The following is a 55,689-nucleotide window of genomic DNA, read 5'->3' as shown; positions in this document are numbered from 1 at the left end:
AGCCTGCAACATGGCGACCGCCATCAAGATGGCGGACACCAGCAGCAAACCTTGCCCGGGCTGGCGCCACAGCGGGGCGCAGAGCCGGGCAAGCCAGCCATTACTCATCGATGCTGCGATCCAGGTTCTCGGTATGCTCAAGCCACAGGGCGTTGATAACGCCGAAGGAACAGGCCAGCAGGAGGCCGAGGATCCAGGTGAAATACCACATGTTTTGCTCTCCTAACTCAGTACAGTGAGTGCTGGTTCTCTTCGATGTGCTTGGTGCTCAGGCGACCGAACATCTTGATGTAAGTCCAGAGGGTGTAACCCAGCACAGTCGGCACAAAAATGGCCGCCACCACAGTCATCACCTTGAGGGTGTTGAAAGAGGAAGTGGCATCCCACATGGTCAGGCTGTGCGACGGCTCCAGGCTGGAGGGCATCACGAACGGGAACAGGGAGAACCCAGCCGTCAGGATGATGCCGGCAATGGCCAGTGAGGAGCACAGGAAGGCCACCCAGCCCTTGTTGAGCTTGGCAAACAGGGCGGTCAGCAGGCTCATCGCCAGACCCAGTGCAGGAGCGGCCATCATCCAGGGATAGAGGTCGTAGTTCTGCATCCAGGCGCCGGCCTGCACGGCGACTTCCTTGTTCAGCGGGTTGGCCACGGCGTTACCACCGGCCGAGCTGACCAGCACATAGCCGTCGATCCCACTCACCCAGAAGCCGCCAATGGCGAACAGCACCAGCGTCAGCAGGGAGCCAATCACGGCAGCCGTGCGCGAGCGGGCCAGGATCTCACCTTCGGTCTTCATCATCAGCCAGGTCGCACCCTGGGTCACGATCATGAACAGGCTGACCAGACCGGCCAGCAGGCCAAGCGGGTTGAGCAGACCAAAGAAGTTACCGGTATAGGTCACCATCAGATACTGGTTAAAGCTGAAGGGAACCCCTTGCAGCAGGTTACCGAAGGCCACACCAAAGACGATGGGCGGTACGGCACTGCCGATGAACAGGCACCAGTCCCAAGTACTGCGCCACTTGGGCGAGGTTTGCAAGGAGCGGTACTTGAACCCCACCGGGCGGAAGAACAGCGCCATCAGGGTCAGGATCATCGCAATATAGAAGCCGGAGAAGGCCGCCGCATAGACCAGCGGCCAGGCGGCGAACAGGGCACCACCGGCAGTCACCAGCCACACCTGGTTACCCTCCCAGTGCGGCCCCATGGAGTTGAGCATGACGCGACGCTCAACGTCTTTCTTACCGACGAACGGCAGCAGGGCGCCGACGCCCATGTCGAACCCGTCAGTGATGGTGAAACCGATCAGCAAGACACCGACCAGCACCCACCAGACGACTCGCAAAACTTCGTAATCAAACATGGGTCGTTCTCCTTATGCCTTGAGCTGTTCGAAATGGTACTGACCCGTCTTCAGACTACTCGGGCCGAGGCGGGCATACTTGAACATCAGGAACATCTCGATCACCAGCAACACGGAGTAGAACAGGCAGATGCCGATGAGAGAGAACCACAGCTCGGAAGCCGGCACGTTGGAGGCTGACATGAAGGTCGGCAGCACCTCGGAGATGGTCCAGGGCTGACGGCCATACTCGGCAACGAACCAGCCACACTCGATGGCGATCCAGGGCAGCGGGATCCCCCACAACAGCGCCTTCAGCAGCCACTTGCGCTGACCGATGCGGTGACGGGTACTGTCATAGAAGGCGATACCGATCAGCACCAGCATCAGCACACCACAACCAACCATGATACGGAAGGTGAAGAACAGCGGAGCCACTTGCGGGATAGAGTCATCCACGGCCGCCTTAACCTGCTCGTCGGTTGCATCGCTCACCTTGTCGGTATAGCGCTTGAGCAGCAGGCCATAGCCCAGATCCTGCTTCACTTCGTCGAAGCGGGCGCGGGTCTCATCAGACTTGTCACCGGATTGCAGCTTGCCCAACAGGTCATAAGCGATCATGCCGTTGCGCACACGCGCTTCGTGCTCATTCTTAAGATCACGCAGGCCAGTGACTTCCTTATCCAGCGAACGGGTCGCAATGATGCCGAGGGCATAGGGGATCTGAATCGCGTAATCGGTGCGCATCTCCTCCTGATTCGGAATACCGAACAGGGTGAAGGAGGCCGGAGCCGGGTGGGTTTCCCACTCAGATTCGATAGCGGCCAGTTTTACCTTCTGCACGTCGCCAGTCTCATAGCCAGACTCATCACCCAGCACGATGACCGAGAGGATAGCGGCCATACCGAAGGCGGCGGCGATAGCGAAAGAGCGGCGGGCAAAGGCGACATCGCGATTCTTCAGCAGGTAATAAGAAGAGATACCCAGCACGAACATGGCACCCGTGGTGTAGCCAGCGGCAACGGTGTGCACGAATTTGACCTGAGCCACCGGGTTGAACACCACGTCAGCAAAGCTGGCCATCTCCATACGCATGGTTTCGAAATTGAATTCGGCCCCAACCGGGTTCTGCATCCAGCCGTTGGCGACCAGGATCCAGAGGGCGGAGAGGTTGGTGCCCAGCGCCATCAGCCAGGTGGCCGCCAAGTGCTGGCGCTTGGTCAGGCGATCCCAACCGAAGAAGAACATGCCAACAAAGGTGGATTCGAGGAAGAAGGCCATCAGACCTTCGATGGCGAGTGGCGCACCAAAGATATCGCCGACGTAATGGGAGTAGTAGGCCCAGTTGGTACCGAACTGGAACTCCATCGTCAGACCGGTGGTGACACCGAGGGCAAAGTTGATGCCGAACAGTTTGCCCCAGAATTTGGTCATGTCCCGGTAAATGGACTTGTTGGTCATGACATAGACGGATTCCATGATCGCCAGGATGAAGGCCATCCCAAGCGTCAGGGGTACGAACAGGAAGTGATAGAGGGCTGTCGCTGCGAACTGGATCCGCGACAGGTCAACCACATGCTCAGCAATCATGATGTTTCCTCACCGATTATTGGCACGGCTAATTGGAGTTGTTGGGGAAAAGCTTCCTTTCTCTTTGGTGTTCCGCATCTGTTATATGCCGCAAAATTTATTCAATACAGAACACGCCAACTGCGCCACCCCATTAACCTAATGGCAACAAGGTAAACAAAAAAAGCTAATGTTTAACAGTAAAACCACAACCATCAGCGATTTAATTACGCGCAGAAAAGCTGGGGTTTTATATCACCATTATTTGACGAAAATCAATGTGGCTCGGTTCATAAAACACCCATCAGCAATGCATCTTAGCACTCACATCAGCGAACAAATAGTGAACAGGATCACAACTCAACAAACACTTAACATAATATAAAACAAAGATTTTTTTATTTTTCATCCATATTTTAACCCGCAGGAAAAGCCTGTTAGCTATTCCCATACCTTTTTTATGGCCTTATCGGGATGACACCTATATGGAACGTCGGTTAAACAGGCAGTTATCTCCTATAGGGACTATTTCAGAACCCACTCATCGGATTACTTTTTCTTATTTTTGAACTGCAATTTTTCTAGTTTGAGAAGGCCACGGTGGCCGCCTAGAATGCGCGGCGCAGATGAGGCACCGGAACAGGCCGCAACGACCGCCCGGTATACCTAGTGAACCCTTTTTATGAGTGAAGCAAAGATGAAAAAGTTTGTGCAGCGCACCCTTCGTTATTACAAGCTTTCGTTTGTTCAGATGTATCAAATGAATCGTCTGTAACAGGCCTTACTCCTGTTTTTCACTGTCTGCCTGGTGCCGACTCTGTGTGTGAACATCCATCCTGAATTGTCTTGCCCGCAGCCATACTGCGGGCTTTTTTTATCGGGCAGAAAAAACCGCCCGTAGGCGGTTCTCTCATCCGTTTTTTCTGACCCGCTAATCGGGCCGCTCCAGACCGAAATGGAGATAGGCGCGCGGGGTGGCGATCCGGCCACGCGGGGTACGCTGCAAGAATCCCTGCTGGATAAGGTAGGGTTCAAGCACATCTTCAATCGTGTCTTTCTCTTCACCGATGGCCGCCGCCAGGTTATCGAGCCCAACCGGCCCGCCGAGAAACTTGTCGATCACCGCCAGCAGCAGCTTGCGATCCATGAAGTCAAATCCCTCGTTGTCCACGTCCAGCATGTCCATGGCACGCGCGGCGATCTCCCCATCGATGGTGCCATCTGACTTGACCTGGGCAAAGTCACGCACCCTTCGCAGCAAGCGGTTGGCAATCCGTGGCGTGCCGCGTGAACGGCGAGCCACCTCGTGGGCACCATCATCGGCCATATCCAGTCCGAGGCAGCGGGCGCTGCGAGCCACGATATCCGAGAGATCCGCCACGCTGTAGAACTCCAGACGCTGCACAATGCCGAAACGATCCCGCAGTGGGCTGGTGAGCGAGCCGGCCCGGGTGGTGGCCCCAATCAAGGTGAAGGGGGGCAAGTCCAGCTTGATGGAGCGGGCCGCCGGCCCCTCCCCTATCATGATGTCGAGCTGGTAATCCTCCATCGCTGGATAGAGCACCTCCTCCACCACCGGGCTGAGACGGTGGATTTCGTCGATAAACAGCACATCGTTGGGCTCGAGGTTGGTCAGCAAGGCCGCGAGATCCCCGGCCTTCTCCAGCACAGGCCCGGAGGTGGTCTTGATGTTCACCCCCATCTCGTTGGCCACGATATTGGCGAGCGTGGTCTTGCCCAACCCAGGGGGGCCAAAAATCAGCAGGTGATCGAGCGCCTCGCCGCGCTGACGGGCGGCTTCGATGAAGATCTCCATCTGCGCGCGCACATGATCCTGCCCCTTGTAGTCGGCCAACGACTTGGGGCGAATGGCGCGGTCGATGATATCGTCTTCCCGGCCCGCAGCCGGTGAGATGAGACGGTCGGCTTCAATCATGCAAGGCTTCCTTATACCAGGCTGCGCAGGGCATCACGGATGATCTCTTCCACCGACATCCCCTCCTTGGCCACCTTGCCAACGATCTGGCTGGCCTGGGCCGGCTTGTAGCCCAGCGCCACCAGAGCGCTGGCGGCCTCTTCCGACGCATCGGGTTCACGCAGGGAATTCACCGGCTCCGGCAAGGTGACCGCAGCAGGGGTGAAGAGATCGTGGCTGACCCAGCCGGCGAGACGATCTTTAAGCTCGACCACTAGCCGCTCGGCGGTCTTCTTGCCCACGCCGGGCAGTTTGATCAGGGTGGAGATATCCTCCCGCTCGACACACATCACAAACTGGCTGGCACTCATGCCAGAGAGAATGGCCAGCGCCAGCTTGGGGCCCACCCCGTTGGCCTTGATCAGCTCGCGAAACAGGGCCCGCTCCTGCTTGTGATTGAAGCCATAAAGCAGCTGGGCATCCTCGCGCACCACGAAATGGGTGTAGATACGCGCCTCTTGCCCCAGATCCGGCAAGTCATAGAAGCAGCTCATGGGCATATGCACCTCATAGCCGACGCCTCCCACCTCAAGCAGCACTTCGGGGGGCTGTTTCTCAATCACGATGCCACGCAGACGACCTATCACGCTTCCTACCTCAAACGCCGATAAAACTGGCCATAGCATAAAGAATAACTGGATAGGTATCCAGCACTCCCACCCCGAGCAAGCGGAGATGGCGCCCGGCACTGCCGGCTGCGATACTGACTGCGGCCTGGGCCGCCAGTTGTCATGTTCCCACTTCGGCGAACGGAATATTCGCCTTCTCATCCCCACGCGGAGACCCCTATATGCAGCAGGAGACAAAGGACCTTCTTCCCCACGAGATTGAACTGGTTCAGCAGGGCTGGGCGCGGATAAGTGGCGGCAGCCAGAGCTATGTGCAGGAGGTCTACGACGAGCTGTTTCGCCTCGATCCTACCTTGCAGCCACTGTTTACCGACGATCGCGATCATCTGATGACCAAGATGGCCGACACCCTCAACACCTTGCTGACCAGCCTGGAGGCCCTCGACCGCCTCGCCTTCATCATCCGCGACATCGGCCGACGCCATCTCCAGCACGGGGCCCGCCCCCCCCCACTTCACTACCCTTAAGCAGGCCATGACGACGGTGCTGGCCCGCCGCCTCGGCGCTCGCTTCACCCCCGAGCTGGCGGCGGCATGGAGTCACGCCTACGACCTGGTCGCCCGGTTGATGCTGCAAGGGATGCAGGCGGAGTAAGCCGGCCCCCGAGCCATTTATCCCTTGGGCCATGGCATTGGCCCTGCTAATATTCCGCTCTTAGATTTTCCCCTGCGGGCAACGACCCACACCATTTGCCATTTGAAGGTCACGAGCGATGCGTACCAGCCACTACCTGCTTTCCACTCTCAAGGAAACCCCGTCCGATGCGGAAGTCGTCAGCCACCAGCTGATGCTGCGTGCCGGCATGATCCGTAAACTCGCCTCCGGCATGTATACCTGGCTGCCCACCGGCCTGCGCGTACTGAAGAAGGTTGAGAACATCGTGCGCGAAGAGATGAACAACGCAGGCGCCGTCGAAGTCTCCATGCCGGTGGTACAACCGGCCGAGCTGTGGCAGGAGTCCGGCCGCTGGGACGACTACGGCCCCGAGCTGTGCCGCCTGACTGACCGTCACAACCGCCCCTTCGTGTTGGGCCCGACCCACGAAGAAGTGATCACCGCCACCGTGCGCTACGAGGTGAACAGCTACAAGCAGCTGCCGCTCAACCTCTATCAGATCCAGACCAAGTTCCGCGACGAAGTGCGCCCCCGTTTCGGCGTGATGCGCGGCCGCGAATTCCTGATGAAGGATGCCTACTCCTTCCACATCGACAAGCCGAGCCTCATCGACACCTACGAGAAGATGCACGCCGCCTACTGCGCCGCCTTCACCCGCATGGGGCTGGATTTCCGCCCGGTGCAGGCCGACACCGGCTCCATCGGTGGCACCGGCTCCCACGAGTTCCAGGTGCTGGCCGAGAGCGGTGAAGATCTCATCGCCTTCTCCGATACATCCGATTACGCCGCCAACATCGAGATGGCCGAAGCCCTGGCACCGGCCGGTGAGCGTCCGGCCGCCACGGCCGAGCTGGCCAAGGTTGCCACGCCGTCGGTGCACAGCATCGATGAAGTGAGCGCCTTCTTGAAGGTGGCCCCGAGCCAGATCGCCAAGACCCTGCTGGTGCTGGGCGAAGAGAACGAGCAAGGTCAGCAAGCGGTGATCGCACTGGTGCTGCGTGGCGATCACGAGCTCAACGACGTTAAGGCCGAGAAGCTGGCCGGCATCGCCAAGCCGATGACCTTCGCCAACGACGAGCAAATCAAGGCAGCCGCCGGCTGCGACGCCGGCTCCATCGGCCCGATCGGCTTCAAGGGGCGCGTCATCGTCGACCGCAGTGCCGCCCACCTGGCGGATTTTGTCTGCGGCGCCAACGAGACCGGCTTCCACCTGACCGGGGCCAACTGGGATCGCGACGTTCAAGGCTATGAAGTGGCCGACATCCGCAACGTGGTCGAAGGCGACCCGAGCCCGTGCGGCACCGGCAAGCTGCTGCTCAAGCGCGGCATCGAGGTGGGCCACATCTTCCAGCTCGGCACCAAGTACTCCGAAGCCATGAAGGCCACCGTCCTCAACGAAGAGGGCAAGTCGGTGGTGATGGAGATGGGCTGCTACGGTATCGGGGTCTCCCGTGTGGTGGCAGCGGCCATCGAGCAGAACAACGACCAGTACGGCATCATCTGGCCGGACGCCATCGCCCCGTTCGAAGTGGCGGTGATCCCGATGAACATGCACAAGTCCGTGCGGGTTGCCGAGCTGGCCGAGCGCTTCTACAGCGAACTCAAGGCCGCCAAGATCGACGTGCTGTTCGATGATCGCAAAGAGCGCCCCGGCGTCATGTTTGCCGACATGGAGCTCATTGGTATCCCGCACGCCATCGTCATCGGTGAGCGTGGCCTCGACAACGGCGTGGTGGAGTACAAGTGCCGCCGCAGCGGCGAGAAGCAGGAAGTGGCCATCGACGACGTGATCGCCCTGCTCAAGGGTAAGCTGGGCCGCTAAGCGCCCCGCCCATGAAAAAGCGCGCCGGATGGCGCGCTTTTTTTTTAGCTGATGGCCGTTACGGGCAGCTAGCAGCGCCAACATCTACCCAGGCGTCCGAGGCGCCCGGCTCGTTGCCACGAGTCCAGTACTGCGCCTTCCACTGGCGACCATTGTGATTGACCAGCGCACCGCCGTTGTAAGCCACGCTGGCATCCCAGCCCAAGGTCACCTTGCTCACCAATTGCCAGGCATCGCTGCTGCCGCTCGGCTCATTGCCCTGAGTCCAGTACTTGGCCTGCCACACCAACTGGTTATGGCTCACCTTAGCGCCGCCGTTATAGACGGCGCTGGCCTGCCATGCCGGCCAGTTGGCGGCATCGGGATCGCTCACCTGGCAGCCGCTGCCGGCGGCCTTAACGGTCAGGCGGGTGCTGGCACTGGCATCCAGGCTGCCGTCGGAGACGGTCAAGGCCAGATCGTAGGTGGTGTCACTGCTCACGCTCGGCGCCGTTACCACCAGGGTGGCACTGTCCTGACCGGTGGCACTCAACCCAGCCGGCAGGCTCCACTGGTAAGTGAGCGCATCCCCATTCGGATCGCTGGCACTGGCCTGGATCGTGACCGACTGCCCCGCCACCGCGCTGAAGCTGGCCGGCAGGGTGACCACGGGCGGCAAGTTAGCCTGCGGCGCCTTGTTGGTCACCACCACCTGATCGCTCGCCTTGAGCCCTTGCTCGTCGGTGACGGTGAGTTCAAACGTCAATGCCACATCGCTGCTGACCGCCTCGAGCACCACGCGGGCCTTGGCCGAGCTGGCGTCAAGCAGGGTCACTTGGGGCCCAGCCACCTGCTTCCAGGCATAGGTGAGGGCGCCATTCTCCGGATCGTGGGAGGCGGCGCCATTGAGGCTCACCTCGGCCGGGCCGGTCACCGCTACATCGCTGCCGGCATTGGCCACCGGCGGCTTGTTGACCGGCGGCGTGGTGCCGCCATCGCCGTGGCCGAGCCCCTCGTGCATGGCGTTGAGGATGTCGCCGTTGTCGGCGTCGATCTCCCAGGCAAACAGGCCGCCGAGCTGGTTGGCCAGCACGTACTGCCCCTTGGCCTTGACCGAGCGCTCGTTGTCGAAGGTGATGAGATCGCCGCTGTCCGCCTTGAACACATAAGGGGCCTCGGCCTGCTCGTCATAGCCTTGCTCCCAGCCGGCGCCCATGTAGTCACGCACGATCTGGCGATAGTCGACCACGCCGGCCTCCCAGGTTCCCTTGATGGGGGCGCTGGCCTTGCCGGTGAAGGGGTTGCCGGCCTGATAACCGCTCACCCCGGTCCAGCCACGCCCATACATGGCCGCACCCACCACCACCTTGGCCGGATCAACCCCTTGGCCGAGCAGCGCCCTCACCCCCTTGTCGGTGGTGTACTTGGTGGCCGGATCCCAGCTCGCTGGGTAGAGGTTGGTCTGGTGGCCCAGCTCGGTGTTGCTCCAGGCGCCGTTGAAGTCGTAACTCATCAGGAACAGGTGATCCATGTACTGCTGGGCCGCCTTGTAATCCACCTTGGCAATCTTGTCGCCACCGGCACTGATGGCCGACGTGAGCTCGTACTGGCGTCCGGTCTGGGCCTCCAGCTCGTCGAGCATGGCGCGCAGCTCCTTCATCAGCAGCACATAGGTCTCGCCATCGCTCGGACTGCCGAGCGCCGGGTTGGCCCCCAGCCCGCCCGGAAACTCCCAGTCGATGTCCACCCCGTCGAAGAACTTCCAGGTTTGCAGGAACTCCTTGACCGAGGCGACGAAGGTGTCGCGCTTGGCCTTGTCGCCGAGGAAGTGGAACGGATCGGAGAGGGTCCAGCCCCCGACCGAGGGGAGGATCTTGAGATCCGGATAGGCGCGCTTGAGCGCCATCAGGTTGCCGAAGTTGCCCTTGTAGGGCTCATCGAAGGCCGACAGGCTGCCCTGCGGCATCTGGATCGCCGCCCAGGGATCGTGAATGGCGACCTTGAAATCCTCGCGCCCGGCGCAGGCACGTTGCAGCGCCTCGAAGCTCCCTTCGATGGACTTGAGGCTGTCGTTGATGCCGTTGCCACCGCAGATGGGGGTGAAACCATAGAGGATGTGGGTCAGGTTCTGGGCCGGGATCTTGTCGACGGTGAACTTGCGCCCATAGACTCCCCACTCGACATAGTAGGCCCCGACCACCTTGCCCGACTTGTTGGCATAGGGCTTGTTGTTCTCCTGTAGCGGCGCCTTGAGCGGCAACAGGTGGCTGCCGTCGGTGTCGGCCACCAAAATTTCGCGCGGATCGGAGAGGGTGCAACCATCACTGTTGCACAGGGCCACCTGCAACTGATAGCGCCCGCCCTTGGCCACCTTGAAGGTGGCGCTGCCGGCGGCGGCAGAGGGGCCGGACCAGGCCTCCTGACCATTGAGCAGCACCTTGGCACTCTGGCCGACGTCGCCGCTCCAGAGGTTCCAGCTCACGCTGACGTCGGCGGCCTCCTTGACCTTGACCAGCTTGGCGTAAGAGGTGGCGGCCTGATCGACCTCGACGATGGAGAACTTGGTTTCGCCCCAGCCTAAGGTCGGCTTGCCGGGGGTGGCCGCCTGGACGGCAGGCATGAACAAGGCGCCGACCAGAGCGGCCAGCATGGTGGGTTTTGGACTTAGCATTGTTGAATTTCCCTATTTCGTTATCGACTCGAAAAGGGCCACGCAGCCTGACAGGTACCGCAGACAACAACGCCCACCCCTTGGCGAGGGCGGCGCAACAACCCGTAGTGGTCCCCCTGACCTCGTCGGATCCGGGTGGACGTTGCGTACCGACCGACTGGCCGGCTTGCCCCATCACTACTTCATTCGCGACAAAAAAAATCGCTCGCCGACTATAGAGGCAAGTGAGAGCACCGGCCAGAGGGGCCGAGAGAAGAAAAAGGGACGCCGCATAGGGTGGCGAGGATAAAATCAGCAAAAGTAAGCAAAGATGCAGCCATCTCCTATGAAACGGCCGCCATCGTGAAAAACAACAAAAGTGTGATTGTGTGAACCGCCTCACTCGTGGCTCTGCAATACCCCGTTCATCAGGCTGCGCAGCTTGAGCGGTTTGACCGGCTTGCTGATATAGCCGTAACCCTGCGCACGAATGCGGGCCAGCAACGTTGCATTGCGATCGGCGCTGATGACGATGCCGCGGATCTCCTCACCATAGGTGTGGCGCAATTGTTCGAGCGCCTCGATACCCGTCTGTCCGTTATCGAGGTGGTAATCAGAGAGCACCATGGCCGGCAGAAAGCCATCTTCCACCAGCGCCATGGCGCTGTCGGCATCTGCGCAGCAGGCCACCTCACAGCCCCAGCGGCCGAGCAAGGAAGCCATCGCCTGCAAGATCTCCGGCTCGTTGTCGATGCACAGCACCCGCACCCCGTCGAGCAGATTGACGGTCTGCGCCGCAATGGCCGGGCGCGGCGCCTGGGGCCGGCGACTGCGCGCCAGGGTCAGCGAGAACACCGACCCCTGCCCTGGCCAGCTACGCATGGCGATCTGGTGGCCGAGCACATTGGCGATGCCACGGGCGATGGCGAGCCCCAATCCCAGCCCCTGCTCGCGGGCGGTGCGCGAGTGATCGAGGCGCTGGAACTCCTCGAAGATCTCGCTCTGCTTCTCCTGCGGGATGCCGGGACCGTTGTCCCACACCTCGATGCACACCCGCTCCCCCACTCGGCGACAACCGAGCAGCACCCGGCCTCCCGGGTTGTAGCGAAACGCATTAGTGAGAAAGTTCTGTAACACCCGGCGCAGCAGGCGAACGTCGCTGTGCACCAGCAGCGAGCTGGGGATCACCTCAAAGCGCATCCCCCCGGCCTGGGCCAGCACCCCAAACTCAGCCCGCAGAATGTCGAACACCTCGGCAAGCGGAAAGTCGGTCATGCGCGCCTTGAACTTGCCCGCCTCGAGCCGGGAGATGTCGAGCAGATCCGAGATGAGATCCTCGGCCGCCTCCAGCGCCGTGTCGATGCGCTCGGCCAAGCGCGCCGGCTCACCATCGGGCAGTTGTTCGCGCAGGGCCGAGGCGAACAGCTTGGCGGCGTTGAGCGGCTGGGTCAGATCATGGCTCACCGCCGCCAGGAAACGGCTTTTGGACTGGTTGGCCCGCTCCACCTGCTGGTTGACCGCCAGTAGCTGGCTGTTGAGCGCCGAGAGTTCGCGGGTGCGCTCGGCCACCCGCGCCTCGAGCAGCTCGTTGGCCTCGCGCAGCAGCTTCTCTGCCTCGCGAAACGGGGTGATGTCGCTGAAGGTCATGACAAAACCGCCACCGGGCATGGGGTTGCCCTGCATCTCGATCACCCGGCCATCTGGCCGCTCGCGGGCCGAGACATGGCGGCTGCCGCTGCGCATATGGGCCACCCGCCGCGCCACCTGGGCCTCGACCTCTCCCGCGCCGCACAATCCCTGGCTGGCGTTGTAGCGGATGATCTCCTCGATGGGGCGCCCGACCTGCACCAGACCGGGCGGGTAGTGAAACAGCTCCAGATAGCGGCGGTTCCACGCCACCAGCTTGAGCTCCCTGTCCACCACCGAGATCCCTTGGCCGATGTGCTCGATGGCCCCTTGCAGCAGACCCCGGTTAAAGCGCAGCAGATCAGACGCCTCGTCGACGATGGTGGCGATCTCCTCGAGCTGCATGTTGTGCCCTTGCAGGGCCGAGGCCAGCACCAGCCGTGCCGAAGAGGTACCAAACACCCCGGCCAGCAGCCGCTCGGTGTGGGAGATAAGATCCGGCGTCGCCTGCATGTGCGGGGCCAATGTGCCCCCATGCTCGGCGGCGAAGCGGCCGAAAGCCCGTTTGACCCGGCTCGGGCCGAGGAAGCGGGTGGCCAGCATCTCCAACTCTTTGACCGTGACCCGCGCCTGATAGAGGGCCGAGGTGTCGCGGCTCGGCTTGCCGACGAAGTTGGCGGCCTGCAAGCGCTCACTCACCGCAGGGCGTGAGAGCAGCGAGCCCGCCACATAGCCCGCCAGATTGAGCAGCAGGCTCAGCAGCAGGCACCAGGCGGTGACGCTCACCTCGCGCAGCAGCGGCAGATCGGGTGGGGCCAGCAGCGCAGCCAACGGTGAGCCGGCCAGCATGCCGCTTTCGTGCAACAAGGTCATCAGCCACAGGCTGAGGCCGGGCACCAGCCCCAGATAGACCCCTTTGCGGTTACCACGCCGCCAGTAAAGGCCAAGCAGCAGGGCCGGGGCAAACTGGGCCACGGCGCCAAACGAGAGATACCCTATCCCCGACAGGCTGGTCAGCTCACCGAGCCAGAGGTAGAGCCCCCAGGCGGCCAGCAGGATCAGCAAGATGGCGGCGCGGCGCACCCGCAGCAGCAGCCGGGCCAGCCGCTCGTCCTGCCCGCGCTGCCAGTAGCGGCGCAGCAGCACCGGCAACACCAGATCGTTGCTCACCATGATGGCCAGCGCCAGGGTCGAGACGATCACCATGCCGGTGGCCGCCGAGGTGCCGCCGAGGAAGGCGAGCAGGGCCATGGCATCAAAGCCGAGGGTATGGGGCAGGCTGATAACGAAGGTATCGGGCGAGACACCGGCCCCCAGCCAGTGATGGCCGGCCAGCGCCAGCGGCCAGATGAAGATCCCCATCAGGAACAGGTAGGCGGGGAACAACCAGCGCGCCCAGTGCAGATCCTGCCCCTGATGGTTCTCAACCACGGTGACATGGAACTGACGCGGCAGGCAGATGACGGCGCACATGGCGAGCAGGGTGTAGATAGCCAGCTCTATCCCCTGCCCCGCATCGAGGGTGATGGCTTCTTCCAGAAACTGGCGGCTGGCCTCGGTCTGCCACACCCCCTCCTGGCCGAGCAGCAGCCAGAGGGCAAAGCCCCCCACGGTGAGGAAGGCGAGCAGCTTGATCACCGACTCAAAGGCGATGGCCACCACCAATCCCCTGTGGTGCTCGGTGGCATCGAGATGGCGGGTGCCAAACAGGATGCTAAACAGCGCCAGCAGCAAGCCTACCACCAGGGCGAGGCCGGCGCGCCCGCCCCCCTCTTGGGCTACCATGCCGCCGTCGCTCAACATATCCAGCCCGAGCACGATGGCTTTTAGTTGCAGTACCAGGTAGGGGAGCACCCCCATGATGGCCACCAGGGTCACCAGCATGGCCAGGTGCTGCGACTTGCCATAACGGGCGGCGATGAAGTCGGCGATGGAGGTGATGTGCTCGCGCTTGGCCACCAGGATGAGGCGCGCCAGCACCCGCCAGCCGAACAGGAACACCAGCATGGGGCCGAGGTAGATGGGCAGTGGCGCCCAGGGCGCTATGCTCGCCTGCCCGACCGTGCCGTAGAAGGTCCACGAGGTGCAGTAGACGGCGAGGGACAGGCTATAGAGGATGGGCTGCCCCGGCAGACGCGCACGGCGGCGCAGATCCGCCACATGGGCGATGAGAAACAGCAGCCCCAGATAGGCCAGCGATACCCCGATGAGCAACCATCCCTGTTGCATGAGCGCCTCCGTGCGCGAGTCAGGCCAGTTCGCGCCGTGGCCGCAGCCAGAGCGCCGGCAGGGCGAACAGGGCCATCAGCCAGAAGATGCCCCCCTGCCACTGTTCGTAAAGGCTGCCGCACAGCGCCATCAGCACCGCCACCGTCATGCCGAGCGCCAGCGCGGAGTAGAGCGCCTGGGTCGGGATCTGCCGCTCTGGCGCCAGCTCGCGAGTGAGAAAACGCACCGCCGCCAGGTGGCTGACGCAGAAGGTGACCGCGTGCAGCAGCTGGGCCAGGATGAGCACCCCGAGTTCGGTCGAGGCGCCGAGCAGGCTCCAGCGCACCAGACAGCCGATGGCCCCCACCACGAACAGAGGGCGGGCGGGCAGGCGTGACAAGTAGCGCCGGTCGGCGGCGAACATGCAGATCTCGGCCACCACCCCGAGGGCCCACAAGTAGCCGATGGTGCTGCCGCTGTAGCCGGCCGCCTTCCAGTGGATAGCGCTAAAGCCGTAATAGGCGGCATGGCTGCCCTGCAACAGGGCGGCGATGAGCAGGAAGCGGCGCACCGCTGGATCGCGAAAGGTCTGCCACAGGCCGGCGCGCGCCTTCTCGCCCACCACGTCGCTCGGGGCGGGGTGCAGCGGCAGCCAGCTCAGCACCATTAGCAGCAGCAGGCCGGCCATGATGGTGTGCAAGATCCAGTCGCTGCCCTGATGGCTCACCAGCAGCCCCACCAGGGTGGAGGCAACGATGAAGGCAAACGAGCCGAACAGGCGCACCTTGCCGTAGTCGAGATGCACCTGGATCACCATGCGGGTGGCCAGCGCCTCCCCCATCGGCATCAGGGTCGGGTAGATGAAGTTGGTGACCAGGGTCAGCACCACCAGCCACCAAGGAGCGTGACCGGCATAAAAACCGAGGAAGGCGAGCAGGCTCAGCAGGCAGAGCAGCCGGGTGACCGGCAGCAGCTGGGCCGCCCCCTTGACTCGCCCCATCACCAGCAAATTACCGGCAAAGCGGATGGCCATGCCCGCCCCGAGCAGAGTACCTATCATCTGGGGAGAGAGCCCCACCCCCTCTAGCCAGAGCGACCAGAACGGCAGGTAGGCGCCGTAGACGAAATAAAAGGCACTGAAGAAAAGCGCCATCCAGGCAAAGGCAGGCATACGTCCTCGTAGGGGCTTAGTGCGGAGCCGGCATGATAACCGATCTCCCAGCCATTAGGACACGATTGAAGAGGGGGCCTTTCAGCCCCCACTTGCGGTTCAATCAGAACTGGTACTTGATGCGGGCACTCAGGCTGCGTCCCGGCTCGGTAAACTGGGCGACATCGCTGCCGGCCCCCTTGCCCGCCACGCTCTCGTAGTTGACGTACTCCTTGTCGAGCAGGTTGAAGACGCCCACATTGAGCTGCAACTGGGGCAGCGGGGTGAACTGGGCATAGATGTCCCAGGCAGCCCAGCCGGCGGCCCCTATATTGTCGTTCCCCTGACTGTCTTGGCTCACCTTGTCCATGCGGCTGGCAAAGCGCAGCGCCGTGTTGAGGTTCCAGTTCGGCTGCTCGAGGCGCGCCCCGACGCTTCCTTTGAACGGGCTCAGCTCGTTGATGTAGTGGCCATCCCCATCCTTGCCCTCGATATAGGCCAGGTTGCCCCAGACGTTGATCATGTCGCTGACCCAGTAGTCACTCTTGGCCTCTAGCCCCTTGGTGCGCACGTCATCCAGATTCTGGTACTGGTAGAGGGTGGTGCGGCCCTCCTGGCCGATATAGGTGCTGGTGATGAAGTCCTTGTACTGGGTGTAGAAGGCCGACAGCTCGTAGTTGAGGCGGCCGTTCCCGCCACGCACCCCGGCGTCGATCCCATCACTGCGCTCGGCGTTGAGATCCGGGTTCGGCTCGATGCGGTAGAAGTAGCCGCTGTGATTCAAGGTGGCGAAGGCCTCGTCATACATGGGGGCCTTGAAGCCGTGACTGTACTGGGCAAACAGATTGGCCAGGGGATGGGCCTTGTAGACCAGCCCCAGCTTGGGCGATAGCTCGCCGTCGGAGAAGGTCTTAAGAGCGCTGCCGGTGTAGGCCGGATCGTCGTCGGGCTTCATCCGGTAGTAGTCGTAGCGCAGCCCTGGCGTCAGCACCCAGCGCTGGCCAAATCGCACCTCATCAAATGCCCACAGGGCGCCGCGCTGGGTGGTGGTGTCGGGGAAGCTGGTCTCATCGTAGTCTGGGAAGGTGCCGCTGAAGGCCGCCGTCTTGAGCCGGCGGCGCTCGTTGTTGCTGTGCTCGTAATCCATCCCCCAGGCCAGGCGGTGGGCGCCGGCCTCCTTGGCGAGCTTGAGCTGGGCCCCTAGGCTCTCCTGCTCGAAGCGGTTGCTATCAAACGAGGTGAGGTAGTAACGGGAGGCAAAGGCGTACTGATCGAGATCCTGCTTCATGCGAGAGTAGTAGAGCTTGCTGTCGACCCGATCGACCCAGCTTGCGTTGAGGGCGATGCCGTGATCGAGCATGACCGAGAGGTTGTCGGTTTTTTTGTCGGTGATCGGCTGATCGAAGGTCGATACCCGACTCGATGCCGGCAGATCCACATGGTGCGGATCCATCCCCTCATGCAGATAGTTGACGCTCAATTGCAGGAACTGCTCGGCCGAGACGTGCCACTTGCTCTTAAGTAACAGCGCATGATTGAGCACATCGAACTCATTCTGATCGCCGGCGTGGTTCTGGGTCACCCCGCCATCACGCCAGGTGTAGCGCAGCAGACTCTCCACATCGCCGCTGCGCAGGGCCCCCGTGATACCTGCGCTGTGCTGGTGGCTGGCCGACTGATAGCCGGAGCTGACCTCGAGATGGCGCGCTTTCCCCTTGAGGACGTCGCTCGCCTCCTTGGTGGTGATGGCGATCACCCCACCCAGCGCGTCAGAGCCGTAAGCCGCCGAGGAGGGCCCCTTGGCCACCTCGACCTGCTTGATCATGTCGGTGTCAAAATAGGTCTGTCCCACACCGCCACTGCTGTAGGCGTTGTTCTGGCGCACCCCGTCTTGCACCACCTTGACCCGGTTTTTGCTCATGCCGCGGATGACGAAGGTCGAGGTCTCACCGCTGCCGCCCACCGTGGTCACCCCCGGCTCGTAGCGAAACAGCTCGGCGGCATTGCTCACCCCCTGCTCCTCGATCTGCTTGTCGGTCACGACTGTGATAGGGCTGGAGACATCTTCAAGCTTCTGGGCCATGCGCGATCCGCTGACGACCATGACCTCGTTGACGCCCTTGTCGGCCGCCAGCAGAGGGGAGATCATGGCGCTGCCGACGGCCAGCGCAACTAGGGTGCGGGTGAATGAGTGTGCCACGGGAAATCATCCTTAATGAGAACGGTTATCAAGTGGAGCACATCCTATCCGAACCCGAAAAAAGATCAATGATAATGCGAATTAATATCATTTGGTTGATGTTATTCACCGGCTCATTACAATAACGCTGACCTTGCCATCGATGGAGCAACCATGCGCGCACTCCTGCTTATCACTGCCCTGATGCTAGGTGGCTGCGCCCACCCCAATAGCGCTCCCACCACCCTCTATGACTACCGGCTGACCACGGCCCAAGGGAAGGAACTGACCCTGGCCCAGGCCGCTAGGCGGGTGAGCGATGCCGACATCATTTTGGTCGGCGAACTGCACACCCATCCTGCGATTCACCTGCTACAGGCCCGTCTGCTGGCCGAACTCAGCCAAGGGCCTCGCCCACTGGCCCTCTCGCTGGAGCAGTTCAGCCGCGCCGATCAAGGTGTGCTCGATGCCTACCTGGCCGGGCAGCACGGGGAGTCGGCCCTGATCCGCGATGGTCATGCCTGGCCCAACTACCCGAGCGACTACCGCCCACTGGTGGAGTTTGCCAAGGCCCATCACCTGCCGGTCATCGCCGCCAATGCCCCCAAGGCGCTGGTGAGCTGCATCGGCGAGCAGGGGCCGCTGTGGCTCGAACAGCTCCCCCCTTCCCGCCGTGCCCAACTGGCCCGCACCCTGACCCTGAAGGAAGATGACTACCAGCGCGCCTTCATGGCCTCGCAGCACCATGGCGATCAGGATGCCAATGCGCGCCGTTTCGCCGCTCAGACCGCCTGGGATGACACCATGGCCGAGAGCATGGTGGCATTTTTGGCCCGCCATCCGGGCCGGCGCCTCATGCACATCGCCGGCAACTTCCACGTACAGGGCGGGCTGGGGCTGGCCAGCCGCATCGCGGCGCGCAATCCGGCCCTCACGCTGGCGCTGATCACCCCGGTCACCGACGCCAAGATGGCCCCCTTCGGTCGCCCCGCCGATGTCGAGATCCACGTCGCGCCACTGCCGGAGCGCTGGAAAAGTCGTGAAGAGATGAAGCAGGAGATGGCATCATTGCAAAGCGCCCGCGCACGCGACTGCCGCCGCTGGCTGCAACCCTGAACGACCGAGGAGAGAGAGCATGGATGTATTGCTGGTGATCGACATGCAGCGAGGGCTGTTTGAACAGCCGCGCCGCAACGATAAACAGGTGATCGGGAACATCAACCGTCTGGCCCGCTCGGTGCGTGCACAGGCGGGGCACGTGCTCTATGTGCAGCACGATGGCCTGCCGGGCGAGGCGATCGCCGTGGGCACGCCGGGTTGGGCACTGCATCCGGATCTGGAGGTGGACGAGATCGACGGCCATCTGCGCAAGAGCGCCTGCGATAGCTTTCTTGGCACCGATCTGGCGGCCCGGCTGCGCATCCTTGCCCCCCGCCGTCTGCTCATCACCGGCTGCGCCACCGACTTTTGCGTCGATACCACCTTGCGCAGCGCCGCCGCCCTCGGCTTCAACGTGGTGGCCGTGAGCGATGCCCATACCACGGCCGACCGCCCCCACCTCAGTGCCGAGCAGATCATCGAACACCACCACTGGATGTGGCAGGGGTTGATCCTGCCTGCCGGTAAACATGTTACCCTGCTGCCCACAGATCAGCTCGTCTGAACGGAGTCCGCCCTTGCGTCTGTTACTGCTGTTGTCCCCTGCCCTGCTGCTGACCGCCTGCGCCTCCCTGCCGGGGTTGCCCGGTGGCCAGAGCGAACCGCCCGCCCTCTTCACCACCCACATCAACGAGGAGGGGAGCAAGCGCTTCGTGTTCGAATCAGCGCCACTGGAGCGCCGCCCCGGTCTCTCGCGCTCGGACGACGAGGGGCAATTGCAACGCCCACGCAAGAGCCTGCTGGAGACCCGCGAGGCGCTGCAAGAAGGTCGCATCGCCGGCTGGCTCACCGACAAGCAGTACTGCCGCGAGGGATTCATCGTGCTCTCGCGCACCTCGTGGAAGGTGCGTGGCGAATGCAATGAGACCGCCACCGACGCCGACCGCCGCGCGTTTCCCAACCGCATCGGCAGCAACGAATAACAAAACGGGCAGCCAAGGCTGCCCGCTCTTCCCATGACAGGCGCCCAGTGTGCGCGCCCCGACCATGGCATGACCACGGCGCGTAGGCGTCAGGTAAAGCGCACCGAGGCGCTGCCCATCCCCCCCACCGAGACGGTCATGAAATCCCCCGCCTTAACGGGCTCCAGCGGCACCAGAGCCCCCGACAGGATCACTTCACCGGCCTTGAGGGCGATGCCCTGCTCACCGAGGGTATTGGCCAGCCAGGCCACGCAGTTGAGCGGATTGCCCAGCGCGGCCGCACCGGCGCCAGTGCTGATCACGGCGCCATTTTTCTCCACCACCATGCCACAGGTCGCCAAATCGATCCGGCGCGGTGACACGGCGCGATCCCCCAGCAGGAACAGGCCGCTGGAGGCGTTGTCGGCCACCGTGTCCTGGATCGCTATCTTCCAGTCGTGGATCCGGGAATCCACCACCTCAAAGCAGGGGATGAGGCACTCGGTCGCGGCCAGCACATCGGCGGCCGTGATGCCGGGGCCCAGCAGATCCCGCTTTAGGATGAAGGCAATCTCTCCCTCTGCCCGCGGCTGGATCAGGGTCGAGCTGACCGGCATCTCGGCCCCCTGGCTGTAGACCATGGCGTTGGTCAGAAAGCCAAAATCCGGTTGCCCCACCTTCAGCATGTTCTGCACCGCCTTGGAAGTGAGACCAATCTTCTTGCCGATGACCCGCTCCCCGTCCTGCTCACGGCGTTGCAGCATGTGCAAGGAGATCTGATAGGCATCGGCCAGGGTGATGTCGGGGAACCGCTCGGTCAGCGGGGCCACCGTCTCTCGCTGGCGCAGTGCCATGTAAAGCTCGTCACCACAGGCGCGGATCTGTTCACTGTGCATCTCGTCCTCCCTTACAGCTTGATGCAGATGTTTTTGAGCTCGGTATAGAACTCCAACCCGTGGACGCCCCCCTCACGGCCGATGCCGGAGTGCTTCATCCCGCCAAATGCGGCCCGCAGGTCGCGCAGGAACCAGCTATTGATCCAGACGGTCCCGGCCTCGATCTGCTCGGCCACCCGCAGGGCGCGCGATCCGTTCTCGGTCCACACCGAGGCGGCAAGCCCATAGGGGGTATCGTTGGCCAGCGCGATCACCTCCTCCTCGCTGTCGAAGGGGCGTAGGTGGCAGCAGGGGCCGAAGATCTCCTCACGCACCACGCGGGCATCATCCGCCAGCCCAGTCCAGATGGTCGGCTCAATCCAAGCGCCGCCGCTGAGGGCCTCGCCCATGTCGGGAACACCGCCGCCGATCTCGACCTTGGCTCCCTCCTGACGCGCCAGCTCGTAGTAACTCAGCACCTTGTCCCTGTGCTGATGGCTGACCAGGGGGCCGAAGTTGGCCTGCGCGTCCTCCGGTCTGCCCGGCTTGAGCCGCGCCACCTCCTCTTTCATTCGCGCCAGGAAGCGCTCGAACAGGGGACGCTCGACATAGACCCGCTCCGTGCCCAAGCAGACCTGACCGCAATTGACAAAGGCCGAGCGCATGGTGCCCTCCACCGCCTTCTCCAGATCGCAGTCAGCAAAGACGATGGCGGCGTTCTTGCCACCGCACTCTAGCGAGATGTTGCGCAGCCCCACCGAGGCCGCCTGCATGATGATCTCGCCGGTGCGGGTCTCACCGGTAAAGGTGATCGCATCGACCAGCGGATGGGTCGTGAGAAACTCCCCGGCCGAATTGGGCCCGAAGCCATGCACCACGTTGAACACCCCGGCGGGGACGCCACACTCGTTCATCACCTCCCCAAGCAGGGTGGTGGTGGCCGGCGTGTCTTCCGATGGTTTGACCACGACCGTGTTGCCACAGGCCAGCGCCGGCCCCACCTTCCAGGTCATCAGCAGCAGGGGCAGGTTCCAGGGGCAGACCACGGCGATGACCCCCTTGGGGGTGCGCTGACCCACGTTGATGGCGCCGCGCCCATCCGGCGTATCGAGGCGAAATCCCTCGGTCGACTGGTTGTTCAGGGTCTCGGAGAAGGCCTTGAAGTTGGCCGCCCCGCGCGGGATGTCGATGTGGCTGGCCAGCGAGCGCGGCTTGCCGGTGTCGCGGCACTCCGCTTCGAGAAACTCCTCGAAACGCTCGTTGATCCGATCGGCCACCCGGTTGAGCAGGGCGATGCGCTGGGCCTGGGTAAACTGCCCCCACGGCCCCTTCAGCGCCGCCTTGGCGGCCTTGACCGCAGCATCCACCTCACGCTGGCCCGCCTCATGCACATAGCCAATCAGGCTGTTGTCGACCGGGCAGCGATTCTCGAAACGCCGATCTTCACTGGAGCCGACATACTCGCCATTAATGAAATTCTTGAACTCTTGCATCGTCTGTTCTCACCTCTGTCTAAAAAGAGCCGCTCTCCCCTGCCACTGCACACTCAGGTCACCACGGTCAGGAAGCGCTCGTTCAGTTTGCGGTCGTGATAGAAGATCGCCTTGCCCAGCTTGTCGGCATCCCAGGTGATGGGCGGGTGATCCGGATAGAAGCTATCGCCGCCGCTGTAGACCTCGTTGCGGTTACCGGAGGGATCGAAGAAGTAGATGGTCTGACCGTGGGTGATGCCGTGCCGGGTCGGCCCGATATCGATGGCGGTGTTGGTCATCGTCAGCAGATCGCCGGCCTTGAGCACCTGCTCCCACGACTCCAGCAGAAACGAGACATGGTGCAGCTTGTCTTTCTCCGTGTGACGGATAAAGGCGATGTCATGGGCCTTCATGGAGACCGTCAAGAACTGCGCCACCCGGGTGCCATCCTCGGCCATGACCTGCTCGCACAGATCAAAGCCCAGCACCTCTTGGAAGAGGCGGTAGGTGTTGTCAAGATCATCCCCGTAGAGCAGGCAGTGATCCAGGCGCTGGGCCTGCATCCCTTGCAAACCCCGTGGCCAGGCCTCCGGGTTGTGGTTGCCCACCCCGTAGCGCCCTGTCTGCTCCTTGGTGGCATACAGCTCGAAGGTGTGGCCCGTCGGGGCAACAAAGCTCAGACGGCGACCACATCCCTTGAGATCCCCGGCCGGGATCTCGGTCACCTTGACCCCGTACGCCCGCAGATCCTGATGCAGGGCGTCGAGGGTCTTCTCATCGAGCACCTTAAAGGCCATGAAATCCATACCCGGCGTGCTGTCTTCGCGCAGCACCAAGGAGAAGTGATCCACCTCGGTCCAGCCCTTGAGATAGACCCGTCCCTGTGAGTCCTGATCGGTTTCAATCAATCCCATCAGATCCCGATAGTGGGCGATGGCATCCTGCATGTTCATGACGCGCAGCTGCACGTGACCCGGACGCATGACTCCCTTTTTCATATCGACTCTCCTTATTCCTGATTGACGCAGTACTGACTGAGCGGATTCATCGCGACCACTCCAGCCAGTTCGATCTCCATGTCACTCTCCGGTATGACCTGGCACGCCAGGGCATAGCCGTCCCCGGCCTGCTCGGCCGACACATGGCGGCGGCTCATGTGTCCACGCCAGAAGCAACCATTCACCACCCTGATGCGGCACAAACCACATCCCCCCCGGCAGCAGCCAACGGGAATGGGGGATACACCGCCTCGTTCAGCCCCGGCCAGCAGGCTCTCTCCCTGACGCACCACAAAATGGGCCTCGCTCCCTTGCAAACCCCGGATCCTGACGATATAGCCGCCCATACACACACCTCTTGGAGTGTCACTCCATTGACCACCATGACGCCTCAGAAGGCAGCCCCCTCCCCCGCCACCGGTTGCCAGGTAGCGCGCCATGACCACGAAGAGGGGTAAAAAGGGTCAGCGCCCCCTGCGCTTGGCCGACTGTCCGCCGATACCAAAATGTTGCTTAGGTAGCTCGTAGATGAGTACCCGCACCGACTCCTGCGGCGCTCCGATGGCCCGCGCCAGCGCCTGGGTGATCTCGCTGATGACGGCCTCTTTCTGCTCGTCGGAGCGCCCTTCCATCATGCTGACTTCAACGATTGGCATCCTCTGCCCTCCCGGTTAGACGAAACGACCGCTAACGGTGCCCAGCCCCTGATAGCGGACCACGAAGTTGTCCCCCTTGTTGACCTGCACCGCCGCCGTGATGGCCCCGACCATGATGAAGCTGCCGGCCGGGATCACCTCGCCGCGTTCGGCCAGCATGTTAGCCAGCAGGGCCACCGAGGCGGCGGGATGGCCCAGTACCGCGGCACCAGCCCCGGTCTGCACCACCTGACCGTTGATCTCCATCACCACCCCGAGGTTTTTCAGATCCAGCCCCTCGACATCCGCCATGGTGCCCCCCGCCACGAAACGGCTGGAGGAGGAGTTGTCGGCAATCACGCTCTTGAGATCGAAACGAAAATCCAGGTAACGCGAGTCGATCACCTCGACCGCCGGCATCACGAAGTCAGTGGCTCGCAGCACATCACCGATGTGGCAGCCGGGGCCGCGCAGCTCCTGCTTGGTCACGAAGGCCAGCTCAGCCTCGATCTTGGGGTGGATCAGCGCATCAAATGCGATCTCCCCCCCATCCGGCACGCTGTAGGTGTCGACCAGAAAGCCATAGCAGGGGTGCTCGACCCCCATCTGGGCCATCTTGGCCCAGGAGGTCAGCCCCATCTTCATGCCCACCACCTTGTGGCCGCGCGCCTCCTTGCGGCGGCGGATGGCCCACTGGATGTCGAAGGCATCCCGGTAACTCATCTGCGGGTAGTCGTCGGTGATCTTGGTGACTTCACGCCGCTCCAGCTCGGCCTGCTCCAGGTGGGCGGCTAGCTGTTCAATCTGCTCAGTGTTTAAGTGGTTCATCTGTGATCCTTACGATTTCCGTCGTCCCTTGGCCGCTCAACGCGCCGCTCTGGCCATGGTCAGCGCCAGGTCTTCAATCATGTCCTCCTGCCCGCCGACGGTGCCGCGCCGGCCCAGCTCGACCAGGATGTCGCGCGCCGACACGCCGTACTTTTGCTCGGCGCGCTTGGCAAACAAGAGGAAGGAGGAGTAGACCCCGGCATAGCCCAGGGTCAGGGCATCCCGATCCACCCGAATAGGCTGATCCATCATGGGCACCACCCGATCCTCGGCCACGTCCATGATCCGGTAGAGATCGACTCCGCTCGGGATCCCCATGCGCTCGAGCACGGCGCACAGCACCTCTAGCGGCGTGTTGCCAGCCCCCGCCCCCAGCCCGGCCACCGAGCCGTCGATCCGGCTGGCGCCGCACTCGATGGCCACCAGCGAGTTGGCGATCGCCATCCCCAGGTTGTGGTGGCCATGAAAGCCCAGCTCGATCTCCGCCGGCAGCTCGGCGCGCAGCAGCCGAAAGCGCTCGGCCACATCGCCAGGCAGCATGTAACCTGCCGAGTCGGTGCAATAGATGCAGTTGGCCCCATAGCTCACCATGAGCCGCGCCTGCTCCAGCAAGGTCTGCGGGCTGGCCATGTGCGCCATCATCAAAAAGCCCACCGTGTCGAGCCCCAGCTTGGCGGCCATGCCGATGTGTTGCTCCGACACGTCGGCCTCGGTGCAGTGGGTCGCCACCCGTACCGTGCTGATCCCGCAATCGACCGCCATGCGCAGGTGATCGACCGTGCCGATCCCCGGCAGCAGCAGAGCCGAAATCTTGGCCTGCTTCATGCGCGGCACCACCGCCTTGAGGTACTCCTCGTCGCTGTGGGCCGGGAGGCCGTAGTTGAGGGACGCCCCCCCGAGCCCATCGCCATGGGTCACCTCGATCAGCGGCACGCCGGCCTCATCCAGGCCGGTCGCGACCGACACCACCTGATCGAGGGAGAGCTGATGCCGTTTGGCGTGCATGCCGTCACGCAGGCTCATGTCATGCAGCCGCACGACCTTGTGCTGTTGTTTCATCTCGTTATCCTCGCGCTGGCAGTGTGATGGTGTGGCTGGCGATCTCCATGGCCAGCATCTCGGCGGTATGCAGTGCCGCCGCCGTCATGATGTCCAGGTTGCCGGCATAGGTGGGCAGGAAGTCCCCCAGCCCGGCCACCTCCAGGAACAGCGAGACCTTGCGCCCATCGAAGACGGGGCCGTTGACCAGGGTGTAACCGGGCACGTAGCGACGCACCTGCTCGACCATCTCCTGCACCGAGCGGGTGATGGCCGCCTGATCCGGCTCCTCATCGAGCAGGCAGTGCACGGTGTCGCGCATCATTAAGGGGGGCTCAGCCGGGTTGATGATGATGATGGCCTTGCCCTCGCGGGCCCCACCCACCTGCTCGACAGCCTTGGCCGTGGTACGGGTGAACTCGTCGATGTTCTTGCGGGTACCAGGCCCGACCGAGCGGGAGGAGACGGTGGCAATGATTTCGCCATAGGCCACCGGCTGCACCCGCGAGACCGCCGCCACCATGGGGATGGTGGCCTGTCCGCCGCAGGTGACCATGTTGACGTTCATGGCCAACTGGGCCGCATGTTGCTTGAGGTTGACTGGGGGTACACAGAAGGGGCCGATGGCGGCCGGGGTCAGGTCGATCATGACCACCCCCAGCTCGTTGAGCTTGATGCTGTTCTCGGCATGGGCATAGGCCGACGTGGCATCGAACGCGATCCGGATGTCGTCCTTCAGCACATGGGGCAGCAGGCCATCGACCCCGCTATCGCTCACCTTGATCCCCATCTCACGGGCGCGCTGCAACCCCTCGGAGAGGGGATCGATGCCGACCATCCAGACTGGCTCGATCCATTCGGAGCGCTGCATCTTCATCAGCAGATCCGTGCCTATGTTGCCCGGCCCTATGATGGCGGCCTTGAGTTTTGTCATTGTTCACGTCTCCAATCCTGTTGGATATCAGGTAATACACGCCCAACCCAACGCCCACGGCGTTAGGGTGGTCATCACCTTGCTCAGTTAGCTGGATACAAATTTTTCGAAATAGAGGTGATGCTCGGCGACCGGATGACTGGCCAGCCATTGCTGGGTCGCCTCTATCATGGGCGGCGGGCCACACAGGTAGGCATCGAAGGGGGCATCGAGAAAACCGGGGTCAAACAGATCGCACACCACCCCCTGGCGCCCCTGCCACTGAGCGGAAGGCGCCATGACGATCACCTGATAGTCAAAATCGGGCAGGTGCAGCTTGTACTCCTCCAGCCGCGCCAGCTCGCACAGGTCCCCCTCCTTGGTCACGCCATAGCACAGGCGTATCGGGTAGCGGGCCCCTTGCTCCTCTAGCCGATCTAGCATGCTGAGAAAGGCCGAGAGGCCGGTGCCCCCCGCCACCATCAGCAGCGGCCGGGTCACTTCCCGCAGGTAGAAGGCGCCGAAAGGGGCATCCAGTGCGATGGGGTCCCCCGGTTGGGCACGCTGGCGCAGGTAGTCGCTCATGGCCCCGCTGGGCAGCAGGCGGATCAGAAAACGGATCTGCCCATTGACCACCTCACCGTTGGCAAAGGAGTAGGCGCGCCAGCTCTCGCTGCCCGGCACCTGGAGGCGGGCATACTGACCCGGCAAAAAGCGCAGTTGTTCGGCCCCCTCTAGGGTGACATCCAGCGTCACCACCGAATCGGAGACCAGATCCACGGCGCTGACCAGCCCTTGGTAGCGTTGCGGTGAGACGCTGCACAGGGCCGCGTCCACATCGAAATAGAAGGAAGCAGCCGAACGCAGGCGGGTCTGACAGGCCAGCACATGGCCGGCCTGCAATTCCTCACGGGTTAGCGCTTCATCATCCACGTAGTCGAGATCCACCTCGCCCGACTCACAGTGGCAGCGACAGGTTGCACAGACACCCTCGCGGCAATCGACCGGCAGCGTGACGCCCTGACGCAGAGCAGCATCGATCAGCAACTCGTTCTCATTCACCCGGATGAAGCGGGTGTTGCCGTCACGAAATACGATCGCAGCAGAATATGACATGACACCCCATCCGTTAGACGTGATAGAAATCGAGCACTGCGTTGATCTTGTCGTTGAACAAGATCGACTGCTTGTAAGTGATGAGCCAGCCCCCCTGCTCTTGGCGCAGGCGGTAGTGGGCCACCCCGAAGAAGCAGCTCGCCTCACCAAAGCGGTAGTAGTGGGTCACCCAGTTCACCTTGGCCTGCACCTCACCGCCCTCCAGCTCGGTCAGCCGCACGTTGTTGATCAGGTGCAGGGTGCGCGGCATCGGGTTTGAAGCCGCGGATTTGCCGGTGCGGATCCGAAAGACCCGATCCTCGAGCCCGCCCCGGTTGGGGTAGTACATCAGCGACATCTCGGTCTTGGGGTCTTGGGTGTAGCGGTGCTCGCTGTCCCACTGGGGGATATGCAACTCGCAATCAGGGGCGAACTGCGCCACATAGCGATCCCAATCCTGCTCATCGCAGTAACCGGAAAGCTGATAGAAGAACTGTTCCAAATCGTGTTGGAGCGCCATGGTGTTATGCCTCCTGCTTCATCTTTTGCTGCAAACCGTCGAGCATGGTTTGCTGCCACGCCTGGTGCTGATTCACATAGAGCCCCTCGTGGGTACACTCGATGCCTGTGATCACCGGCTTAATACCGAGGATCCGGCTGTTGTGCGTCTCCCCTCGCTGCCACTGGTGGTAGCCACGCGAGATGTCGCTCCAAGGAGAAAGCCGCGCCTCAAAGCCGCGCTGGGATTCGCGAAACTCCACCAGATCGTCCGGGGTGCCCATGCCGGAGACGTTGAAGAAGTCTTCGAACTGACGAATACGGTTCTCCCTGTCCTGGGCCGACTCCCCCTTGACCCCTAGGCAGAGGCTGATCACTTCGGTCTTGTCCCAGGCCACGGGGCGAATGATCCGCAACTGGGAGCTGATCTGATCCATGAAGAACAGGCTGGGGTAGATGTTGAGGTTACGCAGTCGGTGCATGGCCCACTGCGCCCACTCTTCGGTGTGGCGCTCGCGCAGACGCGGCATGACGGTGTGATAACCGGGACGCACTTCAGGGTTGGGCATGTCGCTAAACAGCACGCTGTGCCCGTACGGGAATGAGAACCAGCCATCGTCGGTGTTCTTGTCACCGGCCCCCAGCTTGCTGTAGTCGAGGGTGGCATTGACCTGATCGGGTTTGTGCGAGTCGATCTCGCGGCGATGCTGCACCGTGCTGACGTAGTTAAAGTGCACCGTGCTGACGTGATAACCATCCAGCCCGTTCTCGGTTTGCAGCTTCCAGTTGCCGTCGAAGGTATAGGTGGACTGCCCAGGCAGCACCTCCAACTCTTCGGTCGCCGACTGCTCCACCATCATGTCCAGGAACAAACGGGTATCGCCCAGATAATCTTCCAAGCTCAGGGTCGATGCCTGATCCAGATTGATGAAGACAAAGCCCCGGTAGCTGGCGATGCGTGCCTTTTTCAGGCCGCGGCACTCCCGATCGAAGTCGGGGGCATACTCCTCACCCGCCTTGACCTTGGCCAGACGGCCGTCTGACTTATAGGCCCAGGCGTGGAACGGGCAGGTAAAGGTGGACTGATTGCCCTTGCACACCCGGGTCAGGGTGGCACCTCTGTGCTGGCAGGTATTGGCCAGCGCATGCAGCTCACCCCGGCTGTCGCGGGTGATGATCATCGGCTGGCGACCAGCCTGCATGGTGATGAAGTCGTTCGGATTGGCAATCTGACTTTCATGGCAGGCAAAAATCCACTGCTTTTCGAAAATCAGCTCCATCTCCAGATCAAACAACGCCGGCTCCGTGAAAATATCCCGAGCGACACGAAAAATGCCTTCGTCGGGCCGAAAATCCAGGCTCTTCTGAACGTATTGCTGCCACTGAGCCAAATCCCTTTGGGTTCCCATGTTTCGTTTCCCTCCTGAGCACAGTTGTGCAAGTGGGCCAAGGATAGCCAGCGAACAAATCCGAACACTATTCACTTTCTGCACAATTAATAGCCACTTCTTGTTATTTTTTCGTTAAACAACACGGGTCACAATTTGAGCAAAATAAATACAGTAAAAAATAATGATGATAAAAAACAATCGATTGTAATTTTCACACACTGAATGTGTTGTTTTGTTTTTGTTAATACGCTGTCTTGTGGCAGGCTGGGGAAATGAACGAGGCGGACAGATCTGAACAAGGAGTTGTTCGGAACCACAATAGGGATATTCAGGAGGAGAAGACATGAAACGGCGTCAGCACAAGCAAAGTGAGCTGCGCAAGGAGATCATCAATGTCGAGTTTTGCAGCACAACCTCTGCCCGTGACTGGATGAGCCAGATTTGCGGCCCCCATGAGTTGGAAACCCCTCATCCTCACCACCTGCGTTTTCACCATCAGGGCATACGCCTAGGTCACCTGGCACTGGGTATGCTCGCCTACGAAACCGACGTCAGCATCAAGACCGACGATCTGTTGCACAGCTACAGCATCAGCCTGCCCATCTCGGGTACCCAGCAGTTTGAACACCTGAAAAGTTGTGTAGAGTCGGATGCCGAGCTAGGGCTGATCATCTCGCCAGGCCACCCTTTTCGTCTCTCACTCGATGCCCACTGCCGCAAACGTCAGGTGCGGATCTCCCGGGAGGCGCTAGAGCACAAGCTCGCCACCCTGCTCAACCGCGATATCACCCGGCCGGTGATCTTCGAGCCCGGCATCCCCCTGAACGGCGAAATGGGGCTCTGGTGGCACACCATCGGCTCGCTGAGCAACATGCTGCTCAACCCCTACTCCCTTGTCGATCACAACACCATCTGGACGGCCTATCAGGACATTCTGCTGTCGCTGCTGTTGCAGCATCAGCCCCACAACTACAGCCAGCAGCTCGAGGCCCGCCTGCTCAGACGACCGGATTACCTGCACGAGCTGGTCAGCATGATGGAAGAGATGCTGGATCAACCGCTGACACTGGCCGATCTCGAACGCACGGCCGGCGTCGCCAAGAAGAAGCTCTATCACGACTTTCACCACTTCTACGGCTGCTCCCCCATCGCCTATTTCCGGGAGCTGCGGTTTCGAGAGGTGCGCCGACGCCTGCTCAATGCCCAGCGCCACGAGAGTGTCTCGCTGATCGCCCTCGACTGCGGTTTCAGCCAGTTGGGCCGCTTTGCCAAGGAGTATCAGCAGCGCTACAACGAGCTGCCCTCGTTCACCTTCACTCAGGCCATGGCGTCGACGGCCACTGAGTTGCGCAGCCGGGCCCGTCCATGGCCCTGATGCCGCAGAAAACAGAACGGGCAGCCGTGGCTGCCCGTTGCTCCTCTTCGCCCTTAACGCAGCTCATCGGCTGGAGTGGCGATCTCGGCATCATTGTCGATGCGCCTGTGCCCCTCGGCCAGATGAACAACATCCACCAGCTCGTCACCGCTCACGCGAAACGCCTGGCCGAATCCCTTCACAAATAACCCCTGCTCGGGTTTTAAGCGAAACAGCACGAAGTCCTTGAGGTTAGAAAGCCCTTTGACAATCTCGCCAAAACGCCCCTCCAGCGCCGCCACGGCGACGGCCCAGCGGGGATCATCGCGCGCCACCACCTCGGCGCTGGCATCGAAGGTGAGCCGCTTTCTGGCAAACAGTTCGCGGGCGGCCCCTTCATCCTCGATCAACATCAGCGAGACACGCGGCACCTGCTGCAAGTTGCGGGCATGGCGGGCGATCTCGGAGATGAGCACGTAATAGCCATCTTCTTGCAGCACAAACGGCGCATAGCTGGCGTTGGGCGCCCCTTCGCCATCGACGGTGGCCAACTGCACGGTGCGGCAGGCGTCGCGAAACGCACGGATCTCCGGTTGCAACCTGCCTTGCAGGCGCTCTTGACGTTCACTCATTGCTGACTCCCTTGCGCAGGGCCATGAAGCGCGCCACTTGCTCCGGCAAGAGGTTGCGCTGGTGGTCACGGCCCAGATAGATCTTGAAGATGCAGCGCCCCGCCGCATCGAAAAACTGGAAGGAGTGCCCCTCCTTGCCCATGAAACGCTTGCTCACCAAGGCGATGTGGGCCACGGCGTCGAGCTTGAGGTGACCATGCAGTTCATTGTCACGGCCCATCAGGTTGTAGTAGCCACGCGCACACTTGCCCGGCGGGAAGGGGGCTTTCACCTCGAAGATAGAGCCGCAAGACTCGACAATCGTGGTGACGCTTCCCCAGTCGGCCAGCTGCCCCAGCAGTGACTCAGCCTGCTCCCCCGGCAGCAAGGTCACCAGCTCGGCCGGCAGGTGACGCACCACGTCCCACTCGCTCACCCCCAACGTGGTGGCGATGCGGGAAGGGTGCAAGTCCGGATCCTCGGTCAGCAGGTGGTGGATCTGTTGTGCAATGGTCATCGTCTCCCCATCGTTCTGTACGCTCAACGTGAGCACTACTTTACGAGAAGAGAATGAACAAATGCAATTGATAATAACTATCATTACCGGTGCATTTTGATTTTTCCCTTGTTATGCTGCGGCGCACTCTCATTTTCCTCTCTGGAGCCACTTGCCATGGAGTCTCGTATCGGACGCGTGCTCTGCCGCATCGCCCTCGCCACCCTGCTGGCAACCCCATCCCTCTTTGCTGCCGAGCGCATCGTCAGCATTGGCCCCGCCACCACCGAGCTGTTGCAGGCGCTCGGAGCGGGGGAGCAGGTCATCGCCACCGACCTGAGCAGCCAAGGCCTCAAGGTGCCCAAGGTCGGCTATCACCGAGCTCTGGCCGCCGAGGGGATCTTAAGCCTGGCGCCGAGCCGGGTCATCGGCAGCGACGAGATGGGGCCGCAAGCGACCCTCGATCAGCTCACCCGGGCCGGGGTCACGGTGAACGTGCTGCCCACTGCGCCGACCTTGGACAACCTCTACCAGCGCATCGACACCCTGGCCGGAGTGCTCGGCCGCGCCCCCGAGGCCAAGGCACTGAAAGAGAAGATCGCCGCCGAGGCTGAGGCCCTGGCAGCCCGGCGTACCGGGCAACCGGCACGCAAGGTCGCTTTCCTGCTGCTGCACAAAGGGCAGCCGCTGAGTCTGGCCGGCGGCGACACCACGGCGGCCGCCCTGATCCGGCTGGCGGGGGGTGAGCACCTCGGGGCCGCACTCCAGGGTTACAAGCCCATCGCCGCCGAATCCCTCATCAAGATGCAGCCCGAGCTGGTACTGGTGAGCGGCCGCGAATGGCAACACTATCAGGATGCCACCGCCGTACTGGCCGAGGTACCGGCGCTGGCCGCGACCCCGGCCGGCCAGCGTGGCGCCATCCACGCCATCGATGGGCAGGCTCTGCTGGGGGGCCTCTCCCTCAGCGCCCTGACCCAGGCCCGCCACATCACCGATTGGATGCGCTAATGCGCCGCCTGCCCCTGCCGCCTCTGCTGCTGGCCTTGACCGGCCTGTTGCTGTTGCTCGGCCTGCTTTCGCTGGCGACCGGGCCACTCTCGCTCAGCCTTGGCGAGAGTCTCGGTGCCCTGTTGCCGGGCTCGACCTTGGCCCCCCACCAACAGTTGGTGGTGCAGGAGATCCGCCTGCCACGGACCCTGCTCTGCGTCGCGGTGGGCGGGATCCTCGGCCTGTGCGGCGCCGTGATGCAGGGACTGTTTCGCAATCCGCTGGCCGACCCCGGCATCATCGGTGTCTCGGGCGGGGCCTCGCTCGGGGCGGCGCTGGCCATCGTACTGTTGGCGCCGCTCGGTGCTGACCTGCAACGCACCATCGGTGTTGGCGTGCTGCCCCTGCTGGCCTTTCTCGGCGGCGCGCTCACGACCACCTTGGTCTACCTGCTCGGCACCCGAGAAGAAGGCACCTCGGTCACCGTCATGCTGCTGGCCGGGGTGGCCATCACCGCCCTCTCCGGCGCCGCCATTGGCCTGCTCACCTACTTGGCCGACGATCAGATGCTGCGCAACCTGAGCCTGTGGCAGATGGGGAGCCTGGCGGCCGGCAAGCCGGCCGACGTTCTGCTCGCCATGCTGACGCTGGGGCTGCTGCTGACGCTGTTTCAGCGTGATGCCGGCCCCCTCAACGCTCTGCTGCTCGGGGAGTCGGAAGCGCGCCACCTCGGCGTGGCGGTGCAGCCCCTCAAACGGCGCCTCATTTTGCTCACCGCCGCCGGGGTCGGCGTGGCGGTCGCGGTGTGCGGCCTCATCGGCTTCATCGGCCTCGTCGTGCCTCATCTGGTGCGCCTGCTGGCCGGCCCCAACCACCACCGTCTGCTGCCACTTTCGGCCCTGCTCGGTGCCACCCTGCTGCTGGCCGCCGACATGCTGGCCCGCACCCTGCTGGCCCCAGCCGAGCTGCCGGTCGGCATCATCACCGCCCTGCTCGGCGCCCCCTTCTTTCTCTGGCTGCTGGTGCAGGGGCGCAAGCACCTCTAGGAGTCTTCATGCCACTGCTGACCTGCCGCCAGCTCACCCTGCTGCGCAGCGGCCGCCGCCTCCTCGACCGGCTCGATCTCACTCTTGAGGCAGGCAGCGTTACCGCCCTGCTCGGCCCCAACGGGGCCGGCAAGAGCAGCCTGCTCAAGTGCATCAGCGGGGAGCTGACCTGCGATGGGGAGATAACCCTGTTCGGCCGCCCGCGCGAGGCATGGCCGGCCAACCAACTGGCTCACCGCCTCGGGGTGCTGCCCCAGAGTTCGTCACTGAGCTTCCCCTTTTTGTGCGAGGAGGTGGTCGCCATGGGACGGCTGCCCCACAGCGAGCCTGGCCACCAGCGCGATCGCATCACGGCGGCGGCCATGGCACACGCCGGGGTGAGCCACCTCGCCGGCCAGCACTATCCCTCCCTCTCCGGGGGCGAGCGCCAGCGGGTGCAGTTTGCCCGGGTATTGGCCCAACTGTGGCAACACCCCGATACCCCGCCGGCGCCGCGCCTGCTGCTGCTCGATGAGCCCACCTCGGCGCTCGATCTCAAGCACCAGCACCAACTGCTGACCATGGCCCGCGCCCTGGCTGGGCGCGAAACCGCGGTGCTGGTGGTGCTGCACGATCTGAACCTGGCGGCGCGCCACGCCGATCGACTGGTGATGCTGGCACAGGGCAATCTGATGGCCGACGGCCCACCGCGCGAGGTGCTCACCCCCCCCCTGATCGAGCGACTCTACGGCTACCCGGCGCGGGTACTGCACGATGGCGACACTCCGCTGGTGGTGTGAAAAAGGGGCCCCAAGGCCCCTTTTCGTGATTTAGGCCACCTGATAGCGGCCCGGCTTGTGGTTGAGCGTCAACACCAGGTTACAGAAGATGGCCGCCACGATGGAAAGCAGCAGCAACCAGGGCGACACCACAAAGAAGGAGGCGATGACGATGGCGCAATCGAGCCCCATTTGCAGCTTGCCGGCGCGAATGCCGACGCGATCCTGAATAAACAGCGCCAGGATGTTGAAGCCACCCAGGCTGGAGCGGTGGCGGAACATGATGAGCAGCCCCATGCCGATCAGGGAGCCGCCAATGAGGGCGGCGTAGAGCGGCTCCACCTTGCCAATGAGCAACACGGCGTTGAGGTGATCCGTCATCCACGAGACCGCCCCCACCGAGAGGAAGGTGTTGAGGGTGAAACGCGGCCCCATGCGCAGCCAAGCCAGCGCATAGAAGGGCAGGTTGATGCCAAAAAAAAGCAGGCCGAAGCTCACGCCCGTGACCTGTTGCAGCAGCAAGGCCAGACCGGCGGTGCCGCCAGTGAGCAGCCCCACCTGGTGAAACAAGAAGATGCCGAGGGAGATAAAGCCCGAGGCGGTCAGCAAGGCGAGTGCATCCTCATAGAGGGGATGGGGGCGGTTATCCATAACGTGTACCTGTTGGCGACAAGAGAGAAACGGCAGATCCTGATCACTGGATCGGGTGATGCTGGCGAGTCTATTTTCGGTGAGCCGGATCACAATAGCCTGGCGATGTGCCCCAAAACAGGGCGCGTCATTCTGGCGTTACACCGGCTGCACCAAAATATTACAATGGCGTCCCGACTCCCCCGCGGCCCGGCCGCCGTATAGCATCAAGCCAAGGCAGCCTCATCGAGAAATGGTGTGAGATGAACTATCTGGTTACCGGCGCTGCCGGCTTCATCGGCTTTCATGTGGCGGCGCGCCTGTGCGCCGCCGGCCATCAGGTGGTCGGGCTCGACAACCTCAACCACTACTACGACGTCAATCTCAAGCGGGCGCGCCTGGCAAGGCTGCTGGCCCTGCCCGGCTTTCACTTCGTCGAGCAGGATCTGTGCAACCTCCCGGCCATCAACAGCCTGTTTGCCGAGGGGCGCTTCGATCGGGTGATCCACCTGGCGGCCCAAGGCGGGGTGCGCCACTCACTGGAGCAGCCGTTCGCCTACAGCGAGAGCAACATCACCGGCATGCTGAGCGTGCTCGAGGGGGGCCGCCACCATGGGGTCGGCCACCTGGTCTATGCCTCCTCCAGCTCGGTCTACGGCCTAGAGGGCAGCTTGCCCTCCCGCGCCGATGCCCCGGCCGGCCACCCTGTCTCGCTCTACGCCGCCAGCAAGCGGGCCGGCGAGCTGATGGCCCACTCCTACTCGCACCTCTACGCCATCCCCACCACGGGGCTGCGCTTTTTCACTGTCTACGGCCCCTGGGGGCGCCCCGACATGGCCCTGTTCAAGTTCGTGCGCGCCGCCCTCGCCGACGAGCCGATCGATCTCTACAACCAAGGGGAGCTGGCGCGGGATTTCACCTACATAGACGACATCGTCGAGGGGGTGCTGCGCATCGCCGAGCAGCCACCCGAGGGGTGCCCGAACTGGCGAGGAGAAGCCGATGCCAGCCCGGCCCCTTATCGGCTCTACAACATCGGCCATGGCGAGCCGGTGCGCCTTGAGGCGTTTGTCGAGGCGATCGAGCAAGCGCTGGGGCGACCGGTGCGCCGACGCCTACTGCCGATGCAGCCGGGGGATGTGGCAGCCACCTGGGCCGACAGCGCCCCGCTGCTGGCAACCACCGGCTACCGGCCACAGACTGGAGTCCGCGAGGGGGTCAAGGCGTTCGTCGACTGGTACCTGGCCTACTACCGGGTCTAAAGCACGGGCCGGTAGCGGTAAGGCTCCAGCGTGATGGGCAGGCCACGGCACGACACCTTGAGCGCGGCGGCATCGGCCAGCCACCAGTCGGTGCGATGGCGATGGCCGAGGCGCGTCATCTGCGCCGACTCAAAGCACAGGCTCATGATGTCGCTTGGCCCGAGCACCCGGCGCATTGGCGCCCCGGCCACCCAGGCCGCTGCCGCCCGCCCCTGCTCCTCGCTACCGAGGCGATAGCCGTAGTGGCGCAGCGGCGAGCGGGCAAACAGCAACTGCTGCTCCTTAAATCCGGTCACGAGCAGCTCCCCTTGCGGGGGCAGCCGGGCGGCCGCCTCGGCCATGATGGCCGCCGGGGTGCGCAGCGTGTTGAGCTGCACGCAGATCCAGCCCGAGTAGATGAGCCAGCCCGCGCCCAGCACGGCGCAGACGGCCGTGAGCGGTGCCCGGCGCAGGCACAGCGTCAGCAGCAAAGCCAGCAGGCCAAACAGCAGCAGCGGCAGCCACAGCGCCTCCCCTTCCCCATCCAGCCTCGCCAGCAGGCGCTCGCTCAGGCGCAGCGCCAACGCCCCGCCCATGCCCACCAGCCCCAGCAACATGCCAAGCCCGAGCAGTAGCCGCCCCGGCCAGCGCCGTTGCAACACCCGGCCGATGAGTGGGGCCGCCAGCAGCGCCAGCGCCGGGGTGGCCGGGGTGAGGTAGACCCCGCGCTTGCCGGCCGAGAACGAGAAGATCAGCAGCACCAGCAGCAGGTAGCCGAGCAGCAGGATGAAGCGGCGATCGCGGCTGCGTAGCGCCTTGACCCACTCAGGGATGAGCCAGGGCAGCAGCAGCGAGAGGGGCAGCCAGAAAAGGGGGATCACCTCAGTGAGGTAGTACCAGAACGGCTTGAGGTGGTGCCAGGCGTCAAAATAGCGGGTCACTGTCTGGCGCAGCAGGATCTCGTCGCGGTAGGCCAGCAGTTGGGGATCGCCGCTCTGGCTCACCGCCAGCAGCATGGGGGCCAGCCACAGGGCCATGGCGGCCGCCATGGCAGGTGGCCCGGCCAGCGCCGCGAGCCAAGCTCGCCCCCTGCTCGCCCGAGCGGCCTGCCAGTGGGTCAGCAGCGCCGGTAGCAACACCAGCAGGGCCAGCACGCCGATGCCCTTGCTGATGACCCCCAGCCCGGCGGCAAACCAGCCGAGCCAGTACCAGCGCCAGCCATCGCCACACAGCAGGAAACGCAGCAGGCCGTAGAGGGCCAGCATCACGAAGGCGGTGGCAAACAGATCGATCTGCGCCGTCTTCGCCTGCAAGGTGAACTGGAGGGTAAACAGCAGCAACAGGCCGGCGCTAAAGCCGGTCTCACGCGACCAGAGACGGCGGCCGAGATCCCACACCAGCGCCAGAATGAGCAGCGCCGCGCACAGGGAGGGCAGCAAAAAGGCGATGCGCAGCGAGCCAGTCAACTGGTAACCGAGGGCGATGGCCCACATGAACAGGGGTGGCTTGTCGGCATACAGCTCGCCGCCGCGCATCGGGAACAGCCACTGATCGCTTTGCACCATCTGCAACGCTGCTAGGGCAAAGCGCGGCTCGTCGGCCGGCCAGGGGTCGCGCAGCCCCAGCCCGGTTCCCAGCAGCAGCAGCGCCAGCAGCAACAGGCCACCCAGCGACTGCTGGCGCAGCAAGAGACGATCGCTCACCATGGCTCACCTCGCGCATCCCCCTTGCGGCCACTCCAACCCCGGTGACGGATGTCGAGGTAGAGGCTGTAGCCAGCCGTGAAGGCGGGAAACAGGTTTTGCAGCGCCCCCACCGAATCGCGCTGCGGGGAGAGCAGGAAGTAGCTCAGCGCCATCAGGCTGCCGAGCACGCTCATGTACCAGAAAAGGCGTGGGATCACCGGCCTTCCGGCCCGGCGCGAGGCCCAGAACTGCACCAGCCAGCGGCTGCCAAACAGCAGGGCGCCGCAGTAGCCAACCAGCGTCCAACCGGTCAGCTGCCACGCCTGCGGCACCGGCCACGGTAGGGGGGCGGTCAGCCACTCCATCATCCCTTCCACTCCTGCGCCTCAACCACCCGAGTGCGCCGCAGCAGCCACCAGACGCCGAGCACATCCACCAGACCGGGCCAGAAGCGGTTGCGCACCCCGTACTTGGAGAGCCCGGCCCGCCGTGGCCTGTGATTGACCGGCCAGGGGGCCATCTCTGCGCCCTGCGCCCGCAGCAGAGCGGGGATGAAGCGGTGCATGTGATCAAAGGCTGGCAGCCGCAGATACCAGTCGCGGCGCACCACCTTAAGGCCGCACCCCGCGTCGGGGATCCCATCCCCTAGCAGCGCCCCCCGGTAGCGATTGGCGAGCCAGGAGGAGAGGCGCTTGATCCAGTCGTCGCGGCGCACCACCCGATGGCCAATCAGCCCCACCCGGTGCGCTGAGCCGGCAAAACGGCGCCGCGCCTCGGCCAGCATGGCCGGAATGTCGGCCGGGTCGTTCTGCCCGTCGCCATCGAGCACCACCAGCCATGCGCCCCGTCCGCAGCGCGCCCCGCTCAGCACCGCCATGCTCTGGCCGGCGCAGTGGGCGTGACGCACCACGCGCAGGGTCGGATAGCGGCGGCCCAGCTCGCCGAGCAACGCCTCGGTGCCATCCTGACTGCCATCATCGACGATGATGAGCTCATGGGCCTCCCCTGCCAGTGCGGTGCCTATTTCGGCCACCAGCGGAGCCAAGCTGTCGCACTCATCCTTGGCTGGCACCACCACGCTCACCCGGATCTCCTGCTCAGTCATGGCCCCTCCTGCCCCCATGTGCCTCACACCCGATTATGGCCCAGCCCAGTGGATGAAAACATGACCCGCGCGCCGTTACTGACCCCCCACTCCCCCTTGGCCACGCTGCCGGGAGAAAAAGTTCCATACCGTTTCGTTCTCTGTCATGACGGGAAAGAACAACAGGATCCACTGCTGTGCTGGCGAAACCCCAGCTCGATTCCTATATCTGTTGAGGCATGTCAGGAGAACATCTCAATGAAGGACACCCTCCTCTGCCGCTGCTGGCCCCTGCTGCTCGGGCTGCTGCTCGGTGCGGCCGATGCCACCCCCTTCCGTCAGGCGCCCAAGGCGGTGTCGGCGCTGCAACGCGGCCAACAGGTTGAACGCAGTGGCCAGATAGGTCAGGCCATCGCCCACTACTGCACCGCCGCCAAGCTCGGCAGCCCCGAGGCCTACTACCGCATCGGCCGCCTGCTGGTGCGCCGCAATGCCCGCCAGGCCAACGCCTACCTGGCCATGGCCATGCGCCTTGGCAACTCGCAGGCGGCGCGCTATTACAACAACAAGGTCGGCAACGCCCCCCTCGGCAACTGTGGCGCCGGCAGTGGCGGCGGCGCCCCCTTCATCCGTCCTGACACCCCCTTTAACATGGAGCGTTACCTGGCCCGTCAGACCCCGGCCAAGCAGCGGCTGGCCAACCTGATCCGTCAGGCGGCCCAGCGCCATCGGGTCGATCCCAAATTGGCGCTGGCCATCGCCATCGCCGAGTCCAACCTCGACAGCGGCGCCATCTCGCCGAAAAATGCCCAGGGAGTGATGCAGCTCATTCCGGCCACCCAGCAGCGCTTCGGCGTGACCCGGCCGTTTGATGCCGAGCAGAACATTCGTGGGGCCATGACCTATCTCAAGTGGCTCGAGGGGCAGTTCGGCCGCGACTGGGTGCGGATCAGCGCCGCCTACAACGCCGGTGAGAATGCGGTCACCCGTTATGGTGGCATTCCCCCCTATCAGGAGACCCAGGAGTATGTGCAACGGGTGCTCTACTACGGTGGTCATCCCCGGCCTCATTAGCAGCCTCGCCTGGCGCCGGTCGCCTTTATTTTCCCCTTGGTTTACAATCGGCGGGTTTTCTGGAACCGGGGCCGCGCCCCGGCCCCACCTCGGCCCCAGGGAGCGGGCTCGTCTGCCAGCATCCTGAAAAGAAAAGAGAATTAGCCAATGGCTCAATTTATTTACACCATGAACAGGGTTGGCAAGGTCGTGCCGCCCAAGCGTCATATTCTCAAAAACATCTCCCTCTCCTTCTTCCCGGGCGCCAAGATTGGCGTGCTCGGCCTGAACGGCGCCGGTAAGTCCACCCTGCTGCGCATCATGGCCGGCATCGACACCGAGATCGAAGGGGAAGCCCGTCCGCAGCCCGGCATCAAGATTGGCTACCTGCCCCAGGAGCCCAAGCTCGATCCGGAGCAGACCGTGCGCGATGCGGTCGAGGAGGCCATGGGCGAGGTGAAACGTGCCATGGCCCGTCTCGACGAGGTGTACGCCGCCTACGCCGATCCGGATGCCGACTTCGACAAGCTGGCCAAGGAGCAGGGCGAGCTGGAGGCGATCCTCCAGGCCCACGACGGCCACAACCTGGACAACCAGCTCGAGCGCGCCGCCGATGCCCTGCGCCTGCCGGCCTGGGATGCCCAGATCAAGCACCTCTCCGGGGGTGAGCGCCGCCGGGTGGCCCTGTGCCGTCTGCTGCTGGAAAAGCCGGACATGCTGCTGCTGGACGAACCCACCAACCACCTGGACGCCGAGTCCGTGGCCTGGCTGGAACGCTTCCTGCACGACTATGAAGGCACTGTCGTGGCCATCACCCACGACCGTTACTTCCTCGACAACGTGGCCGGCTGGATCCTGGAGCTCGACCGCGGCGAAGGCATTCCCTGGGAAGGCAACTACTCCTCCTGGCTGGAGCAAAAAGACGCCCGTCTGGCTCAGGAAGCCAGCACCGAAGCGGCTCGTCGCAAGTCCATCGAGAAAGAACTGGAGTGGGTTCGTCAAAACCCGAAAGGTCGTCAGGCCAAGTCCAAGGCCCGTATGGCTCGCTTCGAGGAGCTCAACACCAACGACTACCAGAAGCGCAACGAGACCAACGAGCTGTTTATTCCGCCCGGACCGCGCCTCGGCGACAAGGTGGTGGAAGTGGCCAACCTGCGCAAGTCCTACGGTGATCGGGTGCTGATCGATGATCTCTCCTTCACCATTCCCAAGGGCGCCATCGTCGGCATCATCGGCCCCAACGGTGCCGGTAAGTCGACCCTGTTTCGCATGATGTCAGGCCAGGAGCAGCCGGATGCCGGCAGCATCACCCTGGGTGAAACCGTGGTGCTGGCCTCGGTGGATCAGTTCCGCGACAGCATGGATGACAAGAAGACGGTGTTCGAGGAAGTCGCCGACGGTCAGGATATCCTGCGTATCGGCAACTACGAGTTCCCGAGCCGCGCTTATATCGGCCGCTTCAACTTCAAGGGCTCTGACCAGCAAAAGCGGGTCGGCGAGCTCTCCGGTGGTGAGCGTGGCCGTCTGCATCTGGCCAAACTGCTGCAAACCGGCGGCAACGTACTGCTGCTGGATGAACCGACCAACGATCTGGACATCGAAACCCTGCGCGCCCTCGAGAACGCCCTGCTGGAGTTCCCCGGCTGCGCCATGGTCATCTCCCACGACCGCTGGTTCCTCGACCGGATCGCCACCCACATCCTGGACTATCAGGATGAGGGCAAGATCGAGTTCTTCGAAGGCAACTTCACCGAATACGAAGAGTGGAAGAAGAAGACCTACGGCGCCGAGGCCATCCAGCCGCACCGCGCCAAGTACAAGCGCATCACCAAGTAAATCGGTGACGCAGGTGAAGGGGAGCCTCGGCTCCCCTTCTTGTTATGCCCCCACCTCCAGACCGGGAGAGCGTCATGCCATTACCCAAGCTGACCCTGCTGTTTCGCGTTGAGCCCGGCTGCCTCGGGCCGGATGGGCCGCAGCATATCGCGCCATTTTGTACCCTCGCCATGCAACTCTTCCCCCGCCTCGAACCCGATAGGGTGCAGTGGCAGATTGTCCCGCGCCACGACAAGCGGCTCGACGAGCTGGAGTTTCATCTGACCAGCCGCCGTCTCAGCGAGGAGCAGGCGAGCCAATACCTGGCCCAAACCGGTGTCAGCCTGCCCCAACTGCGTGAGCGCATCGATGAGACCCTGGCCAGGCTGGTCGAGCGCTATCTCGCCTCGCTCGACTGAGCCACCAGCCCCCAGCGACTCCCTTTACCTAAAAACGTTTGTCTTTCGCCCGATTTGCGGCCATTTTCCGTCATTTTCCCGTTTCTGCCCGCCCCCCCTTGTGCCAAAATGTGCGGTCTGGTCACCCAGACCACCCCCAACTGGAATCAAACGGAAAGAGAGATGACCCAATCGCACCACGCCACCGGGCAGGGAGTGCTCGAGCGCCTGTTCGGCCTGAAAAGCCATGCCACTGATGCTAAAACCGAGGTGATCGCCGGTATCACCACCTTCCTGACCATGGTCTATATCGTGTTCGTCAACCCGCAGATCCTCTCCAATGCGGGCATGGACACCCAGGCGGTGTTTGTCACCACCTGCCTCATCGCCGGTATCGGCAGCATCCTGATGGGACTGCTCGCCAACCTGCCCATCGCGCTGGCCCCCGCCATGGGCCTCAACGCCTTCTTCGCCTTCGTGGTGGTCGGCGGCATGGGGTACTCCTGGCAGATTGGCATGGGCACCATCTTCTGGGGGGCCATTGGCCTGTTGATCCTCACCGTGTTCCGGGTGCGTTACTGGCTCATCGGCAACATCCCGCTCTCCCTGCGGGTCGGCATCACCGCCGGTATCGGCCTGCTGATCGCCCTGCTCGGCATGCACAATGCCGGCATGGTGGTCGCCAGCCCCGCCACCATGGTGACCGTTGGTAAGCTCACCTCCCTGCCCTGCCTGCTCGGAGCGCTCGGCTTTTTCCTCATCTGCATCCTCTCTTCCAAGGGGATCCACTCCGCCGTGCTCATCGCCATCGCCGTCACCACGACCCTCGGCTGGGCCTTCGGTGACGTCACCTTCCAGGGCGTGGTCTCCCTGCCGCCGAGCATAGAGCCGGTGTTCGGCCAGCTCGATCTGATGGGCTCGCTCGATATCGGTCTGGCCGGCGTCATCTTCTCCTTCATGCTGGTCAACCTGTTTGACTCGTCGGGAACCCTGATTGGCGTCACCAACCGCGCCAAGCTGGCCGATGAGCGCGGTCACTTCCCGCGCATGAAACAGGCCCTGATGGTCGACAGCGTCAGCTCGGTCGGCGGCGCCTTCATGGGCACCTCCTCGGTCACCGCCTACATCGAAAGCAGCTCCGGCGTGGCCGTGGGTGGGCGCAGCGGCCTGACCGCCGTGGTGGTGGGGTTGCTGTTCCTGCTCGCCATCTTCTTCTCCCCGCTCGCCGCCATGGTGCCAGCCTACGCCGCTGCCGGTGCCCTGATGTACGTGGGGGTATTGATGAGCTCTGAGCTGACCCGGGTGGAGTGGGACGATCTGACCGAAGCCGTACCGGCCTTCATGACCACCGTCATGATGCCGTTTAGCTTCTCCATTACCGAAGGGATCGCGGTGGGCTTTATCTCTTACTGCGTGATGAAGGCCGGCACCGGCCGCTGGCGCGAGGTCAACCCGTGCGTACTGGTGGTTGCCCTGCTGTTCATCCTCAAATTTGTGTGGGTGGACCACTAAGAAACAGAGCGGCCGACATCATGTCGGCCGTTTTTTTCTGCTGCGCCACTCTTGTAACGAGATCACCTGCCCCTCACCACTGGCGGGCTGAGGCACCAGCTCTTCTTGTAGTCGGTTCAAACTGTGGCCCAATTCAGTGCACTGGGCACGCAACATACGCGAGAGACGCACGCAGCGCTCGATAGGGTTGTGAGAGAGCCGCTTCTCGCAGTCGATCCGAAACTGCAACCCCCGCAGCCGCTCGCGGTATTGGGGATTGGCTGCCTCCAGCAGGGCTGAGATCTGGGCCTCCAGCAAGGCATCGAGTGCCCCCTCATCCTGTTGTGCCAACGCCTTGAGCGTGTCGAAATCGGGCAGTGACATGGTATCCCTCGGCAATTGCGCGCTTTTCATACACCCTTGCAATACAGCACGCAACCTTCCTCCCTTCCATGCTTTCTTGCCCGTTCATTTCCACCAGCCCCATAGCGTGAGAAAAAAAGAGCGGCTTTTCAGAACGTTGGAAATGTGCCTCGAGGCCACGCATGGCTAGAATTTATTCTCCTAATAATCCGTTGGATATTCTCCTCTGCCGCAGTCTGGCAGGGCATGGTAAGGTGTGCCGCGACAGCAACAGGAGGCAACCGTGAACCAGAAACCCGCCCGTATCGGTATTCTGACCGTCAGCGATCGCGCCAGTGCCGGCGTTTATGAAGATCTCTCGGGTCAGGCCATCATCGATACCCTCAAGAGCTATCTCACCTCAGAGTGGGAGCCGGTCTATCGTCTGGTACCCGATGAGCAACCCCTCATCGAGCAGACCCTGATCGCTCTGGCCGATGAAGAGCAGTGCTGCCTCATCGTCACCACGGGGGGCACAGGCCCGGCCAAGCGTGACGTCACCCCAGAGGCCACCGAAGCGGTATGCGATCGCATGATGCCAGGCTTTGGTGAACTGATGCGCGCCGAGTCGCTCAAGTTCGTGCCAACCGCCATCCTGTCGCGCCAAACCGCTGGCCTGCGCGATGACAGCCTGATCGTCAACCTGCCGGGCAAACCCAAGTCGATCCGCGAATGTCTCGATGCCGTCTTCCCGGCTATCCCCTACTGCATCGACCTGATGGAAGGGCCTTATCTGGAGTGTGATGAAACGGTCATCAAACCGTTTCGCCCCAAGAAATGAGCCTGCGGTGGGGGGTCATAAGGCCCCCCGCTGCTTTATCCGCTAAAAAATTGATCCGCCCCAAATCTCCCCCCCCATCTCATCGGCCATGATGAGGCGCCCTACGCCGTGATGGAGCCAGACGCAGCTCCTTCAGGAAAACAACAGTAGAACAGCTTACCCCGGTCGCCTCTTCGCTGTGCCAAGAGGCCTTGTTCCGTTCACTCTGGATATGGATATGAAGATAAAAACGCTCGGGCTGACCTGTGCCCTGCTGCTCTCCACTACCGTCATGGCGGCCCCGCACTGGGGTTATGAAGGTGCCGAGGGCCCCAATCACTGGGCCAAGCTCTCCCCCGATTTTGTGGCGTGCGCCGGGCAGAACCAGTCGCCGGTCAACATCGAGGGCACGGTCGAGGCGACCCTGACCCTGCCACAGGCAAACTACCAGCCTGGCGGCGCGAGCATGATCAACAATGGTCATACCCTACAAGTCGACTATGCCGCAGGCAGTACTCTGCTCATCGACAAGCAGCCGTACACCCTAAAGCAGTTCCACTTCCACGCCCCGAGCGAAAACCAGATCCGCGGCCAATCCTATCCGCTGGAAGCGCACCTGGTACACGCCAATGACAAGGGGGAGCTGGCCGTGCTGGCCGTCATGTTCGAGGAAGGAGAAGCCAACCCACTGCTTAGCGACGCTTGGCGCCACCTGCCACTGGCCACCGGGCAGCGCATTGCGCTCAAATCCGCCCTAGATGCCAGCCAACTGCTGCAACCCCGGCTGGATGTCTATCGCTTCAACGGCTCCCTCACCACCCCCCCGTGCAGTGAAGGGGTGCGCTGGCTGGTGCTCAAACAACCCATGACCGCCAGTGCCGAGCAGATTGCCGCCTTCAAGGCGCTGCTGCACCATCCTAACAACCGGCCGGTGCAACCGATCCACGCCCGCCAGATCCTGGAATAAACATCACCGGGATAAACGGCGTCGCGCCGTGAAAACCAAAGAGGGCCGAACGGCCCTCTTTTCATGCTGCTGCCATGGCAACGGCGATACGCGCCCCCAGCTCGGCGTTGTTCAGTACCAGCCGGATGTTGGACGCCAGGCTCTCGCCACCGGTCAGCTCACAGACCCGGGCCAGCAAGAAGGGGGTGGCGGCCTTGCCCTTGATCCCTTGCTCCTCAGCCTCTTGCAGCGCCTGGTGGATCACATCGTCGATGTCGGCCTTGGGCATGGCGTAAGGCTTAGGAATCGGGTTGGCCACCACCACGCCGCCGCTCAGCCCCAACTCCCACTTCAGGCGCAATGCCTTGGCGATCTCCTCCGCCGAGTCGAGGCGGTAATCTACCTTGAAGCCGCTCTCGCGGGTGTAGAAGGCCGGCAGCTCCTCGCAGCCATAGCCGATCACCGGCACCCCTTGGGTTTCGAGGTACTCCAGGGTCAGGCCGATATCGAGGATCGACTTGGCACCGGCGCACACCACCGCCACCTCGGTGCGGGCCAGCTCCTGTAAGTCGGCCGAAATATCGAAGCTCTCCTGCGCCCCGCGATGCACCCCGCCAATGCCGCCGGTGGCAAATACCCGGATCCCGGCCATCGCCGCCACGATCATGGTCGATGCCACCGTCGTGGCCCCCATCCCCCCACTGGCCAGCACAAAGGGAATGTCGCGCCGGCTGCACTTGATCACCGCAGCGCCCCCCTGCCCGAGCGCCTCGAGCTCAGCCGTGTCGAGCCCCACCTTGAGCCGACCGCCCATAATGGCGATGGTGGCAGGCACGGCGCCGTTGTCACGCACCACCAGCTCAACCCGGCGCGCCGTCTCCACGTTCTGCGGGTAGGGCATGCCATGGGAGATGATGGTGGATTCCAGCGCCACCACAGGGCGGCCGATAGCCAAGGCGTCAGCCACCTCAGGCAGCAGATCGAGATGCATATTCAGCATGGATACTCCTCCAGGACTCTCTGTGCGGCGGCCCGTGAAAGGCCGGCAAACACGGTATCTTCACTCCCTGCGGCCAACGCGGCGCAGGCCAGGGCAAAGCGGGCGCTCTGATCCATCGGCATCCCCTGCAACCAAGCGTGCACCAGCGCCCCCATGAAGGCGTCACCGGCCCCGGTCACATTGACCACCGGACTTGGCAACACCGGCAGGTGGGCCTGTTGCTCGCCATCGCTGTAGTAGATCCCCTGCCCTCCTAAGCTCAGGAACAGCCGCTTCACCCCGGCGCGGTGGAACCAGGCCGCCACCATGGGCCAGCTCTCTGGGCCGGCAATCGTGATGCCGCACAGGCGCTCGGCCTCCAGGCGATTGGGCTTGAGGGTATGGATGGCCGGTAACCAGGGGCGGATCTTCTCCACCTTGGCCACCGAGACGGTGTCGACGAAGAGGGGCAGATGACCGTAACGGTCGAACAGCCAGCCGAGGCTCTGGCTCGAGAGGTTAGTGTCGAGCACCAGGGCGTGGGCGGCGCCGAGCAGGCCATCGAGCGGAGCGAGGCGCTGCGGGGTCAGGGACTCCAATATGCTCATGTCATTGATGGCGCACAGCATTTCACCGCTGCCGTCATGCAGGCTCAGGTAGCATGAGGTGGGTTGGCCATCGAGCACCAACACGTGGCGCATGTTGATGCCGGCCAGTTGGCTGGCCTCGATGAGGCGCTGGCCATGGGGATCATTGCCCACGGCGGTGATAAGACGGGTATCGGAGCCAAGGCGAGCCAGGTTTTCGGCGATGTTGCGCGCCACCCCGCCAGCCGCCGTATGCACCCAACCGGGATTGGAGTCACCGCCGCGCAGCTCACCGTGGACACGGCCGCAGATATCCATATTGGCACCGCCGATCACCACGGCGTAGGGCCCCTCGCGCAGCACATAGCCGCGCCCCATCACATATCCCTGCCGCATCAGGCTGGAGATGTGCGTGGCCAACGCCGAGCGGCTGATGCCGAGCCGATCCGCCAGCTCCTGCTGCGGGATCATCGGATCTTCGCGCAGCAGCCTCAGTACCTCTTGCTCTCGTTCCGTCATAGACAAACACCCAGAGGTCAACTTTTGTCCATTATTTCCTCTTCAAGGCAGCCAGCAACCCGCCAACCCCGAAAGTGTCGAGCCGAGCACAAAAACGGCAAGAGATGCGCGGGCAACCCCATGGGCCTATAATCGCGCCCCTGAATGAGGGAGGAGAAGTGATGAAGCAGGTTACCCTGGGGTTGGTCAATCCGAAGTCACCGGAGAATGTCGGTGCTGTGCTGCGCGCCGCCGGCTGTTATGGCGCTGACGCCATCTTCTATACCGGGGTCAGATTCGATCTGGCGCGCCGTTTCGTCACCGACACCAAGCGCATCGCCCAGCAGATCCCACTGGTGGGCGTGGATGATCTGTTTGCCGCCATGCCGCCGGGCGCGGTACCGGTGGCGGTGGATCTCATCGAGGGAGCCATTCCCCTGCCCGACTACCAGCATCCGCACAATGCCTTCTACCTGTTCGGCCCGGAGGATGGCACCCTGGGGCCTGAGATCCTGCGCCGCTGCCGCGACGTGGTCTATGTGCCGACCCGTGGTTGCATGAACCTGGCCGCTTCGGTCAATGTGCTGCTCTATGACCGCCAAGCCAAGGCGTGGCGCCAGACGCCGTCTCAGGGCTGACGGCTGGCCTGACGGTAGTAATCGAAGTAGTCGCTCAGGGCATGGCGCCGGTAGAGCGCCTTGAGGGTGCCATTGCGATAGAGCCGCCGTAGCCCCTCATCCCACTGCTGTGCCAGTTGCTCACCCCGGGTCGAGGCGACAAACACCGGATAGGTTGGCAACCAGCGCAGCAGCCGCCACTCCATGCCGGCCGGCAGTCTCTGCTCACGAAACAGCACACCGGCGCCGAGGTAGTAGTCGTAGCGCCCCTTCTCCAGCAGTTGCAGCGCCATCTGGTGGCTGTCGACCTCATGCCAGAACATGGTGACCGGGATGTACTTGTCATAGGCCCAGCCACGCTGCCACACCACCCGCTTACCACGCAGGCTCTGCTCACCTTGCCAGGCCGCGAGCCGCTCCTTGGTCATCACCACACTGACATCGTCGGCGAAGGCGGACAAGGTGGGCCATACCACGCCGTTCACCTCGTTCGGATAGACCCCTATGGTCATGTCCGCCTCCCCTTCGACCACCAGCTTGACGGCTCGCTTGTAGGGGGTGAGACGGGCCACCACCTGATAGCCGCGCGGCTCGTAAACCGCCCGCACCAGATCGAAATAGAAGCCGCGCCCATCCGGCTCGCAAAACCCCTGCCAGCGTTCGCAGTAGATGCTGAGCGGCTCGGCAGCGCGTGCCCCAACGCTCAACAACAGCGCCACTATCAACCACACCCAGCGCATGCTGCGGATTCTCCCGAAACCCATAAAAAATCTGCTCCCTGTCAAGTTACTGCATAACAAGGGTGTCTGTTTGCATCTTAGCGTCTTAAGATAGGAGACGGCAGTGCAGCCCGTCATTGACCGCGACGCGCTCACACTTTTTCTTCCCAGCCTCACGGCGTTCTCCACAGGAGTGTCCCATGTCCATTCAGAGCATCTTGTGTCCCGTTGATTTTTCTCCCATGTCCAAGCCGGTGCTCGACTATGCCGTGTCCATGGCCCAGACCCACAACGCCAGCCTGCGCCTGGTGCACGTGGTCGATCAGTTGCAGGGGTTCGATAGCTACAAGATCCTGCACATGACCGCCGCCGAGATCACCTTCCAGCTCGAGCAACAGGCTAAGGCCCACCTCACCGAACTGGCCGCCAGCCTGCCGGTGCCGACCACCTTCGAAATCTGCTTTGGCCGAGCCCCGGACGAGATCACCGCCCTGGCCGCCAAGGAGAAATGCGATCTGGTGGTCATGGGCAGCCATGGCCGTACCGGTATCGCCCACCTGCTGGTTGGCAGCGTAGCCGAGGCCGTGGTACGCCACTCCCCCTGCCCGGTGCTGATCGTGCGCCAGCAACCAGAAGCGTGAATGCATAAATGATAAAAGCCGCCTGAAGGGCGGCTTTTTGTTGGGCTGCCGCCGACTAGCCATGGGCATAGATCACGCTGCCATCCTTGATCAGATTGATAATGCGGGCCGCCTGCTCACGGGGAACGGCTGGGCAACCCCAACTGCGACCCAGCTTACCAAAGCGCTTGATATGGGCCGGGCTGGCATACTCCGCGCCGTGCAGCACGATGGCCCGCCGGCGGGCGTTGAGGTTCTTGCCCGGCGAGAGGCCGTCAAGACGCAGGGAGTAGCCGTGCTTGCCAAGGTAAGTCTCGCCGGTGCGAAACACACCGAGGGAGCTTTGCAGCGAGTCGGGCCGATCCGAGAATGAGAAGGCGCGCTCCTCCCCCGAGTTGCGCCCGTGGCTGACCCAGGTCGCCGCCAGTAACTTGGCACGCCGCAGATCGAGCACAAACAGGCGAGGCTCGTTCGATGGCTTGCTGTAGTCGATGATGGTGAGCACCGACTTACGCTTGCCTGGCGTGCGGCGGTAGTTCTCCAAGGCGCTGCTGAACACCTCGGCGCTCAGCACCCGCACCAAGCCGGAGTCGTAATACAAAGACGTGTCGTTGGGCTGAGCCCACGTCAGGGCGCTCCAGCCCCACACACAGAGCCACAGCGCTCGCCATCCATGCCGCATTCTGCCTCTCTCCCTCATTGGCGCACATCTGCCCCTTATACCCGTGACAGCAATACCTGACAAGGAAAATGCCGGCATCATGCCGGCATTGTGTCGACAACGTCACTAAATCAGGGGCGGCTTAAGTAATCTGCCTGTCCCACCCACTTGTAGCTGGTCAGCTCCACCAGCCCCATGGGGCCGCGGGCGTGCAACATCTGGGTCGACACCGCTACCTCAGCACCGAGGCCGAACTGGCCGCCATCGGTAAAGCGGGTGGAGGCATTCACATAGACCGCCGCCGAGCCGGCACCGTTGATGAAACGCTCCGCATGGGCGAGATCGTTAGTCAAGATGGCGTCGGAGTGGCCGGCGTTGTGCTCGCGCATATGGGCGAGCGCCTCATCCACGTCCTTGACCAACTTGACCCCCAGGGTGAGCGAGAGCCACTCGGTATCGAAATCCTCGGGGCCGGCCTCACGCAGCTGCTTCGCGCCTTTTAGTAGCGCCTGGGCATTGCCATCGGCCACGAGCGTGACGTGGCACTGATTCATCCGTGCCACCAGCGCCGGCAGGAACTCGGCTGCGATGGCCTGATGCACCAGCAGGGTATCGAGGGCATTGCAGGCAGAGGGGCGCTGCACCTTGGCGTTCTCAATCACGTCGAGGGCGCGGGCCAGATCGGCGCTCGCATCGACAAAGGTATGGCTGATGCCAAAGCCGCCGATGATGACGGGGATGGTGCTCTGCTCCTTGCACATCTTGTGCAGGCCGGCGCCACCGCGCGGGATGATCATGTCGACATAGCGATCGAGGCGCAGCAGCTCGGTCACCAAGGCGCGATCCGGGTTGTCGATGTACTGCACCGAGGCCGCCGGCAGGCCGCTTAGCTCCAGCGCCTGCTGGATCACCTGCACCAGCGCCAGGTTGGAGTGGAAGGTCTCGCGGCCACCGCGCAGTATGCTGGCGTTACCGGTCTTGAGACAGAGGCTGGCGATGTCGATGGTGACGTTGGGACGCGCCTCATAGATGACCCCGATCACCCCGATCGGCACCCGGCGCCGCGACAGGCGCAGGCCATTTTCCAATACCCGGCTCTCAAGCTCGCTACCCACTGGATCGTCGAGGACGATCACCTTGCGCACATCGCCGATGATGCCGGCCAGACGCGCCTCATTCAGCAACAGGCGATCGAGCATGGCGTCCCCCATGCCGCTGGCGCGGGCCGCCTCGATATCCTTGGCGTTGGCGGCGAGGATGGCGCTGCTATTGGCCTCCAGCGCGTCGGCGATGGCGGCCAGCGCACGGTTCTTCTGGGCCGTCGTGGTGACGGCAAGCACATGGGCGGCAGCGCGGGCTGCCTGCCCGAGCGCGGTAAGCGGAGAGTGGCTTTCCTGGCTCATGACTGTTCCTTTACTTGCGAAGCGGTAATGCCGCCCGTATTACAACAGGACCATATCGTCGCGGTGGATAGCCACGGCACCGTAGCCATAACCAAGCACCTGCTCGATATCGTCGGAATGGATGCCGCACAGGCGGCTCAGCTCGTCGTGGTTATAGCGGCTGATGCCGCGCGCCAGCTCACGCCCCTCTGGGCTGAGGATGCGCACCACCTCGCCGCGTACGAAGTCACCGGCCACCCGTACAATCCCTTTGGGCAGCAGGCTGGAGCCCTTCTCCTGCACGGCCACCACGGCGCCGGCATCGACCTGCACCTCGCCGTGCGGCGGTGGACCGGCCAGGATCCAGCTCTTACGCCCCTCCAGCGGGGTGGCCAGCGCCGGGAAACGGGTTCCGATACGCTCGCCTCTGGCCAGACGGCCGACCACCTCGGGCACCTGTCCGGTGGCGATCACGACGTTAATGCCGGCGCGACGCGCCACATCGGCCGCTTGCAGCTTGGTGGCCATGCCACCGGTGCCAAGGCCACTGACGCTTCCCCCCGCCAGCTTGCGCAGGGTGTCGTCGATGGTCTGCACCTCCTCGATCAGCTGGGCATCGGGATTGGTGCGCGGATCGGCGGTAAACAGCCCCTTCTGGTCGGTGAGCAGGATCAGCAGATCGGCGTCGGCCAAGATGGCGGCGCGGGCCGACAGGTTGTCGTTATCCCCCACCTTGATCTCGGCGGTGGCGACCGCGTCATTTTCGTTGATGACCGGGATGATACGGTGGTCGAGCAGGGCGCGCAGGGTATCGCGGGCGTTGAGGTAGCGCTCCCGATCCTCAAGATCGGCGCGGGTCAGCAACATCTGGCCAATATGCAGGCCATAAAGATTGAAGAGATCCTGCCACACCCGGATGATCTGGGTCTGCCCCACGGCAGCCAGCATCTGCTTGTTGGCCAAGGTAGGAGCGAGCGAGGGGTGACCTAGGTGCTCGCGACCGGCGGCGATGGCCCCGGAGGTCACGACCACCACCTGATGCCCATCCCGGTGCAGCGCTGCACATTGGCGCACCAGTTCCACCATATGGGCGCGGTTGAGGCGAGAAGACCCCCCCGTGAGCACGCTGGTGCCCAGCTTGACGACTATGGTTTTGTTTTCCATGGAACCAACAGAAATAAAATAAGGGACTGAGTATAAAGAACCTTTATACCCAGCCCCCTTACGCCCTGCAAGGCGAATTAAGGTGCTGTCAGGCGGCCGAGATGATCCGCTCCGGCGCCAGATGGCCGGCCGGCGCTATCTGCCCGCCCAGCTCGCCGAGGCAGTGGGCCAGCCGCTCGTAGAAATGGCCGAGGGTACGATTGACCTCTTCCTGATGCTTCTTCGGCAGATTCTTCTCGTGCCACACCCCTTCGGCGTCGTAATAGCCAAATTGATAGTGGTAAGTGAACAGGACACCACTCTGGGAAAGGGTCAGCCACCACCCCCAGAACTCCCGCTTGTCCGGACTCGGTTTCGCGCTGGCACACACCGAGAGGCAGTCGAAGTAGTACTCCCCTTCCTGACACTTCTCCTCCCGCAGGTAGGGGCCGATGGCCAAGAATTTGCGCAACAGACGTTTGTAGGTGACTCTTTCAGGCATATCAACCATCCTGTCAATTACCAATGGAGCCCAACACGGGCGGTCAGATCGTCAAGTGCTGCTTCAACCAGCTGATGGTCTCCATGATCCCTTTCTGGTGAACATCCAACAGCGCCTCTTTGTCGTACACGATCGCCTTGCCACTGCGGCTGGCGTTCGCCAATGCCCGGATATCCGACTCCGGACAGATAAAATCCTGCTTATGCCCGATGCTCAGGATCGGCACCGAGGTTCGCGTGCTGAGTAGCCCCTGCACCTTGAGCGAGAAGACCTGGCACTTGGTGCGCAAGATGTCCCAATCGGCCGCATCCGCGCCGAGCCGGTTGGCCAGGCTGTCGCGCATCATGCGCGGGCACTTGGCAAACAGCTCGGGTTGCATGAATACCTGGTTGACCCCCGCCCCGATGCAGACCACAGCTCGCAGCTTGAACGGCTCGATGAAGGCCAGCCGCGCCGCCACATTGCCTGCCAGTCGAAAGCCCACCATGGCGATGCGCTGATGATCGACCCAGGGCACCTCGGAGAGATAGTTGAGCACCGCCTGGTGCAGGCGGCTGGTGTCCTGCACCAGCGGCCACTGCTCGGCATAGCCGATGCCTGGCATATCCAGCGCTAGCATGCCGATGCCTGCCGGCTCCAGATACTTCTGATAGAGATTGATGAAATCAATGCTGAGTGAATCGATACCACCGCTAACCATCACCAGTGGCACAGGTCGCTCCGTGGTCGGCAGGTGCAGGAAGCCCTGGATGGTCTTGCCATGAAATGGCACCTGCAACTCCTTGACTGGCACAGAGAACAGCTTGCCTGCCTCGCGGTAAGCCTGGGTGCCAAGCAACTGGGCCTGATCGGCCAGCTCGTCATTCTTGAGGTGGGGGTAGCTGGCGATGGAGTAGTAGCGCACCGCCTTGAGCAGCGACTCCAGTGCGGCATCCGGCTTACCCTGCACCGCCTCCTGCTTGCCCTGCTGATGGTAGCGGCCGGCCAACTGGCTCCACTCATAGTTCCAGTTACCTGGAATGTATCCCTTGACGGTATCGAGGTATTGCTTGTGGCTGCGCTCCCCCTTGCTGATGGCAATGCGCGAGAGCACCTCTTCCAGTTCGAGCGGATCGGCCCCCTGCCAGATCCAGGAGGGGCGGCGTAACAAGCGATACCAGTTGCGTGAATAGGAGCCGTCGATGAAGGGGCGCTCGAGTTCCGGCTCCTCGTCAGTATCCGGGGCGCTGCGGTTGGAAATCTGCGATGTCTCCTGGACCTTCTTGACCCGGGTGAACAGCTTCTCGGTCAGATTAATGTCGTCATTCGGTTCCACTACAGACCTCACTACCTTGGGTGACCAACTCGATTCAATGGCCCATATTAAGCTGAGCCTCAGCCGAAAAGCACCTACTTTACCTACGCCCCATAAAGAAAAGGCCCCGTACGGGGCCTTTTCTTACCAGAGATATCACTCTTCATCGCAGATGGGCGTGATGAAAGAGACCGCCATATCCCATGGCTGTTCAATCCAGGTGTCCTGCGGGATAGCCACTTCGAAATCATCCACCAACGGCTCACCCTTGGGCTTGGCGAAGATGGTGATGAACTTGGCTCGCGGATAGAGCTCACGGATCGCTTTGGCGGTGCCACCGGTGTCGACCAGATCGTCCACCACCAGCCAGCCTTCACCG

Annotated in this window: 56 protein-coding genes (2 of these 56 running past the window's edge); 19 read left to right on the top strand and 37 right to left on the bottom strand. The window is 62.8% G+C overall.

Annotation, left to right across the window (positions count from 1 at the left end; all coding sequences use genetic code 11):
* From FE240_RS03575 to ruvA, 6 genes are all read right to left on the bottom strand, one after another.
* A protein-coding gene (locus FE240_RS03575; protein WP_193003412.1) for a cyd operon YbgE family protein crosses the window boundary here: on the bottom strand, nt 1-108 show its 5' end (the start). The gene continues 201 nt to the left of window position 1, outside the view; the window shows 108 of its 309 coding nt (coding positions 1-108); its start codon is at nt 106-108; the stop codon falls past the left edge of the window.
* Nucleotides 101-211: a cytochrome bd-I oxidase subunit CydX gene (cydX, locus tag FE240_RS03570; protein ID WP_193003411.1), complete on the bottom strand. Its 111-nt coding sequence runs from the start codon at nt 209-211 to the stop codon at nt 101-103. The genes FE240_RS03575 and cydX overlap by 8 nt, the downstream gene beginning before the upstream one ends.
* A 16-nt stretch (nt 212-227) precedes the next feature.
* Nucleotides 228-1,364 (bottom strand): cytochrome d ubiquinol oxidase subunit II, encoded by a 1,137-nt coding sequence (gene cydB / locus FE240_RS03565; protein WP_193003410.1) that lies wholly within the window; start codon nt 1,362-1,364, stop codon nt 228-230.
* A gap of 12 nt (nt 1,365-1,376) precedes the next feature.
* A complete protein-coding gene (gene cydA / locus FE240_RS03560) occupies nt 1,377-2,933 on the bottom strand; it encodes a cytochrome ubiquinol oxidase subunit I (protein ID WP_193003409.1) in 1,557 nt (518 codons plus the stop codon).
* 910 nt (nt 2,934-3,843) lie between these two features.
* Nucleotides 3,844-4,848, bottom strand: coding sequence for a Holliday junction branch migration DNA helicase RuvB (gene ruvB, locus FE240_RS03555; protein WP_042046963.1), 1,005 nt, complete (start codon nt 4,846-4,848; stop codon nt 3,844-3,846).
* A gap of 11 nt (nt 4,849-4,859) precedes the next feature.
* Complete coding sequence (gene ruvA / locus FE240_RS03550) at nt 4,860-5,474, bottom strand: Holliday junction branch migration protein RuvA (RefSeq protein WP_042046961.1); 615 nt, start codon at nt 5,472-5,474, stop codon at nt 4,860-4,862.
* 203 nt (nt 5,475-5,677) lie between these two features.
* Between ruvA and FE240_RS03545 the strand changes: the two genes are divergently transcribed.
* From FE240_RS03545 to FE240_RS03540, 3 genes are all read left to right on the top strand, one after another.
* Entirely contained in the window at nt 5,678-5,983 is a 306-nt protein-coding gene (locus tag FE240_RS03545) for a globin family protein (RefSeq protein ID WP_226798971.1), read from the top strand.
* Nucleotides 5,984-5,990: 7 nt separating this feature from the next.
* The gene (locus FE240_RS19040) at nt 5,991-6,110 is read left to right on the top strand and encodes a globin family protein (RefSeq protein WP_319016747.1); all 120 of its coding nucleotides are present in this window, start codon (nt 5,991-5,993) and stop codon (nt 6,108-6,110) included.
* A 118-nt stretch (nt 6,111-6,228) separates the two neighbouring features.
* Nucleotides 6,229-7,953, top strand: a complete 1,725-nt coding sequence (locus tag FE240_RS03540; protein WP_193003408.1) for a proline--tRNA ligase — start codon at nt 6,229-6,231, stop codon at nt 7,951-7,953.
* 58 nt (nt 7,954-8,011) lie between these two features.
* On the opposite strand, the gene FE240_RS03535 is transcribed toward FE240_RS03540, so the two are convergent.
* From FE240_RS03535 to FE240_RS03520, 4 genes are all read right to left on the bottom strand, one after another.
* Nucleotides 8,012-10,603, bottom strand: a complete 2,592-nt coding sequence (locus FE240_RS03535; protein ID WP_193003407.1) for a glycosyl hydrolase family 18 protein — start codon at nt 10,601-10,603, stop codon at nt 8,012-8,014.
* Nucleotides 10,604-10,981: 378 nt separating this feature from the next.
* Nucleotides 10,982-14,437: a hybrid sensor histidine kinase/response regulator gene (locus FE240_RS03530; protein ID WP_193003406.1), complete on the bottom strand. Its 3,456-nt coding sequence runs from the start codon at nt 14,435-14,437 to the stop codon at nt 10,982-10,984.
* Between the two features lie 19 nt (nt 14,438-14,456).
* Nucleotides 14,457-15,587 carry a 3-phenylpropionate MFS transporter gene (locus FE240_RS03525; RefSeq protein ID WP_193003405.1) on the bottom strand — a complete coding sequence of 377 codons (1,131 nt, stop codon included), beginning with the start codon at nt 15,585-15,587 and terminating at the stop codon, nt 14,457-14,459.
* Nucleotides 15,588-15,690: 103 nt separating this feature from the next.
* Nucleotides 15,691-17,766: a TonB-dependent hemoglobin/transferrin/lactoferrin family receptor gene (locus FE240_RS03520; RefSeq protein WP_193003404.1), complete on the bottom strand. Its 2,076-nt coding sequence runs from the start codon at nt 17,764-17,766 to the stop codon at nt 15,691-15,693.
* A 153-nt stretch (nt 17,767-17,919) separates the two neighbouring features.
* On the opposite strand from FE240_RS03520, the gene FE240_RS03515 reads away from it, so the two are divergent.
* The 3 genes from FE240_RS03515 to FE240_RS03505 are packed head-to-tail and all read left to right on the top strand — an operon-like array spanning nt 17,920 to nt 19,826.
* Entirely contained in the window at nt 17,920-18,861 is a 942-nt protein-coding gene (locus tag FE240_RS03515) for a ChaN family lipoprotein (protein ID WP_193003403.1), read from the top strand.
* A 19-nt stretch (nt 18,862-18,880) separates the two neighbouring features.
* Nucleotides 18,881-19,408, top strand: coding sequence for an isochorismatase family protein (locus tag FE240_RS03510; RefSeq protein ID WP_193003402.1), 528 nt, complete (start codon nt 18,881-18,883; stop codon nt 19,406-19,408).
* Nucleotides 19,409-19,421: 13 nt separating this feature from the next.
* Nucleotides 19,422-19,826 carry a hypothetical protein gene (locus FE240_RS03505; protein ID WP_226798969.1) on the top strand — a complete coding sequence of 135 codons (405 nt, stop codon included), beginning with the start codon at nt 19,422-19,424 and terminating at the stop codon, nt 19,824-19,826.
* Nucleotides 19,827-19,915: 89 nt separating this feature from the next.
* Here the strand turns inward: FE240_RS03505 and dmpE are convergent, their stop codons facing one another.
* From dmpE to antA, 11 genes are all read right to left on the bottom strand, one after another.
* A complete protein-coding gene (gene dmpE, locus FE240_RS03500; protein ID WP_193003400.1) occupies nt 19,916-20,701 on the bottom strand; it encodes a 2-oxopent-4-enoate hydratase in 786 nt (261 codons plus the stop codon).
* A gap of 11 nt (nt 20,702-20,712) precedes the next feature.
* The gene (locus FE240_RS03495) at nt 20,713-22,173 is read right to left on the bottom strand and encodes a 2-hydroxymuconic semialdehyde dehydrogenase (RefSeq protein ID WP_042046946.1); all 1,461 of its coding nucleotides are present in this window, start codon (nt 22,171-22,173) and stop codon (nt 20,713-20,715) included.
* 53 nt (nt 22,174-22,226) lie between these two features.
* Nucleotides 22,227-23,150 (bottom strand): catechol 2,3-dioxygenase, encoded by a 924-nt coding sequence (locus tag FE240_RS03490; protein ID WP_193003399.1) that lies wholly within the window; start codon nt 23,148-23,150, stop codon nt 22,227-22,229.
* A gap of 11 nt (nt 23,151-23,161) precedes the next feature.
* Entirely contained in the window at nt 23,162-23,497 is a 336-nt protein-coding gene (locus tag FE240_RS03485; protein ID WP_193003398.1) for a 2Fe-2S iron-sulfur cluster binding domain-containing protein, read from the bottom strand.
* Nucleotides 23,498-23,614: 117 nt separating this feature from the next.
* Complete coding sequence (locus tag FE240_RS03480; protein ID WP_193003397.1) at nt 23,615-23,806, bottom strand: 2-hydroxymuconate tautomerase; 192 nt, start codon at nt 23,804-23,806, stop codon at nt 23,615-23,617.
* Between the two features lie 15 nt (nt 23,807-23,821).
* Nucleotides 23,822-24,613: a 2-oxo-3-hexenedioate decarboxylase gene (gene dmpH, locus FE240_RS03475; protein ID WP_042046938.1), complete on the bottom strand. Its 792-nt coding sequence runs from the start codon at nt 24,611-24,613 to the stop codon at nt 23,822-23,824.
* A 36-nt stretch (nt 24,614-24,649) separates the two neighbouring features.
* On the bottom strand, nt 24,650-25,672 hold the full coding sequence (gene dmpG, locus FE240_RS03470; RefSeq protein WP_193003396.1) for a 4-hydroxy-2-oxovalerate aldolase: 1,023 nt from the start codon (nt 25,670-25,672) through the stop codon (nt 24,650-24,652).
* Between the two features lie 4 nt (nt 25,673-25,676).
* Nucleotides 25,677-26,585, bottom strand: coding sequence for an acetaldehyde dehydrogenase (acetylating) (locus tag FE240_RS03465; protein ID WP_193003395.1), 909 nt, complete (start codon nt 26,583-26,585; stop codon nt 25,677-25,679).
* Nucleotides 26,586-26,672: 87 nt separating this feature from the next.
* Nucleotides 26,673-27,680 carry an anthranilate 1,2-dioxygenase electron transfer component AntC gene (antC, locus tag FE240_RS03460; RefSeq protein WP_193003394.1) on the bottom strand — a complete coding sequence of 336 codons (1,008 nt, stop codon included), beginning with the start codon at nt 27,678-27,680 and terminating at the stop codon, nt 26,673-26,675.
* A 13-nt stretch (nt 27,681-27,693) separates the two neighbouring features.
* Complete coding sequence (gene antB / locus FE240_RS03455; protein ID WP_193003393.1) at nt 27,694-28,179, bottom strand: anthranilate 1,2-dioxygenase small subunit; 486 nt, start codon at nt 28,177-28,179, stop codon at nt 27,694-27,696.
* Nucleotides 28,180-28,183: 4 nt separating this feature from the next.
* Complete coding sequence (gene antA, locus FE240_RS03450) at nt 28,184-29,566, bottom strand: anthranilate 1,2-dioxygenase large subunit (protein WP_193003392.1); 1,383 nt, start codon at nt 29,564-29,566, stop codon at nt 28,184-28,186.
* A gap of 325 nt (nt 29,567-29,891) precedes the next feature.
* Between antA and FE240_RS03445 the strand changes: the two genes are divergently transcribed.
* A complete protein-coding gene (locus FE240_RS03445) occupies nt 29,892-30,923 on the top strand; it encodes an AraC family transcriptional regulator (RefSeq protein WP_193003391.1) in 1,032 nt (343 codons plus the stop codon).
* 53 nt (nt 30,924-30,976) lie between these two features.
* On the opposite strand, the gene hutZ is transcribed toward FE240_RS03445, so the two are convergent.
* Nucleotides 30,977-31,534 carry a heme utilization protein HutZ gene (gene hutZ, locus FE240_RS03440; RefSeq protein ID WP_193003390.1) on the bottom strand — a complete coding sequence of 186 codons (558 nt, stop codon included), beginning with the start codon at nt 31,532-31,534 and terminating at the stop codon, nt 30,977-30,979.
* Nucleotides 31,527-32,030 carry a heme utilization cystosolic carrier protein HutX gene (hutX, locus tag FE240_RS03435; RefSeq protein ID WP_193003389.1) on the bottom strand — a complete coding sequence of 168 codons (504 nt, stop codon included), beginning with the start codon at nt 32,028-32,030 and terminating at the stop codon, nt 31,527-31,529. The genes hutZ and hutX overlap by 8 nt, the downstream gene beginning before the upstream one ends.
* Before the next feature lie 156 nt (nt 32,031-32,186).
* Here hutX and FE240_RS03430 point away from each other — a divergent pair, with 156 nt between their 5' ends.
* Genes FE240_RS03430 through FE240_RS03420 form a run of 3 tightly spaced genes read left to right on the top strand, consistent with a single transcriptional unit; the run spans nt 32,187 to nt 34,824 of the window.
* On the top strand, nt 32,187-33,020 hold the full coding sequence (locus tag FE240_RS03430) for a heme/hemin ABC transporter substrate-binding protein (RefSeq protein WP_193003388.1): 834 nt from the start codon (nt 32,187-32,189) through the stop codon (nt 33,018-33,020).
* A complete protein-coding gene (locus FE240_RS03425) occupies nt 33,020-34,045 on the top strand; it encodes a FecCD family ABC transporter permease (protein ID WP_193003387.1) in 1,026 nt (341 codons plus the stop codon). Before FE240_RS03430 ends, FE240_RS03425 begins: the two co-directional genes overlap by 1 nt.
* 8 nt (nt 34,046-34,053) lie before the next feature.
* Nucleotides 34,054-34,824 carry a heme ABC transporter ATP-binding protein gene (locus FE240_RS03420; RefSeq protein ID WP_193003386.1) on the top strand — a complete coding sequence of 257 codons (771 nt, stop codon included), beginning with the start codon at nt 34,054-34,056 and terminating at the stop codon, nt 34,822-34,824.
* 30 nt (nt 34,825-34,854) lie between these two features.
* Here FE240_RS03420 and FE240_RS03415 read toward each other — a convergent pair whose 3' ends face one another.
* Nucleotides 34,855-35,454: a YitT family protein gene (locus FE240_RS03415; RefSeq protein ID WP_193003385.1), complete on the bottom strand. Its 600-nt coding sequence runs from the start codon at nt 35,452-35,454 to the stop codon at nt 34,855-34,857.
* A 242-nt stretch (nt 35,455-35,696) separates the two neighbouring features.
* Between FE240_RS03415 and FE240_RS03410 the strand changes: the two genes are divergently transcribed.
* Nucleotides 35,697-36,695, top strand: a complete 999-nt coding sequence (locus tag FE240_RS03410) for an NAD-dependent epimerase/dehydratase family protein (protein WP_193003384.1) — start codon at nt 35,697-35,699, stop codon at nt 36,693-36,695.
* Here FE240_RS03410 and FE240_RS03405 read toward each other — a convergent pair.
* The 3 genes from FE240_RS03405 to FE240_RS03395 are packed head-to-tail and all read right to left on the bottom strand — an operon-like array spanning nt 36,692 to nt 39,464.
* Complete coding sequence (locus FE240_RS03405) at nt 36,692-38,380, bottom strand: ArnT family glycosyltransferase (protein ID WP_193003383.1); 1,689 nt, start codon at nt 38,378-38,380, stop codon at nt 36,692-36,694. The genes FE240_RS03410 and FE240_RS03405 overlap by 4 nt on opposite strands.
* Nucleotides 38,374-38,727, bottom strand: coding sequence for a lipid-A-disaccharide synthase N-terminal domain-containing protein (locus FE240_RS03400; RefSeq protein WP_226798967.1), 354 nt, complete (start codon nt 38,725-38,727; stop codon nt 38,374-38,376). The genes FE240_RS03405 and FE240_RS03400 overlap by 7 nt, the downstream gene beginning before the upstream one ends.
* Nucleotides 38,724-39,464: a glycosyltransferase gene (locus tag FE240_RS03395; protein WP_193003382.1), complete on the bottom strand. Its 741-nt coding sequence runs from the start codon at nt 39,462-39,464 to the stop codon at nt 38,724-38,726. The genes FE240_RS03400 and FE240_RS03395 overlap by 4 nt, the downstream gene beginning before the upstream one ends.
* A 237-nt stretch (nt 39,465-39,701) precedes the next feature.
* Here FE240_RS03395 and FE240_RS03390 point away from each other — a divergent pair, with 237 nt between their 5' ends.
* The 4 genes from FE240_RS03390 to FE240_RS03375 all read left to right on the top strand — a co-directional run bounded on the left by FE240_RS03390 (nt 39,702) and on the right by FE240_RS03375 (nt 44,221).
* Nucleotides 39,702-40,517: a lytic transglycosylase domain-containing protein gene (locus FE240_RS03390; RefSeq protein WP_193003381.1), complete on the top strand. Its 816-nt coding sequence runs from the start codon at nt 39,702-39,704 to the stop codon at nt 40,515-40,517.
* Nucleotides 40,518-40,664: 147 nt separating this feature from the next.
* On the top strand, nt 40,665-42,332 hold the full coding sequence (gene ettA, locus FE240_RS03385; protein WP_193003380.1) for an energy-dependent translational throttle protein EttA: 1,668 nt from the start codon (nt 40,665-40,667) through the stop codon (nt 42,330-42,332).
* 74 nt (nt 42,333-42,406) lie between these two features.
* Entirely contained in the window at nt 42,407-42,730 is a 324-nt protein-coding gene (locus tag FE240_RS03380) for a hypothetical protein (RefSeq protein ID WP_193003379.1), read from the top strand.
* A 162-nt stretch (nt 42,731-42,892) separates the two neighbouring features.
* Nucleotides 42,893-44,221 (top strand): NCS2 family permease, encoded by a 1,329-nt coding sequence (locus FE240_RS03375; RefSeq protein WP_042046920.1) that lies wholly within the window; start codon nt 42,893-42,895, stop codon nt 44,219-44,221.
* 18 nt (nt 44,222-44,239) lie between these two features.
* On the opposite strand, the gene FE240_RS03370 is transcribed toward FE240_RS03375, so the two are convergent.
* On the bottom strand, nt 44,240-44,584 hold the full coding sequence (locus tag FE240_RS03370; protein WP_193003378.1) for a DUF3135 domain-containing protein: 345 nt from the start codon (nt 44,582-44,584) through the stop codon (nt 44,240-44,242).
* Between the two features lie 262 nt (nt 44,585-44,846).
* Between FE240_RS03370 and mog the strand changes: the two genes are divergently transcribed.
* Both mog and FE240_RS03360 read left to right on the top strand, forming a co-directional pair.
* Entirely contained in the window at nt 44,847-45,383 is a 537-nt protein-coding gene (gene mog / locus FE240_RS03365) for a molybdopterin adenylyltransferase (protein ID WP_193003377.1), read from the top strand.
* Between the two features lie 217 nt (nt 45,384-45,600).
* Nucleotides 45,601-46,329 carry a carbonic anhydrase gene (locus FE240_RS03360; RefSeq protein ID WP_193003376.1) on the top strand — a complete coding sequence of 243 codons (729 nt, stop codon included), beginning with the start codon at nt 45,601-45,603 and terminating at the stop codon, nt 46,327-46,329.
* 61 nt (nt 46,330-46,390) lie between these two features.
* Here the strand turns inward: FE240_RS03360 and FE240_RS03355 are convergent, their stop codons facing one another.
* Both FE240_RS03355 and FE240_RS03350 read right to left on the bottom strand, forming a co-directional pair.
* Nucleotides 46,391-47,308 (bottom strand): pseudouridine-5'-phosphate glycosidase, encoded by a 918-nt coding sequence (locus FE240_RS03355; protein ID WP_193003375.1) that lies wholly within the window; start codon nt 47,306-47,308, stop codon nt 46,391-46,393.
* On the bottom strand, nt 47,302-48,393 hold the full coding sequence (locus FE240_RS03350; RefSeq protein ID WP_193003374.1) for a PfkB family carbohydrate kinase: 1,092 nt from the start codon (nt 48,391-48,393) through the stop codon (nt 47,302-47,304). The genes FE240_RS03355 and FE240_RS03350 overlap by 7 nt, the downstream gene beginning before the upstream one ends.
* Nucleotides 48,394-48,554: 161 nt before the next feature.
* Between FE240_RS03350 and FE240_RS03345 the strand changes: the two genes are divergently transcribed.
* The gene (locus FE240_RS03345; protein WP_042046909.1) at nt 48,555-49,010 is read left to right on the top strand and encodes an RNA methyltransferase; all 456 of its coding nucleotides are present in this window, start codon (nt 48,555-48,557) and stop codon (nt 49,008-49,010) included.
* Here the strand turns inward: FE240_RS03345 and FE240_RS03340 are convergent.
* Complete coding sequence (locus tag FE240_RS03340) at nt 49,001-49,753, bottom strand: substrate-binding periplasmic protein (RefSeq protein WP_319016746.1); 753 nt, start codon at nt 49,751-49,753, stop codon at nt 49,001-49,003. The genes FE240_RS03345 and FE240_RS03340 overlap by 10 nt on opposite strands.
* A gap of 155 nt (nt 49,754-49,908) precedes the next feature.
* On the opposite strand from FE240_RS03340, the gene FE240_RS03335 reads away from it, so the two are divergent.
* Nucleotides 49,909-50,349: a universal stress protein gene (locus FE240_RS03335; protein WP_193003373.1), complete on the top strand. Its 441-nt coding sequence runs from the start codon at nt 49,909-49,911 to the stop codon at nt 50,347-50,349.
* Nucleotides 50,350-50,404: 55 nt separating this feature from the next.
* Here FE240_RS03335 and FE240_RS03330 read toward each other — a convergent pair whose 3' ends face one another.
* The 6 genes from FE240_RS03330 to gpt all read right to left on the bottom strand — a co-directional run.
* Nucleotides 50,405-51,010 (bottom strand): murein L,D-transpeptidase catalytic domain family protein, encoded by a 606-nt coding sequence (locus FE240_RS03330; protein ID WP_404800049.1) that lies wholly within the window; start codon nt 51,008-51,010, stop codon nt 50,405-50,407.
* A 110-nt stretch (nt 51,011-51,120) separates the two neighbouring features.
* On the bottom strand, nt 51,121-52,392 hold the full coding sequence (locus tag FE240_RS03325; protein WP_193003372.1) for a glutamate-5-semialdehyde dehydrogenase: 1,272 nt from the start codon (nt 52,390-52,392) through the stop codon (nt 51,121-51,123).
* A 39-nt stretch (nt 52,393-52,431) separates the two neighbouring features.
* Complete coding sequence (gene proB, locus FE240_RS03320) at nt 52,432-53,535, bottom strand: glutamate 5-kinase (RefSeq protein WP_042046902.1); 1,104 nt, start codon at nt 53,533-53,535, stop codon at nt 52,432-52,434.
* An 88-nt stretch (nt 53,536-53,623) separates the two neighbouring features.
* Entirely contained in the window at nt 53,624-54,016 is a 393-nt protein-coding gene (crl, locus tag FE240_RS03315) for a sigma factor-binding protein Crl (protein ID WP_193003371.1), read from the bottom strand.
* A 43-nt stretch (nt 54,017-54,059) separates the two neighbouring features.
* Complete coding sequence (frsA, locus tag FE240_RS03310) at nt 54,060-55,331, bottom strand: esterase FrsA (protein WP_193003370.1); 1,272 nt, start codon at nt 55,329-55,331, stop codon at nt 54,060-54,062.
* 135 nt (nt 55,332-55,466) lie between these two features.
* On the bottom strand, nt 55,467-55,689 hold the 3' end of the coding sequence (gene gpt, locus FE240_RS03305; RefSeq protein WP_193003369.1) for a xanthine phosphoribosyltransferase. Its footprint extends 245 nt past the window's final position; only the last 223 of its 468 coding nucleotides appear in the window; its start codon lies off the right edge, out of view; the stop codon is at nt 55,467-55,469.

Source organism: Aeromonas simiae (assembly GCF_014892695.1).
Taxonomy (GTDB): Bacteria; Pseudomonadota; Gammaproteobacteria; order Enterobacterales; family Aeromonadaceae; genus Aeromonas; species Aeromonas simiae.
Note: the sequence above shows the minus strand (reverse complement) of the source record. Positions and strands in the feature narration are given on the sequence as shown.

Excerpts from the sequence above, each read along its gene's own strand:
- cydX (WP_193003411.1), bottom strand. The coding sequence starts at position 211 with ATGTGGTATTTCACCTGGATCCTCGGCCTCCTGCTGGCCTGTTCCTTC.
- cydB (WP_193003410.1), bottom strand. The coding sequence starts at position 1,364 with ATGTTTGATTACGAAGTTTTGCGAGTCGTCTGGTGGGTGCTGGTCGGT.
- cydA (WP_193003409.1), bottom strand. The coding sequence starts at position 2,933 with ATGATTGCTGAGCATGTGGTTGACCTGTCGCGGATCCAGTTCGCAGCG.
- ruvB (WP_042046963.1), bottom strand. The coding sequence starts at position 4,848 with ATGATTGAAGCCGACCGTCTCATCTCACCGGCTGCGGGCCGGGAAGAC.
- FE240_RS03545 (WP_226798971.1), top strand. The coding sequence starts at position 5,678 with ATGCAGCAGGAGACAAAGGACCTTCTTCCCCACGAGATTGAACTGGTT.
- FE240_RS19040 (WP_319016747.1), top strand. The coding sequence starts at position 5,991 with ATGACGACGGTGCTGGCCCGCCGCCTCGGCGCTCGCTTCACCCCCGAG.
- FE240_RS03540 (WP_193003408.1), top strand. The coding sequence starts at position 6,229 with ATGCGTACCAGCCACTACCTGCTTTCCACTCTCAAGGAAACCCCGTCC.
- FE240_RS03535 (WP_193003407.1), bottom strand. The coding sequence starts at position 10,603 with ATGCTAAGTCCAAAACCCACCATGCTGGCCGCTCTGGTCGGCGCCTTG.
- FE240_RS03530 (WP_193003406.1), bottom strand. The coding sequence starts at position 14,437 with ATGCAACAGGGATGGTTGCTCATCGGGGTATCGCTGGCCTATCTGGGG.
- FE240_RS03525 (WP_193003405.1), bottom strand. The coding sequence starts at position 15,587 with ATGCCTGCCTTTGCCTGGATGGCGCTTTTCTTCAGTGCCTTTTATTTC.
- FE240_RS03515 (WP_193003403.1), top strand. The coding sequence starts at position 17,920 with ATGCGCGCACTCCTGCTTATCACTGCCCTGATGCTAGGTGGCTGCGCC.
- FE240_RS03510 (WP_193003402.1), top strand. The coding sequence starts at position 18,881 with ATGGATGTATTGCTGGTGATCGACATGCAGCGAGGGCTGTTTGAACAG.
- dmpE (WP_193003400.1), bottom strand. The coding sequence starts at position 20,701 with ATGCACAGTGAACAGATCCGCGCCTGTGGTGACGAGCTTTACATGGCA.
- FE240_RS03495 (WP_042046946.1), bottom strand. The coding sequence starts at position 22,173 with ATGCAAGAGTTCAAGAATTTCATTAATGGCGAGTATGTCGGCTCCAGT.
- FE240_RS03490 (WP_193003399.1), bottom strand. The coding sequence starts at position 23,150 with ATGAAAAAGGGAGTCATGCGTCCGGGTCACGTGCAGCTGCGCGTCATG.
- FE240_RS03485 (WP_193003398.1), bottom strand. The coding sequence starts at position 23,497 with ATGGGCGGCTATATCGTCAGGATCCGGGGTTTGCAAGGGAGCGAGGCC.
- FE240_RS03480 (WP_193003397.1), bottom strand. The coding sequence starts at position 23,806 with ATGCCAATCGTTGAAGTCAGCATGATGGAAGGGCGCTCCGACGAGCAG.
- dmpH (WP_042046938.1), bottom strand. The coding sequence starts at position 24,613 with ATGAACCACTTAAACACTGAGCAGATTGAACAGCTAGCCGCCCACCTG.
- dmpG (WP_193003396.1), bottom strand. The coding sequence starts at position 25,672 with ATGAAACAACAGCACAAGGTCGTGCGGCTGCATGACATGAGCCTGCGT.
- FE240_RS03465 (WP_193003395.1), bottom strand. The coding sequence starts at position 26,585 with ATGACAAAACTCAAGGCCGCCATCATAGGGCCGGGCAACATAGGCACG.
- antC (WP_193003394.1), bottom strand. The coding sequence starts at position 27,680 with ATGTCATATTCTGCTGCGATCGTATTTCGTGACGGCAACACCCGCTTC.
- antB (WP_193003393.1), bottom strand. The coding sequence starts at position 28,179 with ATGGCGCTCCAACACGATTTGGAACAGTTCTTCTATCAGCTTTCCGGT.
- antA (WP_193003392.1), bottom strand. The coding sequence starts at position 29,566 with ATGGGAACCCAAAGGGATTTGGCTCAGTGGCAGCAATACGTTCAGAAG.
- FE240_RS03445 (WP_193003391.1), top strand. The coding sequence starts at position 29,892 with ATGAAACGGCGTCAGCACAAGCAAAGTGAGCTGCGCAAGGAGATCATC.
- hutZ (WP_193003390.1), bottom strand. The coding sequence starts at position 31,534 with ATGAGTGAACGTCAAGAGCGCCTGCAAGGCAGGTTGCAACCGGAGATC.
- hutX (WP_193003389.1), bottom strand. The coding sequence starts at position 32,030 with ATGACCATTGCACAACAGATCCACCACCTGCTGACCGAGGATCCGGAC.
- FE240_RS03430 (WP_193003388.1), top strand. The coding sequence starts at position 32,187 with ATGGAGTCTCGTATCGGACGCGTGCTCTGCCGCATCGCCCTCGCCACC.
- FE240_RS03425 (WP_193003387.1), top strand. The coding sequence starts at position 33,020 with ATGCGCCGCCTGCCCCTGCCGCCTCTGCTGCTGGCCTTGACCGGCCTG.
- FE240_RS03420 (WP_193003386.1), top strand. The coding sequence starts at position 34,054 with ATGCCACTGCTGACCTGCCGCCAGCTCACCCTGCTGCGCAGCGGCCGC.
- FE240_RS03415 (WP_193003385.1), bottom strand. The coding sequence starts at position 35,454 with ATGGATAACCGCCCCCATCCCCTCTATGAGGATGCACTCGCCTTGCTG.
- FE240_RS03410 (WP_193003384.1), top strand. The coding sequence starts at position 35,697 with ATGAACTATCTGGTTACCGGCGCTGCCGGCTTCATCGGCTTTCATGTG.
- FE240_RS03405 (WP_193003383.1), bottom strand. The coding sequence starts at position 38,380 with ATGGTGAGCGATCGTCTCTTGCTGCGCCAGCAGTCGCTGGGTGGCCTG.
- FE240_RS03400 (WP_226798967.1), bottom strand. The coding sequence starts at position 38,727 with ATGATGGAGTGGCTGACCGCCCCCCTACCGTGGCCGGTGCCGCAGGCG.
- FE240_RS03395 (WP_193003382.1), bottom strand. The coding sequence starts at position 39,464 with ATGACTGAGCAGGAGATCCGGGTGAGCGTGGTGGTGCCAGCCAAGGAT.
- FE240_RS03390 (WP_193003381.1), top strand. The coding sequence starts at position 39,702 with ATGAAGGACACCCTCCTCTGCCGCTGCTGGCCCCTGCTGCTCGGGCTG.
- ettA (WP_193003380.1), top strand. The coding sequence starts at position 40,665 with ATGGCTCAATTTATTTACACCATGAACAGGGTTGGCAAGGTCGTGCCG.
- FE240_RS03380 (WP_193003379.1), top strand. The coding sequence starts at position 42,407 with ATGCCATTACCCAAGCTGACCCTGCTGTTTCGCGTTGAGCCCGGCTGC.
- FE240_RS03375 (WP_042046920.1), top strand. The coding sequence starts at position 42,893 with ATGACCCAATCGCACCACGCCACCGGGCAGGGAGTGCTCGAGCGCCTG.
- FE240_RS03370 (WP_193003378.1), bottom strand. The coding sequence starts at position 44,584 with ATGTCACTGCCCGATTTCGACACGCTCAAGGCGTTGGCACAACAGGAT.
- FE240_RS03360 (WP_193003376.1), top strand. The coding sequence starts at position 45,601 with ATGAAGATAAAAACGCTCGGGCTGACCTGTGCCCTGCTGCTCTCCACT.
- FE240_RS03355 (WP_193003375.1), bottom strand. The coding sequence starts at position 47,308 with ATGCTGAATATGCATCTCGATCTGCTGCCTGAGGTGGCTGACGCCTTG.
- FE240_RS03350 (WP_193003374.1), bottom strand. The coding sequence starts at position 48,393 with ATGACGGAACGAGAGCAAGAGGTACTGAGGCTGCTGCGCGAAGATCCG.
- FE240_RS03345 (WP_042046909.1), top strand. The coding sequence starts at position 48,555 with ATGAAGCAGGTTACCCTGGGGTTGGTCAATCCGAAGTCACCGGAGAAT.
- FE240_RS03340 (WP_319016746.1), bottom strand. The coding sequence starts at position 49,753 with ATGGGTTTCGGGAGAATCCGCAGCATGCGCTGGGTGTGGTTGATAGTG.
- FE240_RS03335 (WP_193003373.1), top strand. The coding sequence starts at position 49,909 with ATGTCCATTCAGAGCATCTTGTGTCCCGTTGATTTTTCTCCCATGTCC.
- FE240_RS03330 (WP_404800049.1), bottom strand. The coding sequence starts at position 51,010 with ATGCGGCATGGATGGCGAGCGCTGTGGCTCTGTGTGTGGGGCTGGAGC.
- FE240_RS03325 (WP_193003372.1), bottom strand. The coding sequence starts at position 52,392 with ATGAGCCAGGAAAGCCACTCTCCGCTTACCGCGCTCGGGCAGGCAGCC.
- proB (WP_042046902.1), bottom strand. The coding sequence starts at position 53,535 with ATGGAAAACAAAACCATAGTCGTCAAGCTGGGCACCAGCGTGCTCACG.
- crl (WP_193003371.1), bottom strand. The coding sequence starts at position 54,016 with ATGCCTGAAAGAGTCACCTACAAACGTCTGTTGCGCAAATTCTTGGCC.